Origin of the sequence: Synechococcus sp. BS55D (assembly GCF_004332415.1) — a bacterium.
GTDB lineage: Bacteria > Cyanobacteriota > Cyanobacteriia > PCC-6307 > Cyanobiaceae > Synechococcus_C.
On the sequence record NZ_PHQT01000001.1, the window covers coordinates 618065 to 672955 of the forward strand.

The window sequence follows — 54891 nt, forward strand, 5'->3', positions numbered from 1 at the left end:
GCGCCGCACCGTCACCCAGACCGAGGTGGGGAACACCGCCGCCTTCCTGCTCAGCGAACTCTCCAGTGGGATTTCCGGTCAGACCATCTATGTGGACGCCGGCTACTGCATCAATGGCATGTGAGTCCGGCATGATCGGATTGTTCTGACTGAGTCAGCGCTTCGGGCGCCAGCAAGCCATGCGCACAGGTGAAGTGCATCGCGTCACCGGTGAAACCGATGTGCGGGTGAAGCTCGGGCTCGATGGTGGCGGCAGCTGCCAGGTGGAGACGGGCGTGCCGTTCCTTGATCACATGCTCCATCAGATCAGCAGTCACGGCTTGATCGACCTGGAGGTGGCCGCTCGGGGAGATACCCACATCGATGATCACCACACCAATGAGGATGTGGGCATTGCCGTCGGTCAGGCCCTCTCCCAGGCGCTAGGGGATCGCCGGGGCATTCATCGCTTCGGCCATTTCGTGGCGCCCCTGGATGAGGCTCTGGTGCAGGTGGCGTTGGATTGTTCCGGACGGCCCCATCTGAGTTTCGGTCTGCAGATTCCTGCCCAGAAGATCGGCAGCTACGACACTGAGTTGGTGAAGGAGTTCTTTGTGGCCGTAGTCAACAACTCCGGTCTCACCCTCCACATCCGTCAACTCGATGGGGTGAACTCTCACCACATCGTGGAGGCCTGCTTTAAGGCGTTTGCTCGTGCCCTGCGCATGGCCACCGAGATCGACCCCCGCCGGGCTGGATCGGTGCCCAGCAGTAAAGGCGTGCTGGAGCAGGCCGGCGGCAGCTGACAGGAACCGAGCGGGGTGTAATCCGCGCTTCACACTCCGTTACGAGAGGATGGAGCCGCTGCTGCGCTTTCCGCTGTGACCGTTGCTCCTGCCGTTGACCGTTTCAACCGCGCGGACTGGGCCAGCGCCTTTCGCAACGTGGAGCAGGAACTGACTGAGGTGGCGCTGACTCCCGTGCGCGGCAGCGTGCCCTCCGCATTGCGCGGCACCCTGTACCGCAACGGCCCAGGCCGTCTCGAGCGTGGTGGCCAGAGGGTGCATCACCCCTTCGATGGGGACGGGATGATCACGGCCTTGCGCTTCAGCGGCGACGGCGTGAAGCTCAGCAACCGATTCGTGCGCACCGCCGGCTGGCTGGCGGAGGAGGCAGCCGGGAAGGTGCTGTATCGCGGGGTGTTCGGCAGTCAGAAGCCTGGAGGGGTTGCCGCCAATGCCTTGGATCTGCGTCTCAAGAACATTGCCAATACCGGTGTGGTGCAACTGGGCGACGACTTGCTCGCTCTCTGGGAAGCGGCGGAGCCCCATGCCCTCGATCCCGTCACCTTGGAGACCCGCGGCATCAGCTTGTTGGGAGGGGTGCTCAAGAAAGCCGAGGCCTTCAGTGCCCATCCCCGCTTCGACCCTGGCCATCACGACCGGCCGCGCATGGTCAATTTCGGAGTGAAAACCGGACCTCGCAGCACGATCCGGCTGATGGAGTTCGCGACGGAATCGGACGCCTCTGCTGGCATCAAGGCTGGGGATCTGCTCAGCGAACGCCGCGACAGCTTCAACGGTTTCGCTTTCCTGCATGACTTCGCGATCACACCCAACTGGGCGGTGTTCCTGCAGAACGCTGTGGAGTTCAACCCCCTGCCCTTCGTGCTTGGCAAGAGAGGTGCGGCCCAGTGTCTGCAATCCAAGCCAGACGGTCAGGCGAAGTTCTGGCTAATTCCCCGTGATTGCGGTGCCTTTGCAGGCGAGAAGCCCCGGATCATCGATGCCCCAGACGGCTTTGTCTTCCACCACCTCAACGCCTGGGAGCAGGACGGGGATGTGGTGGTGGAGAGCATCTACTACGCCGACTTCCCCTCGATCGGTCCCGATGTGGACTTCACGGCCGTTGATTTCGATCTGATTCCTGAAGGGTTGCTGGAGCAGTGCCGCATCAATCTCAAGACCGGTCGGGTGGAGACCCGTCGGCTCAGTGAGCGTTGCTGCGAATTCGCGATGGTGAACCCCAACAAGGAGGGTCTCCCCTGCCGTTTCGCTTGGATGGCGGCGGCAGCTCGCGAGCAGGGCAACGACCCGCTTCAAGTGATCAAGAAGCTCGACCTCCACACGGGGGACCGTTTGATTTGGAGTGCTGCACCCCATGGGTTTGTCAGTGAGCCCTTGATGGTGCCTCGTCCCGGTGCGGAGTCAGAGGACGACGGCTGGGTGCTTGAGCTGCTCTGGAACGGTGCCCGCAAAGCCTCTGATCTGGTGATCCTGGATGCTTCAGATCTCAGCGAGCTGGCGGTCTTGGAGCTTCCCTTGGCGATTCCCCATGGCCTGCATGGCAGCTGGGTCACCGCAGACTGATCGCACGCTTCTGATCGCAACGGTTCTGATCGCAACGGTTCTGTGCATGGTTGCCCGAACGCTCAGATGGATCTGGTGATGATTCGCGCTCTTGTGGTCATGCATCCGTCACAACTCCTGCGCCGGAACGACTTAGACAACGGTGGCCATCGTTGTCTCCCTCTCGAGTGTTTGTGAAACCGTCCAGACCGCATCGCGCGGCAGCCTTGTTGAATCGTTCGGGCCTGGCTCTGTTGACGGCTTTGGTGTCGCTACCGACTGCGTTCCTGCCGCCTGCAGCGTCAGCTGCGGCAGCGAATCCGCCGGTTTGCAATGGCACCGTGCTGGAGCTGAGTGTTTCCGAACAGGGGCAGACCCGTAGCGATCGTTTCCGGTTCAGCCTGATGATTCAGGCGGAGGGTGCCACGGCCGCTGCGGCGATGGATCAGCTCAATCAGCGGCTCGAGCAGACGCGGATGACCCTGGATTCGCTGATCAGTGGGCGGCTGACGGTCCCCGCCCCTCGCACCTATGCCATCGGGGGGGGCAGCCAGGGTCCGCGTCGGCAGCAGGCGAGTACAACCATCAGCGGCGAGGTGGGTCGAGGGCGCTACGACGCGCTGATTCAGGCAGCCGGGCGCTTGGCTGGGGTCAGCCTCCAGGGGATGACGTCCTTGGCATCCGATCAGGACGGTGCTGCCCTTGCCGATCAGCTGCTCCAAAAGGCCTTGCGCGATGGTCGTCAGCAGGCTGAGCGCACGGCCTCCATCCTCGGGCTCCGAACGGTGACGCTGCTTCGGATTGACCAGCGTCGTGGTGGTTCGATCCGCCCGCTGCCCTATGCCCTCAATACGGCGCGCCAGTTCCGTCCAGATGAGGCACCCAGGCCGGGGCAATCGCTTTCGCTGGACCTGGATTATTGCCTCTCCTGAACGGCGCCGATCAGGTGTTTGTGCCCTGCTGCCTTGCCTCCTTCCAGGCGAGTCTTGGGGCGCTCCACAGTGTGGTGAGCACCAGCGGGGTCACGGGGACCGCTGTGATCACGATGAAGGCCTGCAGGGCGTCGATCGAGGTGCTGTCCCCCACGCCTGAGCCAATTCGGAGCAGCACCAGGGTGAGGCTGCCGATCATCAGAGCCCAGAACAGACGCAGCAGCGGTGCAGGTTCGCTCTTGCCACTTACCACCATGGCCGCGGCGTAGCTCATGGAGTCGGCGCTGGTGGCCATAAACAGCACCACCAGCAGCAAGCCCACCGGAATCAGCAGCCAGGCCATGGGTAGTTGGCCCAGGATCGCCAGCAGGGCTGCCGCGGCTCCGTTGTCCCCAAGGGGACCGCTGATGCTTCCTGCCGTCGCCAGTTCCAGCGCCATACCCGTGCCTCCGAGCAGGGTGAACCACAGATTGGTCACCAAAGGGCAGAGAATCGCCACGGCCAGCACCAAGTCGCGAATGCTGCGGCCGCGGCTGACCCCTGCTGTGAACAGGCCCATCAAGGGGGCATAGCCAAGGAACCAACCCCAGTAGAAGACGGTCCAGCCGTTCAGCCAGCTTCCTTGAGCTCCTTCATTGGAAGCCAGAGCCATCTGGGGCAGGTTGAGGAGATACGTGCCAAAGGCGGTGAAGAAATGGCGGGTCAGCCAGAGCCCAGGTCCGAGGAGAAGCAGGCCTGCGGCCATGATCAACGTCAGCCACACGTTCAATTCGGAGAGCCATTTGATCCCTCGCTGGATTCCGCTCACCGTTGAAGTGGCGAACACTGCTGTCAGGAGGACCACCACCAGTGACTGCAGTCCGGCGCTGTCACTGAGTCCCGGTAGTTGGCCGGCGGCATTGCTGAGTTGCAGTGAAAGAAAGCCCAGGGGACCGACGGTTCCGGCAATGGCTGCCACCACTGAGAGGCCATCGGCCAGGTCTCCGATGGGGCCATCCACCATGGAGCGAGGCACCAGCCCAACCAGCAGTGTGCGCGGGCGCAATGGTTCCCCACGGCGCTCGCGGATCGAGAGCGTGATCGTGACCGTGGTCGCCACAAGAGCCCAGGCCAGAAAGCCCCAGTGGAGAAAGCTCACGGCCAAGGCCGGGTCGACGGCTGCTGCGGTCGAACCCTCCACACCTTTGAAGTACGGGGCCGGCGTCTGGAAATGAAACAGGGGTTCGGCGGCGGACCAGAACACGCCACCTCCTGCCAGCAGGGTGCAGATCAGCACGGCGCACCAGTCGAAGAATTTCAGACTTGGCTTCGCCTCGGCGCCGCCAAGGCGCAGCCTGCCGATCGGGCTCACCGCCAGCGCGATGGCGATCACGAACAGCGCCACCACCATCCACTGCCAGAGCCCACCCAGGAGGTTGCTGGCCAGCAGCTTGCCTTCGTTGGTGAATTGTTTGGCGACTGCCAGATCAGCGGCAGCCAACAGCAGGAAAAGCAGCAATGGACCTGCGCCGATCCAGAGGGGTGGGTGGCGCCACCAGCCCTTAGGGGCCTCGATGGGCAGGGGGGACGATCGTTGGTCAGCCAAGGCTTCAGGCGCGAACGGCATCCCGCTGGTGGTTCCAGCAGGTGAGATCGACGGCGGGTTGTTCACCACTGGCGAGACGAGCCAGGGAATCGCCGATCAGGGGGGCAAATTTGAAGGCCTGGCCGGAGCCGCCGGCAAACAGGCTCAGTTTTGGGGTCAGGCGATCGAGCACGAAATTCACATCGCTGGCCATCGAATAGGGGCTGATCACGGTTTCAACGCGCTCCTGCACCCCCTCCAGTTCGTTGAACAGGAAGCCATCGAGGAGTTCCACCAGCCGAGCCGGAGGCTCGGTGACCATCGCATTGGGTTCGGCCACCCGTAGCTCTTTCGGGCTCCAGTCGATGCCGCACTTGATGCGGGGGCGGCCGTCGGCGGTGGTGCTCAACACCGGGAAGCCGTAGTACAACCCGCCGTCATCGCCCCGTTCCCGCTGGAAGCAGAACCACTGCGGATAGCGGTCGGCCAGGGCCGGATCCACGGTGTAATGCGCCCAGAGCATCGGCCACACCTCAAGCTTCGGGGCGAGGCCGAGGGGAGCGAGCAGCAACTGGCTCCAGATTCCGCAGGCCACCACCACCTGATCGGCGCTGATGTGATCCCCGGAGCTGAGGGTGACGCCTCCGCCATCGGCATCCAGCTGGCTCACGGGGCAGTGCTCCAGCAGTTGATGGCCAGCCTTGCGGGCTGTGCGAATCCAATGGGCCACGACCTTGTCGCTGCGCACCGCGCCAGCGGTGGGCTCGAAGAGCCCAGTGAAGTCGGGTTTGGGCTTCAGGGGAAAACGCGCAGCGATTGCGCTGGCACTTAAGGCTTCATAGGGAATGCCCTGGTCATCCATCACCCGGCGGGCACCGGGAATTGAGCCTTCAATCGTTTCTTCATCCCAGCTCTCGCCGTAGAAGAGCAGCCCGTGGGTGTCGCGGAGCTGTTCCCCGGCGTGGGTTTCTTCCTCCCGCCAGAGATGGTTGGCTTCCTGGGCCAGCCGGCAGAGCACGGGATCGGAGTACATCTCCCGGAACATGCGGGTTTCCCCAAAGCTGCTTGCTTTCGCATGGGCCAGGGTTTCGGCCTCGAGCAGCACCACATCGGACACACCGCGGCGGGCGAGGGCTGCGGCGCAGCTGAGGCCGGCCATGCCACCGCCGACGATCACCACAGACGCCCTCTGGGGTAGGGCGTTGGCCTGTATGGGTGCCGTCACAGTCCCACTCCCGTGGGCTCTCCGAAGCTGAGGCCGATCGGCTCGGTCCTGGATTCCGCGGTCACCTCGGTGAGGGCGTCGCGCACGCTCAGTCCTTGATCACGCTGGCTCAGATAGTCACTGGCCCGCTGGCGCACCTCCTCGCGAACGAAGCCGTAAACGTCCTCGGCGCTGGCCGATTCCCAGGCATCGGGAGCGAAGCGTTCGATCGAGTCGGCGATGACCGCCCCGGCATTGACGAGCGGATCAGGCAGCACCCGGATCCCTCGGCGTCGCAGATCATCAGCGAGCTGGGGGACTTGAAAGGGGGCATTGGCGGCCGGCACAACAGCGCCGGTGCGCAGGGCGCTGGCCATTTCCGTGTTGATCAGACCCGACACAGAGCAGGGCAGCAGCAGATCGAGTTTCAGTTCCCACCAGGGACAACGTTCCGGTAGCGGCGTGGCGCCCGGAAAGCCAGATCGACCACGGTCGAGATCCACGGTGAACACGGTCCAGCCATGCTCCACCAGCTGTCGAGCCACCGTGCCCCCCACAGCTCCGCAGCCATGGACTAAGGCGCGTCCGGGAGTGGCGTCGACCAGCTCGGCTTCCAGCACCGCTTCCACAGCGCCGAGGGTTCCGTGGGCCGTGGCGGCGCTGGCATCCACGGGGCTGCCCACAGCGGCCAGCACATGGGGAGTGAGCGCACTGAGACGCTCCATGTCCTCCAGGCTGGTGTTGAGATCGCAGCCCGTGATCATCGAACCGTCGAGCGATTCCAGCAAGGCAGCGGTGACGCTGATCAGCTCCTCCTTGACGGCCTCTGGTTCTGTGGCCCGGGCCACGATCTTGCCGCCGGCAAACCCGGTGCCGTACAGGTCGTGTTTGTGGGTCATCAGGCCTGCCAGTCGCTCGCCGTCGGCGATGCAGGCCTCGTCACTGGGGTAATTGAGCAGGCGCAGTCCACCGTTTGCAGGGCGACTGGCATCGGTGTCTTCGCCGACCACGAAGACCGACAGGTGGTCGGAGACGTGTTCCGCCAGCACCGACACCGCGGGAGCGGTCGGTGGAGTGAGATTCGGGTCAGTCATCAGGCCACTCGCTCCATCATCTGGTGATGCTCCACGTAATCCAGGCTCCATTCGCTCGGGGCGTCGGCGATGCGCTGCTCCAGGCGTTGGAAGACCGCATCGGCGGCTGCATCTCCGGCGCTGCTGGCGAAGCTGTGACGGCTCCAGCTGCGGATCGTGGCCATGAGGCCGGCGGCGAAGGCTGCGGTGTTGCCGTCGTCGTTCCAGCGTTTTCTGTAAGGGCAGCTCACGTGGACCGTGCGTTCATCGACAAGACGCAGGCCATTGCGATACGGCGCTGAGGTTGCATCCTTCAGCGGCGCCATGAACTCCTCGGGCGATTTGTAGAAATTGAGAACGGTGCCGTTGCGGTACTGCTCCTCACTGATCGCTCCCTCATCGGCCAGTTCCCGCCAGATCTGATGCAGCTGGTCGTGAACGTTGCGGGTCTTGCCGCCGTTATGGCCCAGGTAGCGGCCCTCCTCATCACGGGAGAGATTCACCGTGAGCAGGCGACCGCCCACCTGCAATTCGCGGCTGCGCAGCTCGAGGATCGCCGTCCAGTCCTGCATGGCCTGGGCGGTGAAGCGCTCCAACGCCTCTGCATCGCAGGATGCCAGCACATGGGTATGGCGCGGGAGTGGTCCCGGAGACTGGCTCAGCCAGTGCATAGCGGTGGCGGAGAAGCCGAAGCTCACCGTGCCGGGTGCCGTGGTCGGCTCATAGAAGCTGCGGGCGCTCACGAGCACCGTCGGCTTCGGTGGCCGGGGGATCTGCAGGGCCAAGTTGGCGGCGAGTGCCACGTTGTCGTTGCTGGGCAGATCGTTCCCGATCAGGGTCAGATGGGCTCCGGGTTGTTGGGCATGGAGGTGATCAAGCACCCGGTTCCAGTGCCCCACGGCCGTGCCCCCATCGGCGGCGCCGTAATCAACCAGAACGTGATGGTTCTGATCGTTCAGTTGTTCAACACAAGTCAAGGCCCAGTCCGAGGCGGCATCGATGCAGAGACGTGCGCCTTCGGTCTGCGCGCTGTAACCCGTGGTCATGGCGATGGCCATGGACCTCGTCAGCGGCAGCTTTCACCGTACAGGGTGCATCTGTCAGCACTTCGTGACAGGGAACACGCTGCGCTGATCCCTGCGGGCCTCAACCAGGCTGGAGAAGTTGCTGTAGCTGGGGCTCCAAGAGGGCGAAGGCTCGGCCGCGGTGCCCGTGATGTTTCTTCTCTTCCAGGCTCATCTCGGCAAAGGTCAGCCCTGTGTTGGCGACTTCAAAGATCGGGTCGTAGCCGAAGCCCTGATCGCCTCTGGGGGCAGTCGTGATCAGACCGTGGCACTGCCCTTCCACCTCCGCCAGCACGCTCCCATCGGGGGCGGCAATGCAGAGGGCCGCGCTGAAATGGGCGTCACGGTTTGCGTTGTCTCCCAGTTCCTGCAGCAATCGAGCAATTCGCTCTGGATCCGTGGCTGCATAACGGGCGGAGAACACGCCCGGCGCTCCCTGCAGCGCGTCCACGCTGAGCCCGGAATCATCCGCCAGCGCCCATGCGCCTGTGGCTGCCGCCACCGCACAGGCCTTGAGGCGGGCATTCGCGGCAAAGGTGGAGCCGCTTTCCTCCACCTCGAGGCCCTCAGGTTGGGGCTGCACCTCCAGCGGTAGTGCACTGAGTAGGCGGGCGAATTCGCGGATCTTGCCGGCATTGCCGCTAGCGATCACCAGGGTGCGTTGTCTCATGGTTTTCTCATCAAACAGCCGTGGCGAAATCGCGGGCCCAGGCCAGCACTGCTGCGACCCGCTCCTCGTCGGGGCCTTCGCAGTAAAGCCGGAGCAATGGTTCGGTTCCCGAGAAGCGCAGCATCAGCCAGTGGCTTGGTCCGAGCCGAAGCTTCACGCCATCGGTGCGCACCACCTCCTGCACGGCAACACCGGCGACCTCCTGGGGCGGTTGATCGGCCAGCAGAGTCTCCAGGCGCCGGCGCGATTCCATGTCGGCCAGCCTCAGGTCGAGACGGTCGTAATGGCTGGCTCCACCACAGCGGCTCTGCAAGCTGCGGATCCGTTCGCCCAGGGGCTGGCCACCTTCGACCAGGGCCTCGAGCACCAGCAGGGCTGCGAACAGTGCATCCCGTTCCGGCAGATGCATCCCAAAGCCAACCCCACCGGATTCCTCGCCACCGATCAGGACCTCGCCAGCCAGCATCTCGGCAGCGATGTATTTGAAACCCACCGGCAGCTCCAGCACCGTTCGACCAAGGTCTTCAGCGACCAGGCGCATCAGATCCGAACCACTCACCGTTTTCACCACGGAGCCCGGTAGCTGTCTGGCCCTGGCGAGATGATCGATCAGGAGGGGCATCAGCTGTTGGGTGCTGCAGAAGCGGCCCTGTTCATCCACCGCTGCAATCCGATCGCCATCGCCATCGAACACCAGCCCAACGGCTGGCTTTCCGGCTGCTGTGGCTGCTTTCACCGCAACGATCAGCTCCCCCAAATAGGGGGCGAGGGGTTCGGGGGGGGCTCCCCCGAACAGGGGATCGCGCTGGCTGCGAATTTCGCGGACAAGGCTGTTGTCGCCAAGCAGTTCCCCCACACAGCCTGCCGCCGAGCCGTGCATCGGATCCACAATCACCTGAAGACCCATCGCCTCCAGGCCGCGGCGCAGGGAGGAGAGATCAAGCTTGCGGCGAAGGCCTTCGAGGTGTTCACCACGGCCGTCAAAGCGTGCGGTGACCCCCTGCACCGGTGGCGTGATGCCACCAGCCGCCAGGCGCTGCTCCACGGCGGCAGTGAAGTCTCCCTCCACTGATCCTCCGAAGGGGCCCTTGATCTTGAGCCCCAGCCATTCCGGTGGGTTGTGGCTGGCGGTGATCACCAGGGCGCCGAGGGCGCGGCGCTCCACCACCGCCCAGCTACAGGCGGGCGTTGGTACTGCTGAGTCCGTGAGCAGGGGCTCCAGATCGCAACCGCGTACGGCGGCGGCAATCGCCTCCGCCAGCTCAGGGGCAAGAAAACGGCGGTCGTAGCCGATCACAACCGTGCGGGAGTTCAGGCCGGTTGGAGCGCGGTGGGCCAGTTCCTGGGCGGCAGCCGCCGCCACGGGGAGGAGCCGCTCCACGGTGATGTCCACCCCGAGAATCCCTCGCCAGCCATCGGTCCCGAACTTGATCGGCGCTGCAGCCAGGGGCAGGGGGGCAGAGGCCATGGGTGCAGATGGAGGAACGCACTGAAACAGGATTTAGCAGCCGGCCGCCGTAACGTCGTTGGATGGGTGACACCCCTGCTGCTGACAAGGCTGTCCCGTCCGGACAGGTGCTGACAGATCGCCTGTTGCGGAGCTGGTTGCGCTGTCGCCGTCGGGCCTGGCTGGATCGCCATGGGGATCCGAGCACCCGTTTGTATTCAGCCCATCGCACCCTTCAGCTGGATGATCAGCAGCGCAGTTTCGTGGCCTTGCTGCCTGAGAAACCCGCTCGGGGACTCGCTGCCTTGGAGCAGGGGGCGGCGGCGGCCGTGGGGGTGCGTCTCAGGGGGCCCGGCCCGGCCGGGTGGTGGCTTGAGGCCCATCCACCCCTCCTGCAGCGGGTGTCAGGCCAGAGCCGCTGGGGCTCCTTCGCCTATTGGCCAGTGCTCGCCCGTCAGGGGCGTCGGTTGACCCGAGAACATCGCCTGCCGCTGGCCCTGGCCGGCCGGCTGCTGGAGCCGCTGCAAGGGGCGGCAGTGCCCGAGGCGCTGGCGGTGGCCGGTGCCGGACGCCGATTGGAGAAGGAACGTCTGCCTCTCAACAGCAGCCTGCAGCGCCAGCTGGATGAAGCCCTGCGCAAGCTGGCTCAGGATTTGCTTCGGCCCAATCCACCGGCCCTTGCGGCGGATCGTCGCAAGTGCACGCTGTGTAGCTGGCGCGGGGTCTGTAATGCCGAGGCGGCTGCGGAGGGGCACCTCAGCGAAGTGAGTGGCATTGGTGCCAAGAGGCGAGAGATGCTGCAAGAGCTTGGATTTGCCCGATTGGCCGATCTGGCGGCTGCCGACCCGCAGCAGTTGGCCCTGCAGCTGGAACGCTTCGGTGAGCAGCATGGTGCCATCGCGGCTCCGCTCGTGGCTCAGGCCAGGGCCCAGCGCGATGGCAGGGTCGAACACCTGGGGTCAGGCCCGGCTTTGCCGGAGCTGGGTTCTGCTCCTGGGGTTTTGCTCTACGACATTGAGTCGGATCCCGATGCCCGCGACGACTTCCTGCATGGGTTTGTGCGTCTGCCGCGCTCTGATACCGGTGGGTGGGATCTGGCTGCAGCCACCTACCACCCAGTGCTGGTGCTCCAGGAGCACGGGGAAACGCGCTGTTGGGAGCGTTTGCAGGCTTTTCTGAGTTGCTATTCCGACTGGCCGCTTCTGCATTACGGCGAAACGGAATCCCTGGCCCTCGTGCGGATGGCCCAGCGGCAAGGGCGCGCAGAGGGGGAGCTGGCGACCCTTCGCGCGCGAATGGTCGATGTGCATGACCGTCTTCGCCGGCACTGGCGCCTGCCACTCAACAGTTATGGACTCAAAACCGTGGCCGCCTGGCGCGGCTTCCGCTGGAGGCAGCAGGGTGTCGATGGAGCTCGTGCCCTGCTCTGGTGGCGGCAGTGGCGTGGTTCCGGCCGGCACGATCGCGGCCATGTGCAGGCCTTGCGCTGGATCTTTACCTACAACCACGACGACAGCCTGGCCACCTGGACCGTGGCGCAATGGTTGCTCTGTCAGGACAGGCTGTTAGATCAGAACAGCCTGTTAGATCAGGACAGCTTGCTGGATCAAGACAGCTCAGGATCCCGGAAGCCAGCGGGCATCTCCAGCTGAATCTCGACGGGATGCTCCGTGGCGAGACCTGCCAGTTGAAGATGGCTGGCCTCCAGTGCGGCTCGGCGCACCAGGGCCAGACCCTGATAACGGCCTTCACTGGCCAGCACTGACGTGATCACCCCGGCTCGTTCATCGCCCTGCAGCAGTTGTTGGCCGGCGGCAATCGTCAGGGGTTCAGCCGTGGTGGTGGCTTCGGCGGGCAGCTGCCAGCAGCGCAACTGCTGTTTGACCCCCTGACGGCCGGCCACTTTGGCGATGGTTTCCTGACCCAGGTAGCAGCCTTTGCTGAGGCTCAGCCACTCCCCCAGGCCGAGTTCAAGGGGATTGGTCTCTCCGTTGAGTTCTCCGGTGCCGAGGGGCAGTCCCAGCCCAAGGCGCCAGCGTTCGAGTTCTTCAGTACTCGCAGTCGTTAGGGCGGAGGCAGCAGCGATGGCGGTCGATTGGCTTGATGCGGTCTCAGACCTTGAGGCGTCGCCCGACCACTGCACGTCCTCGTGCCAGCTGGTGTCGCTCAGCTCGGAGCGCAGGCGCTGTTGTCGATGCTGTTGTTTGATCGGCAGCAGGCGTACCCGGTCGGCGGGGAAGATCACCCGATCGAAGCCCGAGGCCAGGGCCTCGGCATCACCGGCCAGCACAAGAACGTCAGCGCCGCCGCTATCCAGTCGGATCTCGAGCAGGGCCTGCAGGCGGCCGGTGGCACTGAGCCAGCAGCTGCGGATCAGTTGGCTCTCGTTGGCCCCGTTCACGTCCGCACTGGTCTGGCCGTGAAGGAAGGCCCGGGTGCCGCTGCCCTCGAGCCGCAGCAGCGGAAACCAGGCCTCCCAGAGCTTGTCGGATCCTGTGCCGTTCATGCCGCCAGCTCCTTCGCCCTGGAAGCCACCTGTTCGAGACGGAACAGGCTCATCAGCTCCAGATCGGCAGCGGCCATCGCTGCCGCACCCCCCTCCTCGCGGTCGACGATCGTCACGACCCGATTCACCACAAAGCCGGCATCACGCAGCTGGTTCACGGCTTTGATCGAGGAGCCGCCCGTGGTGACCACGTCCTCGAGCACGGTCACGCGGCTGCCAGCCGGTGGGAGCGGTCCTTCCAGCCAGGCACCGGTGCCGTGGCCCTTGGCCTCCTTGCGCACGATCAAGGCATCCAGCGGTCTGCCGCTCTGGGCAGCGGCCATCGCGACGGCACTCACCAGTGGATCGGCGCCGAGGGTGAGGCCTCCCACCGCCAGCGCATCCGCCTCCACCAGCTGAAGCATGGCCGGCCCAAGCATGGCCAGTCCGCTGCCGCTGAGCGCCACCGGTTTGCAGTTCACGTAGTGATCACTGCTGCGTCCGGAGGCCAGGGTGAAGCGGCCATGGCGGTAGGCCTCTCGGGCCAGACGGGTGAGCAGTGGATCGCGCCCCTCGTTCTGGGCGGGGGATGGAGTGCTCATCAGGGCTGGTGCATCGCGAATCCTGTGTCTAGTTTGCGCTCAACCCTGGAAACCTCTGTGGCAAGGCTTCCCCTCTCTCTGGTCTTGCTCGCCCTCGGCGGTTTGGCAGCACCGACGGCTTGGGCCAATCCGGTGGTTTGTACCACCAGCCTCGAGGCACCGGCGCCATTGGGCCCTTCCACGGACACTGCTCCTGCACCGGTGGAGGTCACCCACTGCGGAGCGGTGGAGCGCACGGATCAGCTGGTGGTGAACCGCTTCTACACCTGGACAGCGCCCTACGCCCGGGGGGTTGACCTGCTCCATCAGGTCACCGATCTGCTGGGCATCGCCGTGGCCGGCCCGGAGGGCAACAGGGTGATGGGGCTTGGTTTCCCCGATCAGACCATCGTCTGGGACGGATCGGCGCTCCAGAACACCTACCAGGTGCTCCTGGAGGAGCAGAGCTCGCCAATCCCTTGGCGGACGGTGGATCTGAGCAGCGGTTTCAGCGGCAGCCTCGCTGGCGATCAGTCGGTGCAGAGGCTCGCTCCTGAGCCATCGTCGGTTCCGCCGGTTCGCGGCCTGTGGTAACACTTTGCAGGCACTGTTTTGTCGGCACTGTTTTGCAGCAGTGTTCGTCAGGCCGGTGAGGGGGTCTAGCAATCTGGTGAATGCAGCGAACTCATAATTCGCCTAAGGCGAGTTCGATCCTCGCGACCCCCATTTCATCCATCCAATGCGACTGCTGCTGCTGATTGTTCTGCTGCTGTTGCCAGCTTTCTTTGCAGCGGTTGAGGTCTCCCTGCTGCGGCTTCGCCCCAGTCGTGTGCAGGTGCTCACCGAAGAGGGTGTCCCTGGTGCACAGGCGGTCCAGCGTTTGCAGCGGCGTTTGCGGCGGGCCCTGCTGATGTCGCAGCTGGGCGTGACTCTTTCCCTGGTGGCCCTGGGCTGGGTGGCGCGTGGCCTTGGCCATCAGTGGTGGCCCCACGACGCCCAGGCTGGTCGCTGGTGGGACCTGCTCTGGTTTGTGCTCCTGGTGGCCCTCGCCACCCTGTTGGCCGGTCTGCTGCCCCGTGCTTGGGTGCTGAATCGTCCGGAGCGGGCAGCGCTGCGTCTGGCGCCCTTGCTGGAGGTGGTGATGCGGGTGCTGAGACCCCTGCTCACGCTGCTCGAGGGGTGCGGCACGGTGTTGCTCCGGCTCGTGGGCCTGACCCCCCGCTGGGATGCTCTCGTGCCTGGCCTCACGGCCGGTGAGCTGGAGACCCTGATTGAGACCGGTGGGGTGACAGGCCTGCGGCCCGATGAGCGCAACATTCTTGAGGGCGTGTTCGCTCTGCGCGACACCCAGGTGCGTGAGGTGATGGTGCCCCGCTCCGGCATGGTCACTCTGCCGGTGGAGGTCCGTTTTGCCGAACTGATGGAGGCCGTGCATCGCACCCGCCACGCCCGCTTTCCCGTGATCGGCCAGTCGCTCGATGATGTGCGCGGTGTGCTCGACCTGCGGCGTCTCGCCGAGCCGATCGCCCGCGGGGCTCTTCAGGAGAACTCTCCGTTGGAGCCTTATCTGCTGCCAGCCCAGCGGGTGCTTGAGACCAGCACCCTGGCGGAACTGTTGGCCCTGATCCGCAGCGGTCACCCCCTCCTGCTGGTGGTGGATGAGCACGGGGGGACGGAGGGACTCGTGACCGCAGCTGACCTCACCGGTGAGATCGTCGGTGAGGAAGTGGAGCCGGAACCGGCCGTTCCCGACCTGCTGTCCATCCCCGATCAGCCTGGCGTCTGGTTGGTGGCCGGTGATCTGGAGATCTTCGAGCTGAACCGGCAACTTGGCCTTGAGCTGCCGGAAGCCACGGATCACCACACCCTGGCGGGGTTTCTGTTGGAGCGTCTTCAGCACATCCCGGCCCCAGGGGAAGCTTTGCGACATCAGGGCTTGCACTTCGAGATCTTCGAGATGGAAGGGCCGCGGATCGTGCGAGTGCGCCTGCTCATTCCTGACGATCGAGGTGCGTCAGTAGCGGATCAGGAGCAGGATCACCGATAATCTGCCCCGATCCCGCGCCTCTGCCGATGACCGACCCCATGGTTCCGGTGAAGGTCGGCGTGATCGGCATCGGCAACATGGGCTGGCATCACGCCCGCGTGCTCAGCCTGCTCAAGGATGCCGAGCTGGTGGGCGTCGCAGATCCCGATGCTGAGCGCGGTCATCTCGCCACCGAGCAGTTCGGATGCCGCTGGTTTGCCAGTTACGAGGCCATGCTCAGCGAGGTGGAGGCGGTTTGCATTGCCGTGCCCACGCTGCTGCATCATGCGGTTGGTCTGGCCTGTCTGGAGGCTGGTCTGCATGTGCTGATCGAGAAGCCGATCGCCGCCAGCCAGGAAGAGGCGGCGGCCCTGATCGCCGCCTCCAGCCGCAACGGTCGCCTGCTGCAGGTCGGTCACATTGAGCGTTTCAACCCTGCCTTCCGTGAGCTGACCAAGGTGGTGGCCAGTGAGGAGGTGGTGGTGCTGGAAGCGCGCCGTCACAGCCCCCATGCCGACCGAGCCAATGATGTGTCCGTGGTCTTGGATTTGATGATCCACGACCTCGATCTGGTGCTGGAGCTGGCCCAGGCACCGGTGGTGCGCCTTGCCGCTGCCGGAGGCCGCAGTGCCGAAGGCCCGATCGATTACGTCAATGCCACGCTTGGGTTTGCTAACGGCGTGGTGGCCAGCCTGACGGCCAGCAAGATGAGCCACCGCAAGATCCGCAGCCTCAGCGCCCATTGTCGGGCGAGCCTGGTCGAGACCGATTTCCTCAATCACACCCTGCATATTCACCGCCGTGCCCACGAGTGGTACTCGGCCGATCACGGTGAATTGCTCTACCGCAATGATGGATTCATTGAGGAGGTCAGCACCACCTCGATTGAACCGCTTTACGCCGAGCTGGAGCACTTTCTCCAGTGCGTCCGCGGTCGTGAAACCCCGGCAGTGGATGGTCTTCAGGCCTCCCGGGCCCTCCGCCTGGCCGATCTGATCGAGCAGGCGGTGGAGCACCCCGGCATGGGAGTGCCCCTCAGCGATCCGATCTGATCAGCTCCCGCAGAGCGGCGATCTGCCAGCGACGGCAGTCGGCGGGCGAGGACCGGTAGAACTGATCCCAGGCGTCAGCCTTATGCACTCCGTAGCTGGAAGCCTCCAGCTCAGGGTGGGTCATGAGCCAGCCCACCCGCACGGCGTGACCGATGACCACGTCAAGGGCCACATCGTCATCGATGTGCACCGTTGGGTTGGTGGTCACAAAGGCCATCAGTGACAGCAGGCACTCCGTACAGAGCTGTCGGTATTCCGGTGCCGGGATGCGGCTGAGCAGATGCTCCACGAGGGTGGCGAAATTTTTCTCGCCCGGGGTCTTCTCCAGCAGCAGAGCACTGGTGAGACGGTTGCGTCGTTCGAGCTTGTCGCCGATCACGAGGCCGCGGCAATGCTGCAGCAGTGACCAGATCCCAGCATGGAAATCCTTCGGGACCCGTTGCAGAGAGCCCAGCCGGATCCGTTGCTGCAGCCAGTCGTCACCGCTGGGCGACTCCTCCAGGGGGGAGGGAACGGCCCACTGCACCGGACCGCTGAGGTGCAGGGCTTCATTGCGCTGCAAGGAGGCGTGGGCATGTTCAAGGTCGGCGAGCACCGCCCGTAGTCGGCGACCGATCGTATGGGGGGGGTCAGAGCAGAGGGCCTCAAAGGCTTGGTCCTGACTGAGTCTTGATTCCGCCGCTAGTTCGGCGGTGAGCATCAGCATCAGCTGCCCCAGTTGCAAGGTGAGCGTGCCCTTGAGCATCTGGGGTTCGCGGCGAGCGATCCCGTCGAGCGCGAGGAGCAGCTCCTGCTGCAGGGCCTGCTCACGGGAGTCAGTCCCGCAGGTGCGTCGGATTCTTGTGGCGATCGCCCCATTGGCCAGGGGGGTGGCCAGGAGGGAGTCGCTGCTGTAGCTGCGCCCGACCACCACAGTTTTCTGACGGGCCAGCAGGTCGATCAGCGCATCCTCCAGCTGGGGATGCACCAGGCCGAGCACTCCGGCGCAGCGGCGCACCACATTCCAGTCTTGTTGATGCAAGCCTCGGTGATAGATCTCCTCCAGCAGGCTGCGCAGCTCCACCGGCGATCCACTCGGACCGGTGAGAATCGCTTCGTCACCGAGATGGCGCTGGAGCAGTTCCAGCACCTCGGCTTGCTCCCGGAGGGAGGAGCTTCTCCATAGACGAGCCCGCAATTCCGGCAGGGAGATCTCATCGAGCTCCTGTTCCTGAGCGGCGGTCAGATCCTCCAGGTCAGTGGAATCCTGCAGCAGTTCGGATGCCGCTGCAGGGGGCTGGAGTGACCGAACCCTTCCGGGATCGAGGCCGGCTGGCAGGTCCAGCCACTGCCCCTGGCTTGCCAGTTGCTCCAAGGGGGCGAGCTGCACAGCAATGCCTTCCAGTTCACCGCTTGCCAGTCGGCTTGCCAGCTCCTGCACGGTCTCGAGATCCCGCTGAACAAGCACGTCTGGCAGGGGGATCAGCAGAAGCGGGGCGCCTGCGCCCCGCCAGTGACGTTGCAGCAGATGCAGTTCGTTCACCACGGTGTCCAGCAGCTGCTTTGGGTCATCCGCGAGGTAGAAGGTGTCCTCCTCAAGCACCGCAGGCAAAAAGGCCATCCGGGCTTCGCCCTGGCGGTAGAAGCGTGCAGTCGTGGCTGTTTCAGCCCGCAGGGGTGGATGGCCGCCGAGCCCCAGGGCTGGGTTCGCCCCCAGTTGCTGAAGTCGTTCACCCAGGGCATCGGAGGGCAGCACCTGGATGCTGCACCGGTCGGGATCGGTGACTGGGATCCCGCGGCTCTGCAGGCTGGCGCTCAGGGTGGAACTGGCTGGAACCAGGGCAACCAGTACCTGATCGGCACCGAGCTGCTGGGGCAGCCTGCGGCCACAGGGGTCCAGGTCTTCCGGCAGGAGCAGTCCGCTCAGCAGCATCTCTCCCAGCCAGGTCAGGCTCTGGGTCCAGAGCAGGGGCACGTTGTCGTTGGCCAACCGCTTCTGGCTGCCGGGGCTGCGTCGCTCCAGCTCCACTACCGAATCCGGCACCAGATACAGCTCAGGGAAGAGCCGTTGTCCGTTGTGCTCGACCGCTAGCGGCTGCAGCCGCTCCCGCCAGTGACGGGCGTCCTCCCAGCGCTCTTCGCAGCAAGCGGTAACCAGTTCATAGGCAAGGAATAGGGGCCATTCCGATTCGATGCCCTCAAACGTGGCGAGCTCGTCCCGTTCGTAATGAAGGCGGCTGATGTCCTCCACCACGGTCTGGTGACCATCACGTCGGAAGCGCTTGTAGCCATAGGCCCCCCCAAGATCGCGGCGGATCCGCTCGCAGGTGCGTTGCACAAGTTGGGGGTCTTCCACGGCCCAGGCTGGATAGCCCACCACGGAGAGGCAGGCGCTGTCTGCTTCCTTGCTGGCCGATTCCCGTGGCAGCAGACCCTGCAGGGCCCGTCGCAGGCGCACAACGGCGCCATGGGGAATCAGCGCCTGCAGGGAGCCGTCACCGTGGACCCCGAACAGGTCGAGGCCGTCGAGGGCCTCGAGGGCAGCCTTGGCCATGCCGATCGAACTGGCGTTTCGTTCGGGCAGGCCATGGTTTCCCTTGTCACCCCGCTCCCAGATCCCGTAGTCAGGCACGCGATAGGCCCGGGCCACGTAATAGATCAGGTTTTGGACGAAGTCGGCCTCGTGGCGACTCCGCAACACGGTCAGACCGCTGCGGGTCAGCTGGGCGAGCTGCAGCAGAAACAGCGAAGTGGCGTCGATTTGCAGATGCCCCCAGCCGTCGTCAGGCACCACGGTGTCGCCACTGGCGGTGTCGTATTTGGCGTGGAGTGCATCGAGGGGATCAAGGCTCTGCTTGAACCGCTCCACCTTGGTGGCCTGGCGCATCATGGCGTTCAGCAGGCCGCGCATCAGGGCGAGCACGCGTTGTTCCAACTCCCAGGAGCGTGCTGTGGCGCCGCCGTTCAGTCGACGATGGGCGAGGGCCAGGCCCCAGACGCACTGGATCGAGTACACACAGTCCCGTACCCAGGCGTCGCCGTAGTTGCCATGCACGGTGTGGGCGGTGCTGGCGGGCAGCAAGCCGCTGATCGGATGCTGTCGCTGCAGCACCACCTGATCAATGGCTGCATCAAGACTTGCGAGCAGGCTCCAGCGCGCCTCCTCGGAGCTGCTGTTTGGGTTGACGAGGGAGGGGTGCGACAGGGAGGGGTGCGACAGAACCATGACCTCCAGGCCGACCGGTTCTAAATTCTCTCCTGTAGCAGGACCGCGGATGGACGCCGTCAGTACCGATCCGTGTGATCAGCACCGTTGTCAGGTGCTTGGTGTTGGAGTGGATGCCTGTCGGGATGTTCACGCCGCTGCCATCGGTTTGCATGCACGAGGCGGTGGTCAGATCGTCACCCTGAATGCGGAAATGACGATGGCGGCCAGGGCCGATGCGCAGCTCGGCGCAGCGATTGCCGCCGCCGAGCTGGTGATCCCTGACGGTGCTGGGGTGGTCTGGGCCTTGGCTCGCCAGGGCGTGCGGGTGCGCCGCAGTCCTGGCATTGAGTTGGCGCGTGCTCTTTTGGCCTATGCCGAAGCCCATGGCTGGACAGTGGCTTTGATCGGCGCGGCGCCGGAGGTCATGGATCGCTTGCGCCAGCGTCTGGCGGCAGAGTTGCCGGCCCTGCGACTCGTGATGGCCGAACATGGCTATCAATCAGCCGAGAGCTGGCCACTGCTTGAGCGGCGCCTGCAGGTGCTGAAACCAGACCTCGTCCTCGTCGCCCTCGGCGTTCCCCGTCAGGAGACCTGGACCCAGCGGCTGCATGCCGATCAACCCGGACTCTGGATGGGTGTTGGCGGCAGTTTTGACGTCTGGGCCGGAGTCAAGCAGCGTGCACCGCAATGGATGGGCCGACTGCAAGTGGAGTGGCTGTATCGATTGGTGCAGGAGCCGAGTCGTTGGCGGCGGATGCTGTCGTTGCCTGCCTTCGCCTGGGAGGTGATTCGCAGGGGTGAAGGCAGAGCCAAACGACGCTGAGCTCGGCTTCAGGATTCAGCGGAAGCCGACGGAGGCCTGCCAAACGAAGGCAAGCAGCAGGAAGAACAGGGGAATGATCGGCAGGATGTCGACCAGCGGTCCGAAGGCCTGATAGGCCTCGGGCAGTTGGGCCAGCAGATCGAGTGTGGTGGCGGCCATCCCGGCGATGTCATGGGCGATGAGCGGACGCTACCACGTGTGATGGGCGGGAGACTCTGGGAGCCAGGGAGCGAAATCCTCTGCAAAACAACCGTCCCGGATCGCTTGCCCCATTGCGGTCGTGAAGCGGATCAGGTGGGTCAGGTTGTGGAGGCTGAGCAGGGTCAGTCCGAGCAGTTCATCGCTGCGGATCAGGTGATGGAGGTAGGCGCGGCTGTGGCGTGTGCAGGCGGTGCAGGGGCAGCTGGCATCCAGCGGGCTGTGGTCGTGGCGGAAGCGGGCATTGCGCAGATTCCAGCGCTCGCCATCGACCAGGGCGGTGCCATGGCGTCCGAGCCGGGTCGGGAGCACACAGTCGAAGAGGTCGATGCCATTGGCCACGGCCACCGCCATCTCCCGGAGGGTGCCGATGCCCATCAGATACCGAGGACGGTCATCGGGAAGTAAGGGTGTGACCTCTCTGACGATCCGGTGCATCTCCTCCACCGGTTCGCCCACACTCACGCCACCGATGGCGATACCGGGCAGGTCGAAGCCAGCGACTGTGCGGGCACTCTGCTCGCGAAGATGGGGGAAGCAGCCCCCCTGCACAATGCCGAAGAGGGCCTGGTCAGGCCGATTGTGGGCTGAGGCACAGCGCTCGAGCCAGGCGTGGGTGCGGCGGCAGGCTTCCTCCACGTCGCTTTCGCTGGCCGGATAGGGCGGGCATTGATCGAAGGCCATCGCCACATCAGCCCCGAGAGCCATCTGGATCTCCATCGACCGTTCCGGGGTCAGGAGAATCTTGCTGCCATCACGGGGGTTACGGAAATCAACGCCGTGATCGTCGATGCGGTTCAGCTCACCCAGGCTGAACACCTGGAAACCACCGGAATCGGTCAGCATCGGGCCGTCCCAGCCCATGAAACGGTGGAGGCCGCCGGCCTCCGCCACGATCCCTTCGCCGGGCTGCAGATGCAGGTGATAGGTGTTGGAGAGCACCATCTGAGCGCCTGTGTCCGCGAGCTGGGTGGTGCTCACCCCTTTCACGGTGCCAAGGGTGCCCACGGGCATGAATCGTGGGGTGTTCACCGGGCCGTGGGGGGTTTGGAAGCAGCCGCAGCGTGCACGCGTGTGGGTGCAGTGGGCTTCGATCTGAAAGCTGAACACAGGCCCCTCTGGCGCCATCCCTGACCTTACGGTGAACCCCTGCCCCCGCCCCTCATCTCTCCTCTGGCTGCCATGGCTCCGCTCTGGATCCGCGACTTCGCTGGCGCCTGGGTCTTCTACACCGTGTTGCCGGGTTGGCCCCGCCTTCAGCCCCGCTTTGAACGGATCGCTCGCTTCGCTCCCTGGATCGGCTTGGTGATCGGCAGCTTGCAGGCCCTGCTTTGGCTGCTGTTGGAGGCATTGGGCTGGTCGCCACTACCGCTGGTGTTGGCGGTGATCAGTTTCGGTGCCTGGTTGACCGGAGGTCTCCATCTCGATGGTGTGATGGACACCGGGGATGGCCTGGCGGCCGGTCGAGACCGATGCCTGGAGGCGATGGATGACAGCCGCGTCGGGGCCAGCGGCGTGCTGGCGTTGTTGCTGGTGCTCGCACTGCTGGTGGCAGCGCTGGTGACGCTGGCCCAGCATCAACCGTCCCTTGTGCCGCTGCTGCTCCCCGTCGTTGCGTTCTGGGGGCGCTGTTCTCCGCTCTGGGCGATGTTGGGCTTCCCTTATCTGCGCGAGGAGGGAACGGCGTCCTTTCACCGATCCCATGCCCGATCAGGCCAAGAGCTGATTCCCGCCGCAGCGGTTGTTGGGCTTGGGCTCGTGCTGTTGCTGCCGTGGCCGCAGTGGCGAGGGCTGCTGATCAGTGTTCCCTGCGGACTCCTGGCGGCCTGGGGAGTGGCCACTTGGCTGGGGTGCCGTCTGGGGGGGCACACCGGAGATACCTACGGTGCCTCCGTGGTCTGGACTGAAACACTCACGCTGGTGTTGCTGGCGCTTCTGCTGGGAGGGTGAGCAGGAAGGCATTGCCTTCCACCGGTAGCTCCGGGCTCAGTGTCTGTGGGTTGCAGAGCAGGCGCAGCTCTCCGCCTCGGTCTTCGGCTAGCTGCCGGGCGAGGGCCAGTCCTAGCCCGCTTCCGGATCGCTCGCGGCTGCGTTCGCCGCGGACGCCTTGCTCGAAGATCTGCTCTCGCTCTGAGGGATGGATGGCTGGTCCTCCGTCCCAAATACAGATGCCGCGTTGGTCGCCCTGATTGCTCAGATGCAGGCCTAGGGGCGCACCGGAGGGGCTGTAGCGGAACGCGTTTTCCAGCAGGTTGGCGATGATCTCGGCGACCACGCCGTCTTCTCCTGGACGCTCCACATCGCTCCAGTCAGGCCAGGGTTGCGGACTCGACCAGGAGCGTCCCTGGAGTGTCGCCGTCGCTGCGGCGCGATCCGCTAACGGTGCCAGCAGGGAGCGCAGGCTCTGCTTTTGGCGGCTGGGGAGCATCGGTGGCAGCAGCAGGGCGCTGGATCCCTGGGCTTCCAGCAAGCGGCTCTCCCGGCCGATCCCGTCGATGGCAGTGATGTAACGGTCCAGTCGTCCTTGCTCATCGAGCAGGTTCTCCACGAGGGGGCGGTGCTGGCTCTCGGGCTCAAGTCGGCGCAGGAGCAGTTGGGCATAGGTCCGTAGGGCGGCCAGAGGATTGCGGAGCTGATGCACGACGAGATCAAGCTGCTCTCGCTGCAGCTGAAGTTGGTGGCTCAAGCGGCTGCGTTCCAGGTCGAGGCTGAGGTTGTAGGCGAGGGCGCCCGCACAGGCCTCCAGGCGGCGATCGAGCCCGCGGGTCCAGGTTGCGGCACTGCTGCATTCAGCCCGCAGAGCCCCGAGCAGCAGGTTGCCTTCACGGAGGGGGTACCAGCGGCGTTCGGCGGCCGGTGCCCGCAGGGCAGGATCCGTTTCGACGGGCGGAAGCGGTGTGGCGCTGTCCGGCCATTGATGCACCATCTCAAGGCCTGGCTCCGTCCCGTCCTGGCCACGGGCGACATACAGCACGAGCCTGGCGATACCCTCCTCTCCCTCAAAGCAATCAAGCTGTTGCTGGGCAAGGGCAAGAAAGCGTTCGCTGAGGAGCATGGAACCCAGATGTGCCGTCGAACACAGACGGATGGTGATTACCCCGTCTCGGGGGTTGTCAATCAGGGAAAAAGTCTTAAGATCTGATGATCGACCGATAGCACGCCCCCTCCGAGAGGCGAAGCTTCGGCGTCAACTCCGCTGCGGTTGCGCTTTAGTCGCTACCAAGGCTACAGCAGAGGTTGATGCGTCCCCTGTTGTGCATCGGTTTCGGCCGGTGATGTTGATGCCGTGAGCCGGCGTCAGTGTGGCTCGCCACAGCTGGCGCACCTTTCGGATTGCTGACGTCTCGACGCTTTGCGTCTGTTTTTGCGCTGGTGTTCGTCCGCTCTGACGGGCTGCTCCGACGCTTTCCACCTTCATGCTCCCCAGTGGGAGTCTCTCGCCATGTCCAAAAAGCGCAAGCGGATCAGTCGCCGCCGTCTCGCCGGTCAGCGTGTTCTCGCCCACGTGCCGACCTACAACCTCGAAACCGGTGAGCACAAGCCCGTCACCGCCGGTCGTCGCTTCATTGCCGAAAACGGCATTACACCTCCTGCACTGCTGAAGGTTCGCCGCAACGAACACACCACGGATCATTTCTTCTGGGGAGAAAAGGGTCTGTTCAGCGCTCAGTACGCCGAAGAGAACCACTTCCTTTTCCCTTCTCTGCGCTCCATCGTCGACAACATTGGCGAGGACACCCTGTTTGAAGGCCTCGAGCTCGTGGCTGATGACTGGGAAGAGATGGAGGAGTACGAATACGCCTTCGTCTGAAGCCGTCCCCAGGCCTCAAACCACCACCATGGCGAGCAAGCCCTCAGAGTCTGGTCATGACCACCAGGCCCTGAGGGCTTTTGCGATGGCTGGCAGAGCTGCGGAGTCGATGGTGTGTCCGGATTCGCTGGCGACGAGGTCGGCTTTCGCTGCGTTGGTGTTCGCGTTGAGAAGGCTCTGGAGTTGAAGGCTGGCCTCAAACGGCACGATCTCATCATTTTTTCCATGGAGCAGCAGCACCGACGGTCGATTCGCCGGCGCTTCCCAGCCTGGATGGGGGTAACCGCTGCAGGAAATCACCCCGGCCAGGGGCAGATCACAGCCACTGAGCACGGCCATGGCCGCACCTTGGGAGAAGCCGAGTAACACGGTTTGCGCCAGCGGAATCCCTCCGCTCTCCAGCTCCTTCAGCCTGTGGCAGAGCGCTGCCTGGGCGGAGGGAACGGCTTGCCAGTCGGAGGGGAAGAGTCCATACCACTGGCGGCCCGATCCCTGGGGATGGGGCTCCGGCGCGCGCAGGGCGATCAGTTCCACCGGCTGGGGGAGATCCGCTGTCAACGCCTGGCCGAGAGGCAACAGGTCATCGGCATCCGCACCCCATCCATGCAGCAGCACCAGCCGCCGCTGCGCCCCTGGGGGGTTGAGCAGAAGTCGGTCGCTGGGGTTCGCTGCGGGCATGAACAGAGGCGGAGTCGCTGCTGCGTAGGTTGGCCCATGGAATCCTTCTGCTGCCATGGCTCCCACAGCCCTGCTGAGCGTGTCCGACAAGCGGGGGCTGGTGCCCTTGGCGGAGGCCTTGCACCGTCGCCATGGCTTCCAGCTTCTCTCGAGTGGCGGCACGGCTACGGCGCTCGAGCAAGCGGGCTTGCCCGTGACCCGCGTCGCTGATCACACAGGCGCTCCGGAAATTCTCGGTGGTCGGGTCAAGACCCTGCATCCCCGGATCCATGGGGGGATCCTGGCCCGTCGTGGGGATCCCGCCCATGAGGCCGATCTCGCGGCGCAGCAGATTGCACCGATCGATGTGGTCGTGGTCAATCTCTATCCCTTCAGGGAAACGGTGGCTGATCCTGCTGTCAGCTGGGACACCGCCATCGAGAACATCGACATCGGCGGACCCACCATGGTGCGCTCGGCAGCCAAGAACCATGCGCATGTGGCTGTGCTCACCAGCCCCGAGCAGTACGACCGGGTGGTCGTTGCTCTCGATCGCCCCGGTGGGATTGATGCTGGCCTGCGCCGTCGTCTTGCTCTTGAGGCGTTTGCGCATACAGCCGCTTACGACACCGCCATAAGCAATTGGATGAAGGGCCGGATGAACCCGGCCGACAGCGATGCAGGGCAACAGGACAGCGAGGAGGGCGGAGCAGCGCTGCCGTGGCTCGAAGCAGTGCCCTTGCGTCAGACCTTGCGTTATGGCGAGAACCCCCATCAGCAGGCGGCCTGGTACAGCGCACCCCGCCGTGGCTGGGGAGGAGCGCTGCAACTGCAGGGCAAGGAGCTCAGTACCAACAATTTGCTCGACCTGGAGGCGGCCCTTGCCACGGTGCGCGAATTCGGATATGGCACAGAGGGGTCCCACCCTGCGGAGCAGCCGGCGGCCGTCGTGGTCAAGCACACCAACCCCTGCGGCGTGGCCGTTGCCGACGGGGTGGCCGGGGCGCTCACCCGTGCGCTTGATGCTGACCGTGTCAGCGCCTTCGGGGGGATCGTGGCCTTGAACGGTTCCGTGGATGCAGCGGCGGCCCGTGAACTGACCAGCCTGTTTCTGGAGTGTGTGGTGGCACCGGGATTCAGCCCTGAGGCGCGGGAAATCCTTGCCGGCAAAGGGAACCTCCGTCTGCTTGAGCTTGCCCCTGCGGCGATCGATGCGGCCGGCCGCGATCACGTGCGCAGCATCCTCGGCGGTGTCCTGGTGCAGGATCTGGATGATCAACCGATCGATCCAGCCGGATGGACCGTCGCGACGCAGCGTCCGCCGACAGCCCAGGAACAGGTGGATCTGCGTTTCGTATGGCAGTTGGTGCGCCATGTGCGTTCGAACGCGATTGTTGTCGCCAGGGACGGACAGAGCCTGGGGGTTGGCGCCGGACAGATGAACCGCGTCGGTTCCGCTCGCTTGGCGCTCGAAGCTGCCGGAGAGCAGGCCCGGGGGGCTGTGCTTGCCAGTGACGGCTTCTTCCCTTTCGACGACACGGTGCGTCTTGCGGCCAGCCATGGCATCACCGCAGTGATTCATCCCGGCGGCAGCCTTCGCGACGCTGAGTCCATCAAGGCCTGCGATGAACTGGGCCTGGCGATGCTGCTCACCGGGCGGCGCCACTTCCTGCATTGAGGCCCTGAACCCCTAGCCTCGCCCCACGCTCCCTTCCCTCTTCAGCGCGATGACCCTCGCAGCCCTTCCTTTTGCCCTCAACTTTCTGCATCCGCTGATGATGTGGGTGTTATTGGCCGCCGGTGCTTATGCACTGTTCCTGGGCATCAAGGCCAAAAAAGTGCGCACTGGCACCCCGGAAGAGCGCAAAGCCCTGATCCCCGGCAAGTTCGCTCAGCGTCACTACCTCTGGGGAAGCCTGCTGCTGGTGGTGATGGTGTTCGGCACCCTTGGAGGCATGGCAGTGACCTATCTGAACAACGGCAAGCTCTTCGTCAGCCCACACCTGATCGTCGGTTTGGCCATGACCGGGATGATCGCAGCCGCTGCGGCGCTTTCACCGCTGATGCAGCAGGGGAATCTCTTGGCCCGTAAAGCCCATGTGGGCCTGAATATGGGCATGCTCACTCTGTTCCTCTGGCAGGCCGTGAGCGGCATGGAGATCGTCAACAAAATCTGGACCAACCGCTGAGCCGGATCAGGCGGCTGGAGGAAGGCCGTCCAGGGATTCAGAACGCTGCCCGCTTTCTCGGTGGGCAGACAAGCCCATGGCTGGCATGGAAATCTTCCTGCACTTTCCAGGTCAGCTTGCGTGAGATCTGGCGCACGATCTGCCGCAGCAGGTGATCGCCACTCGAGTGCACCAGTCCCTCAGGCAGCACCGTAATCACCTTGGGCAGCCGGATCCAAACGGAGAGATCCAGTGACCAGCTGACGCTGGTGGCTTCGTTGCTGCCGTTTTCGCTGGTCTGCGGTTCCAGGTTGAGGGTCGCCTGGAAGTCAACGTCGTAGAGCTCCTGAAGTGCTGGATCCGCATCGGCCAGGGGCACGGTGACGATCGCGTAGGTGCCCTCCTGCTGCGGCAGCAACCTCAGGCCGATGGTCGGTTCCACCTCAAAGCCGAAATTGCCGAAACGACCGAGGCGCAGGGCGTAGGCCTGGCTGTCGATCGCCGCGACCTCCATTGGGGCGGCACAACGTCGGAACCAGCCTTCATGCCGGTCGAAGTAGACCGCCACCGGGTCGCGTGGCGCCAACATCTCCATGCAATCGGAAAACGTGCTCCGATAGCAGCGGACCTGGCGATCGTCGCTGTGGCGCAGGGTTTCGGCTGGAGGTCTCGCCAAGAGCAGCACGGATGAATGTCCCTCGCCGGGGACGGTCCCCGTTAGATCAACCAATGTAAAGGGGCCGGGCCTCAGCTTTCGCTCAGAGCGATCAGACGCTGAATCACATGCTCCACGACGCGATCAGGGGTCGAGGCGCCGGAGGTGATTCCCACCTTCACGGGGCCGTCCGGCAGAAAGTTCTGTTCGCGCACCAAGTCCTGGCCCAGGGGTTTGTGCTCGATGCTGTTGTCGGCATCGATTCGCTCGGGCGTATCGATATGGAACGAGCGAATCCCGCGGCTGATGGCGATCTCCTGAAGGTGGGTGGTGTTGGAGGAGTTGTAGCCCCCGATCACCACCATCAGATCAAGGGGTTCATCCACCAGGGAGAACATGGCGTCCTGCCGCTCCTGGGTGGCATCACAAATGGTGTTGAAGGCGAGAAAGTGCTCGTTGAGGTGGGCCGGTCCGTATTTGCTGAGCATCGTGCGTTCGAAGAGCCGACCGATCTCCTCGGTTTCGCTCTTGAGCATCGTGGTTTGGTTGGCGACCCCTAGGCGCTCCAGGTCTCGATCGGGGTCAAAGCCTGGTGAACAGGCCTTGGCGAAGCGAGCCATAAAGGCGTCCCGATCGCCCTGACCGAGGATGTAATCGGCCACCATGCGAGCTTCCTCGAGATCGAGGACCACCAGATAGGTGCCGGCGAAGGAGCTGGTGGCGAGGGTTTCCTCGTGCTTCACCTTGCCGTGAATGATGGACGTGAAGGCCTGTTTCTTGTGCTTCTCCACGGTCGTCCACACCTTGGAGACCCACGGACAGGTGGTGTCCACGATGTGGCAGCCCCGTTCATTGAGCAGCTGCATCTCCTGCACCGTCGCACCGAAAGCCGGCAGGATCACCACGTCTCCTGAGGCCACTTCGGAAAAGTCCTTCACCCCTTCATCCACCGGGATGAACTGCACATTCATGTCGCGCAGGTGGTCATTGACCGAGGGGTTGTGAATGATCTCGTTCGTGATCCACAGCCGTTCACTTGGATAGTGCCGACGGGTTTCGTAGGCCATGGCCACCGCCCGCTCTACGCCCCAACAGAATCCGAAGGCTTCGGCTAGTCGCACCGTCAGTCGGCCGTGGTTGAGGCGGTAATCGTTGTCGCGGATCGAGCCGATTAGGCCACTTTGGTAAGCCTGCTCCAGGCTGCCGGCCACCTCCTCGGCGCGACCGAAGCCCCGACGGTTGTAGCGATCGGAGTGATGCAGAGAGCGCTTGAAGGCGTGGGTATCCATGGCGCGACGTCGGCGGTGGGATGACTCTATGGGTCCAAAACAAAACCCGACCCCCTGAGGGGTCGGGTCGGAACGCTCAGGAGGCTGAGCCAAGCGGTCTTAGTTGCCGGCTGAAGCGAAATCTGGATAGGCCTCCATCCCGTGCTCACCGATGTCGAGACCTTCGATCTCTTCCTTTTCAGTGACGCGGATGCCACCAAAGAGACCGCCGATCACAGACCAAGCGATCCAGCAGGTGACCAGGGTCCAGATGGCGTAGGCAGCACAGCCCAGGGCCTGAATACCCAGCTGGGAGATGCCACCGCCGTTAAGGAGACCGATGCCGGCAGCACCGGGATCCATGCCATCCACGCCCCAGAGGCCGATCACCAGGGTGCCCCAGACGCCGCACACACCGTGCACAGAGAAGGCACCCACGGGGTCATCGATTCCGGCGGCATCAATGGCAGCCACAGCGAACACCACGATCACACCACCCACGGCACCGGCCACCCAGGAGCCCACCAGGGTCATGTTTCCACAGCCAGCGGTGATGCTCACCAGGCCGGCGAGGATGCCGTTGATGATCATCGTCAGATCCGGCTTGCCGGAGGTCAGGGTGGAGACGATGGTGGCAGCGATGGCGCCACCGGCAGCGGCCAGGGTGGTGGTGACAGCCACGTAGGGGACGTACTGGTCCATGGCCAACTCGGAGCCAGGGTTGAAGCCGTACCAGCCGATCCAGAGCACCAGAGCGCCCAGGGTGGCGATGGCCATGTTGTGACCAGGAATGGCCTGGGGCTTGCCGTCGATGAATTTGCCGATGCGGGGTCCGAGCAGCATGGCGCCGACAAGGCCTGCCCAGGCGCCCACGGAGTGGACGATCGAGGAACCAGCGAAATCGATGAAGCCAAGCTCGCTCAACCAACCGCCGTTCCACTGCCAAGAACCGGAGATCGGGTAGATCACAGCGGTCAGGATCAGGGAGAACACCACGAACTCACCAAACTTCACGCGTTCGGCCACAAGACCAGACACGATCGTGGCGGCGGTACCGGCGAAGGCAGCCTGGAAGAGGAAATCAACCGAAGGGACCAGACCGCCTTCTGCGATCAGCTCAGGGGTGACCGTGGGGTCAAAGAAGAGGCCGCTGAAGTACAGCCAGCCCGCGGCGACGGGGTCGCCGTACATCAGTGAGTAACCAATGAACCAGTAGGCGGTCACCGCAAGAGCGAACACAAACAGGTTCTTGGCGAGGATGTTGACCGCATTCTTTTGACGGCACATCCCGGCTTCGACCATGGCGAAGCCGGCGTTCATGAAGATCACCAGGATGGTGGCCACCAGCAACCAGAGGTTGTTGGCCAGGAAGGCGGCATTCAGCTCGGGCATCTCAGCGGCGTGGGCCGAGAGATTGAAGAGACCGAGGCCGAACAGCGCGACCGGCACACAGGCCAGCCACATCAGAGAGCGGTTCGACTTAAAGCCGCGGATGCTGCGCAGGAGGAGCATGGGGCCTTCCAAGAGACTGGCGTCTTGGAGGCGTGTCTTGCCCCGCCTTGCAGGCGAGTGCAGAGCAGTTGTCATGAAAGGAGAGCAGGGCTGCAGAAAGGGCTGGACGCTGGGTCCGGCTTCCAGGCCCCAAAGTGCTCGCTTATGAACCTTTCCCTGGTGACGATTGCTACGGAATTGCCGATTGGTGGCTTTGAACCGGCCTGAGGCCATCCCAGAAGACCCCGTTCCGTTCGAACTGAAACGCGCAGGGAAAGACCTCCACGCCAGCACTCAGGGCCTCTCGGAAGAGCTCGCCGTAGCGGGGATCTGCACTGTCTCCCGGCGCGAACGCCGTGACATCCGGTCGGCTCAGGCAGGGCACCAGCACGGCCCGTGCCTCCGGCGGTAGGGCGCTCAGCTCCTTCAGGTGTTTCTGCCCTCGCTCCGTCACCGTGTCGGGAAAGAGAGCTAGAGACCCCTCGCTCCAGGTGGTGTTCTTGACTTCGAGATAAATGGGGCGCTGATCCTTGGCTGTCTCGTCAGGTTGAAGCAGCAGATCAATGCGACTGCGTTTGTTGGCTCCGTAGGCGACTTCTGGTCGAATCGAGCCGATGGCCCCGAGTTGGGTGTCCAGGTGTCCCGCTTCAATCGCCGCCCGGATCAGACGATTGGGTAGGGCCGTGTTGATGCCCACCCAGCAGGGGCTGCCATCAGCCCCTGCTACTTCCGCCTGCTCCCAGGTCCAGGCGAGTTTGCGGGTCGGTGAGGGGGCGTAGCGCAGCCGCACGCGTCCGCCGGGATGCAGCACTCCTGTCATCGGTCCGGTGTTGGCGCAGTGGGCGGTCACCTCGCTGCCGTCATCAAGACGCACGTCAGCCAGAAAACGCTTGTAGCGCTTCAGCAGCACGCCCTCCTGCAGGGGCTCGAATTCAAGAAGCGGTTGGCCGGGCATAGCTGCGCAGCACCAGGGACGGAGATGGTGGCCATGGTGGCCCCTGGAGTGGGCCTGACAGCGCCGTGGGGTCGAGAATGCCGCGCAGTTCAGACGTGCCGGCCGGGCTGTTGATGGCGAGATCCCTGAAGCGCATCGCCCTGGTGGTGACCTACGGCACCTTGCTCAGCAAGTTGGGGGGGCTGGTGCGGCAGTTGGTGATTGCCGCTGCCTTCGGGGTGGGGGCTGCCTACGACGCCTATAACTACGCCTATGTGCTCCCGGGCTTTCTGCTGATTCTTCTGGGTGGCATCAATGGCCCCTTTCACAGCGCCATGGTGAGCGTGCTCAGCCGTCGGCCGCGGCAGGAGGGGGCTCAGATCCTCGCCACCCTCAACACGATGGTGAGCGCCGTGCTGTTCGCGGTCACCATCGTGCTGGTGTTGGCCGCCGATCCCTTGATCACCCTTGTGGGACCTGGCCTGAGTCCCGAGCTGCACCAGAACGCCGTGCTTCAGCTTCAGGTGATGGCGCCGATGGCGCTGCTTGCTGGTTTGATCGGCCTGGGGTTCGGCTCACTGAATGCCGCCGATGAGTTTTGGATCCCGGCCATTTCGCCGTTGATGTCTTCCCTGGCCCTCATCCTTGGCGTTGGGCTGTTGTGGGGGCAGCTCGGTGCCTCGATCGCCAGCCCCGCCTTCGCGATCCGCGGGGGGGTGGTGCTGGCCTTTGCCACTCTGGTGGGTGCCTTGTTGCAGTGGCTTCTGCAGTTGCCGGCCCTGGCCCGCCAGGGATTGGCTCGGATGCGTTTGGTCTGGGACTGGCGGCATCCCGGGGTGCGTGAGGTGTGGCAGGTGATGGGGCCGGCCACCCTCTCCTCGGGCATGCTCCAGATCAATGTCTTCACCGATCTGTTCTTTGCCTCCGGCATCCTCGGAGCGGCGGCTGGTCTCGGCTACGCCAACCTGCTGGTGCAGACACCCCTGGGCCTGATTTCCAATGCCCTGCTGGTGCCGCTGCTGCCTACCTTCTCGCGCCTGACCGCTCCGGAGGATCGCGAGGTCCTGGTGGCGAGGATCCGGCAGGGTCTGATGCTTTCCACCGCTTCGATGCTGCCGTTGGGCGCTTTGTTCGTGGCCCTCGGACAGCCGATCGTCGCTCTGGTGTACGCCCGTGGTGCTTTTGACCAGCAGGCCGTCCTTTTGGTCACAGGACTTTTGATGGCCTACGGGGTGGGGATGCCCGCCTATCTAGGACGAGACGTGCTGGTGCGGGTCTTCTATGCCCTTGGTGACGGCACGACACCCTTCCGCCTCTCCCTGGCGGGCATTGGCCTGAATGTGGTGTTCGACTGGTCGCTCGTTGGCGGCCCGACCCCCTGGGGGCCTCAGCTGCCTTTCAATTTCGGGGCGCCGGGCCTGGTCTTAGCCACAGTGGCGATCAACCTGATCACCTGCGCCGCTCTGGTTCTGGCCCTTCAGCAGCGTCTCGGCGGCCTGCCGTTGGACGCCTGGGGTCGGGATGGACTGCGGCTGCTGCTGGCGGCGGTGTTGGCCGGTTTGTCTGCTTGGGCGCTGAGTTCAGGCCTCGACTGGGCTCCTGATGGCATTGGTCGAATCCTGCAGGTGGCCCTATCCGCTGCGACTGGATTGGTGGTGTACGCCCTGATCGGTCAGGCCAGTGGTGTCCCGGAAGTGCGTGAGATCACGCATGGACTGATGCGTCGGTTCAATCGTCGCTGAGCCGAACCTCCCGCTCCTCCCGCACCTGGATCGGAAGCTCCAGTTGCTGACGGCCCACCACCTGCGGTCCCTGGACGGAGAGGATTCTTGCTTCGATCCCGAATTCGCGGAACGCGGTATCCAGTTCTTGGATCAACGCTTTCTCCACCTGGGCCTCAGCATCCACCACTTTGCCGATCAGCCGCTCGCCCAGCCGGCCAATCCGTTGGCGCACCACTTCACGTGCGTTGGTGACCTCAATGATCAGCACGGGACCTCCCGGGATGGCAGCAACCTTATCGGCAGTACTCCTCAAGGATCTCCTCGAGATCGCGGAGTTGTGCGGCTGGCATCAGCCTGGCGAGGGGGAGCCTGGTGCTGCCGCCGCCTATGGGCACCTGCACGGCTTCAAGGGCCTGACGGGCCGCTACAGCAGCGCCTTGGTCCATGCGAGCGCTGCATTCGATGGCCAGGGCCTCGGCGAGTCCGGCATCGCCGAGATACAGATGCCAGTTGGCGATCTGCAAATAGAGACGGTCGCTCAGGCTGTTACTGAGATCCCGCAGGGATGCGGCGTCAAGGCTCATGGTCCTGGAGGGGCAGAGGGCTGGTCTTCAGAGGCTGGTCGCATCTTGATCAGCACACCGAGTTGCACCACCAGGATCGCCAGCCAGAGCTCGCTGAACAGGTTGAGGTGCTCCCAGGGGTGGCGCATCTGCTGAACGAACCAAAGGCCGCTGTTGACGGCCGCGAAAACCATGGCGTGCAGGCACAGGTTCACAATCCGATTGAAATGCCTGTAGGTCGGGTCCGTGGGATCAGCAGGGCCGTACCAGCGGATAGGCATGGAGCTTCCCGTGACGATGGGTTGATTCTGGCGCCCGGGCTGTTGCTCCCAGTCGATGTGCTCCCAGTCGATGTGCCCCAGTTGACGAAGGGTGCCTCGATAGGGTCAGATGGTTGGGCGCAAGCGCTTGTAGCTCAGCGGATTAGAGCATCTGACTACGGATCAGAGGGTCGGGAGTTCGAATCTCTCCAGGCGCGCTTCTCCAACTGCCTTCGGGCAGTTTTTTTTTGGCTGCTCGCAGGGGTTCTATTTCCTACGATTCGACAACAGCCGGATTGTGCCGATGTCTGAACGCGCCCCTTCCAAGATCAACGTCGCTCTAGGGGAGACCGATCCCTCTATCGCAGCACTGATCGCACGGGAGCAGGACCGTCAGGAGACACACCTCGAGCTGATCGCTTCCGAGAACTTCGCCTCCCGGGCCGTGATGGAGGCTCAGGGGTCGGTGCTCACCAACAAGTACGCCGAAGGCCTGCCGCACAAGCGCTACTACGGCGGCTGTGAGCATGTGGATGCGATCGAGGAGCTGGCGATCGAGCGGGCGAAGCAGCTCTTTGGTGCTGCCTGGGCGAATGTGCAGCCCCACAGCGGCGCTCAGGCCAATTTCGCCGTGTTCCTGGCCCTGCTCCAGCCCGGCGACACGATCATGGGCATGGACCTCAGCCATGGCGGCCATCTCACCCATGGTTCACCGGTGAATGTCAGTGGCAAGTGGTTCAAGGTCGTTCAGTACGGCGTTGACCGGGAGACTCAGCGTCTCGACATGGAGGCGATCCGGAAGCTTGCGCTCGAGCATCGGCCCAAGTTGATCGTTTGCGGTTACTCCGCTTATCCCCGCACGATTGATTTCCCTGCTTTCCGGGCGATCGCCGATGAAGTGGGGGCCTTCCTGCTTGCCGATATGGCTCACATTGCCGGCCTCGTGGCAGCAGGTGTGCACCCCAGTCCTGTTCCCCATTGCGATGTGGTCACCACGACCACCCACAAGACCCTTCGCGGTCCCCGTGGAGGTCTGATCCTCTGCCGTGATGCCGAGTTCGCCCGTCAGTTCGATAAGGCGGTCTTCCCCGGCACCCAGGGTGGCCCGCTCGAGCATGTGATCGCCGCTAAGGCCGTGGCCTTCGGGGAAGCGCTTCAGCCCGCTTTCAAGGCCTATAGCCAGCAGGTGGTTGCCAATGCACAAGCCCTCGCTGCCCGGATTCAGGAGAGGGGAATTGATGTGGTGAGCGGTGGCACTGACAATCACGTGGTGCTGCTCGACCTTCGCAGCATCGGCATGACCGGCAAGGTGGCCGACCTGCTGGTGAGCGATGTGCACATCACCGCGAACAAGAACACCGTGCCCTTTGATCCCGAGTCCCCCTTCGTGACCAGTGGTCTACGCCTGGGCACTGCCGCTCTCACCACCAGGGGCTTTGATGCTGAGGCCTTCCGAGAGGTGGCTGATGTGATCGCTGATCGTCTGCTTAATCCCGAGGACGACGCCATTCAGGCCCGGTGTTTGGAGCGGGTCCGTGACCTCTGCTTGCGTTTCCCGCTCTATGGCGGAGTCGCTGTTGCACCGGCGCTTGCCTGACTGTCCCAAATGTTCTTGGAGCCTGGGCATGGACCTGCCTAGGATTTTCCCATTCGATCCCTTTTCAGGGTGATTCCCTCCGCGGAGCTTCCTGTGACCCTCGCGAGCAGCCCCCTCGCAGTCGCCGTGGTGAGTTTCGCAATGGCTGCGGGGATCACCACGATCATCGTTCCTCGGGTGCGGGCTCTCGGACTGCATTTCGGCCTCACCGATCAGCCCGATCCGCGCAAGCAGCACTCCACGCCGATGGTTCGTCTCGGTGGGGTGGCCATGGTGATCGGTTTCGCCCTCGCTCTCGCGGTGACCTGGGGGCTGGGGGGCTTTGGCCTGCTCGCTCCGGACCGAGATCAACTGATCTGGACCACCCTGGCGGGTTCCCTTTGTTTTTTTGTGATCGGCCTGGCCGATGACCTCTTTGCTCTTTCCCCCTGGCCCAGGCTCGCGGGGCAGGTGGCTGTCGCCGTCGTCGTCTGGTCCCAGGGGGTGAGGATCGGTGCCATCGATTTCCCCTGGCTGATCGATGGCGGCACGCCTCTTGTACTGCCCGATCTGCTCAGCCTCGCGGCCACGGTGATCTGGCTTGTGGGCATCACCAACGCGATCAATTGGCTTGATGGCCTCGACGGCCTGGCCGCTGGGGTGGCGGGTATTGCCGCCGTTGGCCTGGTGTCCGTCAGCTTCTCACTCCATCAGGTGGCCGCTGGTTTCTTGGCGGCTGCTCTGGCTGGCTCCTGCCTCGGCTTTCTTCGCCACAACTTCAATCCCGCCCGCATTTTTATGGGGGATGGAGGGTCTTATTTCCTCGGCTTCACCCTTGCGGCGATCAGCATTGTGGGGCCGGCCAAAGGCATCACGACCGTCAGCTTGCTGCTTCCCCTGCTCATCCTGTCCCTACCTCTGGCCGACATGAGCGCCGTGATTATGGGGCGTCTCCGGGAGGGCCGCTCGCCTTTCTACCCCGATCGACGCCACCTTCATCACCGCTTACTCAGGGCCGGTTTCAGCCATCGGCGGACGGTTCTGTTGATCTATGTGTTCACCCAATGGCTTGCTGCCTTGGCCATGGTGGTTGCCAATGTGGAGCTGCGTTTCCTCTGGCTGGGCTTGGCCACAGCCATTTTGGTGGGAACCGTTGTAGTGCTGCGTCGTCGCCAGCAAGAAGAGCGAGCCGAGCTGCGCCGCTCCTCAGGTTGTGGACCCGACGACGGTGAGCGTCAGACCTGTGTGTCACCGAACTGTTCACATGGGAACACCCCTGCGCAGCGTGGCTGAACGGGACGACGAACTGGAAGGTGGCGTTGAGCTTCTTTGTGTTGGCACGGAGTTGCTGCTCGGCAACATCCTCAATGGCAATGCCCGCTGGCTGGGCGAACAGCTGGCGGCACTCGGTTTGCCTCACTACAGGCAGTCGGTGCTTGGAGACAATCGCTCCCGTTTGATCCGCTTTGCTCAAGAGGCTGCAGAGCGCTCCAGGGTGTTGATCACCACGGGCGGCCTTGGCCCTACGCCGGATGACCTCACGACCGAGGCATTGGCCACAGCTTTCGAGACTCCCCTGGAGGAGCGGCCCGAGGTCTGGGCCGACATCGCTGCGAAGTGCCGCAGTCGCGGCCGCGAGCCTGGCCCGAGCCTGCGTCGTCAGGCACAACTGCCTCGAGGGGCCCAGGTGCTTCCCAATGCCACCGGTACGGCGCCAGGGATGATCTGGTCACCCCAGGAAGGATTCACGATCCTCACCTTTCCTGGTGTCCCGAGCGAGATGCGGGCGATGTGGAGCGCGACGGCAGCCCCGTGGCTGCGTGATTCCGATCTGGCCCAGGGGGTGATTGCGAGTCGCCAGTTGCATTTCTGGGGCATCGGCGAATCCAGCCTTGCCGAGCAGATCGAGGACTTGCTGGCTGGTCGCAATCCCACCGTGGCCCCCTATGCCGGTGGCGGTGAGGTGATGCTGCGTCTCACCGCAAGGGCCCAGACCGAAGACGAGGCGTTTCGCTTGTTGGACCCCGTGGAGCAGGAGTTGTGTCGTCGCACTGGGCGACTCTGCTTTGGAGCCGATGACGACACCCTGGCCTCTGTTGTGATTGCGTCGCTTCGGGAGCGTGGGCAGACCCTCGCGGTTGCGGAATCCTGTACCGGGGGCGGCCTTGGCGCTTCCCTGACGTCTGTTCCGGGCGCATCGGAGGTGTTGCTTGGAGGCGTGATTGCCTACGCCAATCCCGTCAAGCGAGACCTGCTCTCGGTTCCTCAAGAGCTGCTCGACCGCCATGGGGCCGTCAGTGATCCAGTGGCGATTGCGATGGCGGAAGGGGTCCGTCGCTGCACCGGTGCCGACTGGGGAGTGGCGATTACTGGGATCGCCGGTCCAGGTGGCGGTAGCGAGACCAAGCCGGTGGGCCTGGTGCATTTGGCCGTGGTCGGTCCTGATGGTGCCGAAAGTAGCGGCGAGCGTTTTGGTTCCAGCCAAGGTCGTGACTGGATCAGGCGGCTCAGTGTGGGGGAGGCCCTGAACCGCCTTCGCCTTCGCCTTCTCGAGAGTGCTGCTGTTGCTGACGCTTAGGCTGATGCGCTGATCATTTGGCGGGCATGAGCAGCGGCACGCTTTACGACAAGGTCTGGGAGTTGCACCGGGTGGCGGAGCTCCCCGGTGGATCCACTCAGCTCTTCATCGGTCTGCATTTGATCCATGAAGTCACCAGCCCGCAGGCTTTTGCGGCGTTGGACGATAAGGGCCTCGCCGTGCGCTGTCCTGAGCGCACGGTTGCCACGGTGGATCACATCGTGCCAACCACAAGCCAGGCGCGTCCGTTCGCCGATCCCCTGGCTGAAGAGATGCTCAGCACGCTTGAGCGCAACTGCGCGCGGCATGGCATCACCCTGCATGGCCTCGGCAGCGGCCGTCAGGGCATCGTGCATGTGATCGCTCCTGAGTTGGGTTTGACCCAACCCGGCATGACCGTGGCTTGCGGCGATTCCCACACCTCCACCCATGGCGCCTTCGGTGCGATCGCTTTCGGGATCGGCACCAGTCAGGTCCGCGATGTGCTCGCCAGTCAGAGCTTGGCGATGAACAAGCTGAAGGTGCGACGCATCTGGGTCGACAATCAGCTCAGTCCAGGCGTGTTTGCCAAGGATCTGATCCTGCATGTGATCCGCACGTTGGGTGTGAAGGCCGGTGTGGGCCATGCCTATGAGTTCGCTGGTCCAGCAATCGATGCGCTCTCCATGGAAGAGCGCATGACGCTCTGCAATATGGCGATCGAGGGTGGTGCCCGCTGTGGCTACGTGAATCCCGATCAGGTGACATTCGATTACCTCGCCGGTCGGCCAGCGGCACCCAGCGGTGATGCCTGGGAGCGTGCTGTTACCTGGTGGCGCTCACTCGCTTCCGATCAAGACGCCAGCTTTGATGATGAGGTGCGCTTCGACGCGGCTGCGATTGCGCCCACGGTGACTTGGGGGATCACACCTGGCCAGGGCATCGGTGTGGATGAAGCGGTGCCGACCCCTGATGAGCTTCAGCCATCGGACCGACCGATTGCGGAGGAGGCCTACCGCTACATGGATCTGGCTCCAGGTCAGGCGATTGCCGGAGTGCCGATTGATGTCTGCTTCATCGGCAGCTGCACCAATGGTCGTCTCAGCGATCTGAAGGCTGCGGCTGCTGTGGCCCGTGGACGCCATGTGGCTGAAGGCATCAAGGCGTTTGTGGTGCCTGGATCAGAGCAGGTGGCTCGGGCTGCGGAGGCGGAGGGGCTTGATGAGGTCTTCCGTGCAGCTGGTTTTGAATGGAGAGAGCCCGGCTGCTCCATGTGTCTGGCCATGAATCCTGACCGCCTGGAGGGGCGGCAGATCAGTGCAAGCTCCAGCAACCGCAACTTCAAAGGGCGCCAGGGTTCTGCCAGTGGGCGCACTCTGCTGATGAGCCCGGCGATGGTGGCCGCGGCTGCGGTGACCGGCACCGTCACGGATGTCCGCAGCCTGGTGGCAACGGACGCCGTCTCCGGCTGAGTCAAGTCTCATTTCGTTTCTTCCCCGAGTTCTCCACCCGACGCTGTCCATGACCCAGTCAGGCGCCTTCCCCCAGGGCATGATCACCCAAGTGCATGGGCGTGCCTTCACCCTGCGGGGCGATGACATTGATACCGACCGAATCATTCCTGCTCGCTATCTCAAATGTGTGAGCTTCGAAGCGCTTGGCGATCAGGTGTTCGCAGACGATCGTCAGGAACTCGCTGGTGCTCACCCCTTTGATCAGCCCGAGCATGTCGGAGCAAGGATCCTTGTGGTCAACGGCAATTTTGGTTGTGGCTCTAGCCGAGAACATGCGCCTCAGGCACTGATGCGTTGGGGGATTCGTGCTGTGATCGGTGTCAGTTTTGCTGAGATTTTTCACGGCAATTGCCTCGCTTTGGGCATTCCCTGTGCAACAGCATCAGCTGATGAGGTGGTGCGCTTGCAGGCAGCGGTTGAGGCTGACCCGACGCTCGAATGGTCCCTTGATCTGGAGCACGACCGTTGTCAGAACGAGCGGGCGGGCGACTGGGAGGTGCGCCTGGATCCAGGAGCGCGGGAGATGCTGCTGAGCGGTCGTTGGGATGCCACGTCCCAGCTTGTGGCTAGGGAGGCGGAGCTGAACGCAACGCTGCAACGGTTGCCGTATCTCAACGGTTTTCATCCCTTCTGAGCACGCAGGGATGAGCCTGGGGCTGCGGACACTTGCCTGAGTGTCTATGACGGAAGCAGAGGAGTCTTCCGTCCATGGCCTCCATTTCAGCCTCAGCGTCTGTCTTGGCGGGGGTCTTCACCCTGGGCCTGACCGCTGTTGCCCCCTTGCGCAGCGAGAGCGTGGTGCCTCTCCAGGTGCAGCCGTTCATGGCGCCTATCGAGCAGTTACTCACCGTTGGTGCTTGCCGAGCCTGTGATCTGCGTGGTGCTGATCTGCGCGGAGCTCATCTGATCGGTGTTGATCTCCGTGATGCCGATCTGCGCGCTGCCCAGCTCGCGGATGCCAACCTCGAGGGAGCTGATCTCAGTGGTGCGCGCCTCGACGGGGCTGATCTGCGTGGGGCGATGCTGACCAATGCCGAGCTCTCCGGCACGGATCTTCGCCATGCCGATCTGCGCAACGCGGTTGTGATCAATGCCTATGCACCGGGTGTGCGAACGACGGGCATGCAATTTGCCGGCTCCGATCTCACTGGTAGCCATCTGATTTATGGAGGTGGGCCCGACTGATGCTCAGAAGGGTCTGGCTTCCAACGTGTTCGGCAGGTTGCGCGGGGTGTAAGGGATGAAGGGCACACCGGTGCCGGTGAAATTGAAGTCATTGAGACGGAAGCGGAAGCCACCGATTCCTTCGTAGGGGTTGTAGTAGAAGCCGAAGTCATAGCTGCGCCGCTGCCAGCGCAACTCGATGTTGGAGTTGATCACGTCGCCGTAAAACTCTGAGGCTGGATCCACGTTGAGAGCCACGCCCATGTTCAGGAGCAGTGGTCCTGCGATCTGCTGGGTGATGCCAATCCCAAGAGTGCCCAGATCGATGGCCTGGTCAAAGCTGAAGGGGCTGCTTCCCTGCTTGAGCGTGCCGCCGCCGCTGACCGACAGCTGGGTGTAGTCGAGGAAGGGTTTGCTGAAGGTGCCCAGGGTGAGGGTCGGGCCGCCCGACAGACTGATCGTGTTTTGCGATGTGCCGTTTCCGTAAGCCGCCAGCAGGGTGTTGACGTTGGTATTGAAGGTGAGGCCAGGCACAATCGCTACTGGTGAATAGCGATAGGCCCCTTCAGGAGTAAGGGGAGCTGTTTTGCCGCGCCAGAGCGGATAGCTGCTGTTGAAGGAGCCGTAGAAATTTGCCCTCCAGAGTTCGCTCAGGTTGGTGCTTTCGAAGTCTTCGGCCTGGTAATTGCCCAGCCCGATTCGCCACAGATAGGAATTGCTGAGTTTGCCCCAGTTCACGTTGCCCTTCTGTTCGGCGAAGCCACCGAACGCCGAGTACACATCGGTTTCGCCTAAGGAACCGTTCCAGGTCCGGTAGCGATAGGCGCCGAAGAAGCGGGTGGTGAATTCCCCGATCCAAGGAAGCGTGAAGTTGTTTTTGATGCTTCCCCAATAGCGACTTCCATTGGCGATGTTCTGAGGGCTGAAGGTGCTGATGTCGGCGTTGACCGTGGTGTCCCAACCCCAGAGCTGGCCATTCAGTTCGGCTTCCAGTCCAAACAAATCGCCGATGGTGGTGGGCTGAGTCACATCGCCGCTGTCGACGGAGGAGCCCGGTGCCACGTAGCTGTTGGTCTGGCCATCAATGGCCCGCTGCACGAGAAACTGTGGTTGCAGGCTCAGGGTGTAGTCACTGCTGAGTTCGATTGGCTTGAGGTTTCTGCCGATGAAGAATCCATCACGGTCTTCATTGTCGATGCCGAACACCCAGCGATTCTCAATTTCCTCCTCCTTCTGAATGCGTTGCGTGCGGCTCACTGGAATCGGGAGCCGTTCCTCGACGATCAAGCGGTTGCGATCGCTTTGGATCACGATGTCGCCATTGGGCTGTTCCCTGGCAATGACGTTGTCGGCGTCGATGCGGGTCTGGGCTGGTGTGAACGGGTCATTACTGAAACCCATGCGATCGGCTTGCCAGCCTTCAGGGGTCACGCGGACCCGTGCCGCCTGAATGCGCCAACGACTGATCTCGCCGGTGACCAGCTGGGTACGACCCATCTGATTGAGCTGGCTAGCGCGCACGCCGCCGTAGTTGTTGGATTCCTCTACAGCGCTGTTTTGCATAGTGCCGGGCACCCCGAGGCGACGTTCGACCGTGAGTGCTTGTTGGAACTGGATGCTGCTGATGCGCTGGTCGATGGCTGCGATCGCTCTGGCCCTCTCGGCTTCTTGTTCTGAAAGGGACAGCTTCGAGGTCTCGCTCTGAGCCAGACGGGTGACAGGTGGCTGGGCATCGGCTGGGGTTGGGTTGCCCAAGGTGATGTCATCCAGCAGCTCGTTCAGGCTCTGCGGTGGCACGCGACTGGCGCGGTCAGGGTCGGGACAGCCCAGGGGTGGCGGTACCACCGCCTGCTCCGGCGCTGCAGGATCCTGGCCCCAGCGGTAGCGCACCCCGACCAGATACGCGTTGCTGCCCTCCCTGACACCGCTGTAGGTGCCGAAGGCGCCGGAACGGTGGTGGATCCTGCCCACCACGGAGAGCTCGGGAGAGACGGCGGCCTCGAGTTCAAAGGCCAGGTAATTGAGCAGCTGCGCGTAGTTCTCCCGGTAGGTGCGCTCGTAGTTGCTGACGGAGGTGTTGTAGCTGATGCCCTCGACAAATCCGAAGCTCAGCCAGGGTTGCAGCCAGAGCCGCGCCCCTAGGCCGAGGATCCCTTCAGCAAAGGTCTGATCAGGCGTGTCGGCATAGGGCACGGATTGGTTGTAAGCGCCGCCTTTCTGGCTGTAGGCGTGGTGGCCAAACAGGTCGGCCTCCAGTTCCAGCGATAGGGGGCCTGCCCGCCAGATGCGCTTCTGAAGACTCAGGCCGAGCAGGTATTCCGGTCGCATCCTTCCGTTGAAGAGGAAGGTATCGCCGAAGTTGGAATCGATCATCTGCCCACCCCAGGCCGTCACAGCCCAGGGATGGGGATGCCAGGGGGGGACCGGGGGCAGCACTGGCGGGCAGGCCATCCCTGCATCGGCGGGCTTGTTGTTGGGTTGTGCCGCATCGGGCACCTGCCATTCCGGTACCGGCGGGAGTTCCACGTCCCAAAAGCCGCTGCCGTCACCCTGGGGGCTGATTCGCTCGGGGGTGCTGGCCTCCAATTCGATGCCGAGGGCTGTGGGGAACCCCAGACCGCTGCTTTCAATGACCGGCAGGAGGCGCGACGTGCCGGTGGATGGATCAGTGGTCTTCTCCGCAGGCTTGGGGTTGGCTCCACCTCCGTAGGGGTTGAGATCGATGGCGGCGCTGTCGAGATCCAGTACGCCGTACACGTCTTCAAGCTCGCCCTCACCCTGGATCAGGCTGAAGCGAAGCGTGCTGGCCTGGAAATACTGCGCACCCTTGCGATAACGAACGCTGCCACGGGCGAACAGGGTGTTGAAGTTGCTGTCGAACTCGATGCGGTCAGCCTGCAGGACTCCGCCGTTGAGGACGGCCCGTACGTTGCCCTCGGCGATGAACAGGTTTCTGCGCGAGTCGTAGCTCTGTTGATCAGCCTTGAGCTTGATCTCCAGCGGTGGACGGGGAGGTTGCGTCGAGTCTTTTGTGTTGCCGGCGGATTTGCTTTCAGCGGGCGCAGGCGTCTGTGCCGCCGCTGGCGAGATCGGGCTGATCAGGGAGCTCAGGAGCACAAGCGTGTAAAGGCGCCTGGCCAGCGGGCCCGAATGACCGGATGTGACGTTGCGAGCCGGCAAGCGCTGCTGCTGCTGTGGCCGCTGATCTTGCCACGCGCAGCACGCTGAACTCTGCAGATGTTGTCCAGTGTCAGGCGTGACTCAACGCGCGGTCAGCCGACCCTGGATTCAGTCTTCGAGGTCCTTGCGGCTGGGGGTGCGGCTGGGATCGCTCGCCAGGAAGCCGAACACGAAGATCCCGAGGAAGAAGAAGACGACCGAGTAAACGGAGATCTTGAGGGCAAGCATGGAGACCGACCGGCGTCTGGGACAGCGCCATCATCCTATGGGGCAATGTTTGGTGATCACGATGCAAACCCAGCTCCAGGCCCGGCGATTGGGGTGGATTGAAACGTTTCGAAGCCGCTCGCGTCTGGATCTGATCGGTCACTGGCTGCGCAGCGACGCGCCAGAACGGGGGCCTGCTCTGGAGGATCCATGGGGGCGAGAGCACCGTCCCGACTGGGTGCAGCGGGGGTTGCTCGTCTGGCCGAGAGGTGGAGTTTGGAGGCGACTGCGGCAGGAGATCCGCTGCCCGCCTGCCTGGCGGAATGGCACGGGAGCCCAGGCGCGTCTGGTCTTGAGCTGGTGGGCTGATGCCGTGCGCATCTGGGTGGACGGTCAGCTCGTCCATGAGGGCGACCTCTTCGATACCCGCTGTCGCTGGTTGATGCCCTCGGCCTGGTTGAGCGGCAGGCCGATCGTTCTGGAGCTGGAACTGCGCAGCCCTCTCCACGACGACGGTGCCCTGATCAGCAGTGCCATCGTTCTGGAGCCAGAGACGCCGTCGGCAGCCGATGGGGCGGAACGGCTGTTGCTGCCTCAGGCCCTGGATTTAGCGCTCGCGGCCTATCCGGCAGGGCCTGAGGAAGAGGCCGAGACAGGGTTGCCTGAGATCGGGCTGCACGAGTCATGTTTGGATCTGGATCCCCTGCAAGACGCCGCGGCTGAGGCGGTGGCGGATGCGTTGAGGCGGCTCGCTCCTGCGGCCGGCGAGGTGCATTGGTTTGGTCACGCCCATCTCGATCTCGCCTGGCTCTGGCCGGTGGCTGACACCTGGGAGGCCGCAGAGCGCACCTTCCGCTCTGCTCTTGCCTTGATGGAGCGATTCCCTGATCTGCATTTCGCCCACTCCACCCCTGCCCTCTATGCATGGCTTGAGCGCTTCCGTCCGGCTTTATTCGCCAGGATCCAGGCCGCCAGTTCGGCTGGCCGCTGGGAACCGATCAATGGCCCCTGGGTCGAGACCGACTGCGTGCTGATTGGCACGGCGTCGCTGCGGCGCCAATTCGCATTGGGCCAGGCCTACAGCCATCGAGCGTTCCCCGACTGGCGCCATGAGCTGGCCTGGCTTCCCGACAGTTTCGGCTTTGCTGCCGGCCTGCCGGCGATTGCGGCCATGGAGGGGGTGCGGTGGTTCTGTACGCACAAACTGGCCTGGAATGCCTCTAACCCCTTCCCCCATCGCCTGTTTCGCTGGCGAAGCAGGGGTGCGGCTGAGGTGCTGGCGTTGATGCTGCCGCCGATCGGCACCGATGGGGACCCTGGGGCCATTCAGGCGGAGCAGCGTGCCTTCGAAGCGGCCACAGCGTTGGACCAGGCCCTCTGGATTCCAGGGGTGGGTGACCACGGTGGCGGTCCCACCGCTGAAATGCTCGAGCAGTTGCAGCTTTGGGAGGGGCATCCCCAGGTTTCGGCCCGGCGGCCAGGCAGTCTTCGTGACTACCTGCAGAGGTTGGAGGCTCACATCGAGAGCCTGCCGGTCTGGCGGGATGAGTTGTATCTGGAACTTCACCGGGGCTGCCCCACCAGCCGTCCGGATCAGAAGCGCCACAACCGCAGCCTGGAGCGGCTGCTCAGAGAGGCGGATCTGGTGGCTGCATTGCTGAGCGCAGGGTTCAATGCTCGAGCTGGTGCCGGCGCCCCCGCTGCTACTGACTGGCGACCGCTTCTGTTTCAGCAATTTCACGACATCCTTCCTGGTACGTCGATTCCGGAGGTGTTTGAGCAGGCTGAACCCGTCTGGCGGGCTTCGCGGCGGCAGGCCCTGCGCCAGCGCAATCAGGGATTACGCGACCTGCTCGGGCTTGCTTCGGGAGAGAACCGCTGGTGCTGGGTTGGTTTGCAGCCGCTGGCGCGCTGGTCACCCCTGCTGCGCCTGCCCCGGGGGCACTGGACCCATGCCGGTCAGGCGTTGGCTGTTCAGGATGCGTCCACCGGTGGCAGCTGGGTGCAGCTGCCCTGCCAGGAGGGGGTCGCGGCGGTTGCGCTCGAGCACGTGCCGCTCCAACAGGCTGCTTTGCCCCAACAGGCTGCTGTCTTGAAACAACCGCCAGTGCGGGGCGCTGTGCAAGTGACCCCCCTCCCGGGGGGTGGTTGGCTTATCAGCAACGGCTTGGTCTCCGCCGAGATCGATGCCTCTGGACTCCGCCAGCTCAGGGATGCGGCTGGTGCTCCGCAACTGTCCGCCCCGCTGGTGTTTCGCCGTTTTGGTGATCACGGCGAGTTTTGGGATGCCTGGGATCTGGCGGCTGACTACCGGGAGCACCCCCTGCCTCTCGAGGGGCCGCTTGATGCGCCTGAACTCGTCGAATCGGGGCCGCTGCTGGCCCGTTGCCTGTGGCGCTGTAACGCCGGTGCGAGTCAGATCCGAGTGGATCTGCAGCTCCGTGCCGATCACCCTTGGATTGAGATCACCTGCAGCATCCACTGGTGTCAGACCCATGAGCTGCTGCGTCTGGAGCTTCCCCTGGCCAGCGAAGCCGTGCGCTGGGCTGCGGACACCAGCGGCGGGGTCCTTGAGCGGCCGGCTTTGGCTCAGACCTCCAGGGAGCAGGCCCGTTGGGAGGTGCCGGTGATCTCCTGGCTGGCGAGCCAGGCGGCAGCTCCAGCCGGGGGGCTCGCGGTGTTGCTGGATGGTCCGCAGGGGGTGGACCTGGTGCCGGATCGGCTTGGCGTTTCCCTGCTGCGCGGCCCTACCTGGCCGGATCCCTCGGCGGATCGGGGCTGGCATCGCCAACGGCTTGCGCTCATGCCGGTTCCGGAGGGCTGGGAGCGAGGCGCCGTTCCCCAGGCGGCCCTCGCCTTTCGTGAAACCGGTTGGTGGGGCAGAGCGACTACAGCAGAAGACCAGCGTCTGTTGCCGGGCCTTCCGCCGGGGTTGGTGCCGATTGCCCTCACCAGCGAAGCCCCAGCGGGGTCTGTGCGTCTTCAGGTCCACAACCCCGGTGGTCGCCGCCAGCAGTGGAAGCTGCCGCAAGACGCCGGCTGGAGTGTTCGACCCTGTGGTGCTCGCGATGGAGATGGCGAATGGGGGGAAGCCATCTCAGTCAGGCCGGGAGCGCTGGTGGATCTTGAGCTCCGCCGTTCCGACCCCTGAGCGGGCTTCAGTCGTCGTGATCGTCGAAGGGATCGTCCAGCTGCTTGGAGGGAGGTCCAAAGGCTGTGTAGACGCCGAACCCGGTCAGCCCGAGCAGCACGGCCAGCACGGCGATCGCCACGGAAAGGGCCGGGGAGGAGGTTTCCATCACATCTCTCGACAGGTTCGGCCCGATCAGGACCGTGGCCCCTACAGTATCGAGACTGAACCTCACCCGAGACCAAGCCCGCCATGGCTCAACGCACTCGTCTGGGAGATCTCCTCCGTCCCCTCAACTCTGAGTACGGCAAGGTGGTGCCCGGCTGGGGAACCACTCCTGTGATGGGCGTGTTCATGGCCCTGTTCCTGGTCTTCCTTCTGGTGATCCTGCAGCTGTACAACAAGTCCCTGATCCTTGAGGGCATCAACGTCAACTGGAACGGTCTCGGCTGAGGAAAGCCCATGAATGTCTTCGGCATCGGCCTTCCTGAGATGGCCGTCATTGGTGCTGTGGCCCTGCTTGTGTTTGGGCCCAAGCGCCTGCCGGAGCTGGGGCGGACCCTTGGCAAAACCCTCAAGGGTTTTCAGTCTGCTTCCAAGGAATTCGAGCGAGAGATCAACAAGGCGATGGCTGAGCCAGAGCTGCCTGAAGCTGGCCTGTCCGAAGCTGGCGAACTGAACGATGTGAAGGCGATCTCTAGCACCGCCTCATTGGATAGCGCCTCTGCCGACACCGCCTCTCCTGACATCAAGGCCTCCAATCCTGAGCTCTGATGGATCGGGGCCAATTGCGCCTCGTCGTCGGTCTCGGTAACCCCGGAGATCGTTACGCGGGCACGCGTCACAACGTTGGCTTCATGGCCCTCGAGGCCATGGCTCGCCGCGAGGGCACTCGCTTCCGTTCCATGCCCAAGCTGCATGGGGAGCTGGCTGAGCTTGGCCTTGGGGCTGAGCGTCTGCGCCTGCTGATGCCGCAGACCTTCATGAACGACAGCGGTCGGGCAATCCGTGCCGCCCTCGATTGGTTCGATCTAGACGTGAACCAGTTGCTGGTGGTCGTCGACGACATGGATCTGCCTTTGGGAAGACTGCGGCTGCGGGCCAAGGGCAGTGCTGGTGGTCATAACGGGCTGCGCAGCACGATTCAGCATCTGGGCACCCAGGACTTCGCCCGCTTGAAGATCGGCATCGGTGCCCCTGGTCGCACCCCCGAGGAGCGGCGCGCCCGCACGGTGTCGCATGTGTTGGGCAGCTTCAGCAAAGAGGAACAGCCGCTCCTGGAGACCGTTCTTGAAGCGGTGCTCAAGGGGCTCGATTTGATTCAGCGTCAGGGTCTGGAGAGGGCTGGCAATCAGCTCAATGGTCTCCAGCTCGCGGAGACGGACGCATGAGTCCGCTTCCTGTGACAACGGCCCATCTCAGGGTGTTGCGTCAGAGCTTTCAGGAGCAATGTCTGGAGGGGGAGGTGCAGGCTGGCGGATTTGCTTGGCAGTTCTGCTGGGCCTTTGATCGCGGCGAGCTGACGGTGGAGCCATCCCTCGGCAGGGCCTTGATCCAGGACGCCCTCCAGCGATTTCTGGTCAAGGCTGACTATCACCTCGAGCCTGGCGGCGATTACACCTTCACCGTTCGGGCGCGATTTTGAATCGGTGGAGGGCAGGCCCATTCCAGGGGCCGGCCGAGGTGGTCTTCGAGCATCACCAGAGCCGCAATGGCATCCAGCTCCACAGGGGGCAGGTCGAGCCCGCGAGGCAGCAAGCGTCTCCAGCCTTGCGGTGGCCATAGCTGCCAGTAACGCTCTCTCGCTCGCAGGGTGGTGCCCCGCTCGTCCATGAGCTCAGGTTCCAGCTGCAGTTGCTCCTGCAGACGTTCACGCCAGAGGCTGCTGCCGGTGCCATTGCCAAGAAGGATCTGATCGATCGGACTGCTGCTGCTCCAGTGCCGGATCTGACCGAGCACTGTCTCGACTGGATACACGCCTGATGCAATCACCTGGTGGCGTTCCCTGTCGCAGAGCACCAGGCCACATTTGCTGCGGCCAGGGTCGATGGCCAGGAGCCGTGCCATTTAGGTGGGGCCGGGGACCTGGCTTGGGCGCACCCCATTGACGGGGCGCAGCTCCACGACGATCGGATCTGCTGTGTCGCTGCTGCGCAGGGCCACGACCTCAAGCTCCACGCGGGATGGTGCTCGGCTCAGGAGCTGTTGGCCCAGGCTATTCAGGGCTGTCGCGTCAAACTGAAGTCCCTGACTGAGGGATCCCCGGCGCTGGACCTCCGCCAGGGCGGAGGCGAGCAGGAGGTTGAGCCGATTGCGTACGGCTTGTCCTTCAGTTTCCCGGCGTTCGAGGGAGGTGCGGGCCAGCACGTCGCCGGTTTTCACGATGCGGGTGTTTGGACGCGCTTCAGGGAAGGCATACACCACCTTTTCGCCCAGCAGAACATTCGCTGCCGAGCGCACATTCACCACCCAGGTGCCCGGTTGGCGAATGGTTTTTTCAAGTCGTTCGATGTCACTGCGCGGCACCAGCAGGATCTGTCGATCGGGTTTTACCCCAGGGAGGACCTGCTGGTAGGCCTGCAGGTTCGCTTCCCGCAGCAGCTGATCAATCACCTGTTTCGCCTGTCTGGGGTTGTCGAGTCGCATGGTGGCGGTGGCCAGGGGCTGGCCGCTGCTCAGCACCACGTTGCCCTGCCGCAGTGCGAGCACGTTTTTCTCGAGTTGGCGCAGCTCCGCCTCGCCGTTGCTGATGCGCTGCCGCACGCTGGCCAGCTCCGCTTCGGTGCGTCGGATTTCCGCATCCCGAGCCTGCACGTCGCGACTGAGGCGAGCCCGTTCTGCTTCCAGGCGTTCCCGCTGCTGGTTGAGGGGAACCAAGACTTGGCGCAAGGTCTCTGCCTTTGCTTTCGCTTCCGCAAGATCCCGTCGGGTGCGTTCCCGTTGCTCCTGAGCCTGCGCCAGTTCTCGGGTGGCTTCCTTCTGGGCTCTGCGGCTGCTCTTCAGGGCCGTGCGGCTGTCATTCAGCCGCTTCTGCAAGGCATCCAGTTCAAAGAGGCCCACGCGCAGCTGGCGGCTCACCAGCAGCATCAGCCCAAGGGACAGCGCTGAGATCAGGCTCCCTGTGAGCACCGTGATCAGCACGGCGGTGCGGCGGGGGCGCATGCCCAGCAGGCTGAGACGGGCCTTCCCGACCCTGGAGCCGAGTCGATCCCCCAGGGTGGCGAGCACGCCACCGAGCACAAGCAGGGAGAGGATCAGCAGCCAGCCGGTCACGAATTCAAGGGCGAGGGAAGGCGAGCTGAGGCCGTCCGGGCTCCATCTTCTCCCGTGACCCGCTCAGCTGAAGCGTTTCGCCAGGGCGATTGGATCGAGCACCGTGATTTTCTTGCGGTCGATCTCCACCAGACCAGAGTTGCGCAGATCCCCGAGCAGGCGCGTAATCGTGACCCGGGTGGAGCCGATGGCCTCGGCGATCGACTGGTGCGAGAGGCGCAGGTCAATGGTGATTCCCTTATCGCCAGGCACTCCGAAGTCACGGCAGAGCACCAACAGAAAACTCACTAGGCGGGACGACATGTCCCGATGGGTGAGGGTTTCGATCATGGTCTCGGTTTGCAGTATCCGGCTCGAGAGACCCTGCAGCAGGAGCAGGCCAACACCGGTATCGGCTTCAATCGCCTGGCGCACCGAGGCAGCTGGTGCCGTGACCATCTCCACGCGAGTGAATGCTACGGAGTGATAGAAGCGATCGGAGCGGTGGCCGGTCAGCAGGGACAGCACGCCGAACAAGCTGTTTTCCCTCAGCAAAGCCACGGTGATTTCCTCCCCGGACTCGTAGACCCTGGAGAGGCGAACCGCCCCGCGCCTGATCAGATAAACCCGTTCAGCGGGATCGCCGGGGAAGAAAATCGTCTTGCCGCGTTCCACCAGCTCCGTGCTCGCGCCTTCGAGATCACGGATCACTTCCAGCAGCGTGCGTGCGTTGGCTGCCGGAGCGTTCGCCAGGGTGACTCCTGCTCCGGCACTGGCCGTCACGGAGGCGGTCTGCGGTGAATATCGGCTGAAGCCGCGTGTGGCTCCGACCATGGCGGCTTTGCAGTTGGCAGGACGCTACGGATGGTCCTGGCTCCACCTTGTAGCAACCCACACGAAATTCAGCGTTGATTCAGGGCGCTGCGTTGGTGCTTCATTAACTCCGTCAGGCCTGGTTCGGCGAGGTCCAGGAGGCCGTTGAGGGCGCTGCGACTGAACGGAGCTCCCTCCGCTGTGCCCTGCAGCTCCAGCAGACGCCCTTCGCCGTCCATCACCACATTCAGGTCCACGTCGGCCCGGCTGTCCTCGCTGTAGTCCAAGTCGAGCAGGGGGGTTCCCTGCACTAAACCCACGGAGACGGCCGCCACCTGCTGGCGGACCGGTTGACGCGTGATGACCCCGTTCGTCAGGAGTTGGTTGCAGGCGTGCTGAAGCGCTATCCAGGCGCCGGTGATCGAGGCCGTGCGCGTGCCTGCATCGGCCTGGATCACATCGCAATCGATCAGCAACGTGTTTTCACCCAGAGCTTCCATGTCGAGGCAGGCCCTGAGGCTGCGGCCGATCAGGCGCTGGATCTCCTGGGTGCGACCCGAAAGTTTGAGCAGCTCCCGGTTTTGGCGTTCGGGAGTGGAACCAGGAAGCAGCCTGTATTCAGCACTAAGCCAGCCCTTGCCTTCCCCCTGACGCCAGCGCGGGACACCTTGTTCATGGCTGACACTGCAGAGCACGGCGGTGCGGCCCGTGCGCACGATCAGGGAGCTGATGGCAAAGCCCATTGGATCCCACTCGATCGCGAAGGGGCGCAGCGCGGCGGCATGGCGACCGTCGTGACGGAGTGGGGACTGGTGGCTGCTCATCAACCGCAGAAGCGCTGCCATTGAGCCTGACAGGGCGGCTGTCACCAGCGGGCGGGTCGCTCAAACACCATCAGTGGTGTGTCAGGGGCTTGTGAGCTGCGTCTCCGGCGCTAGATTTTGGTTCTGCCGGCATGCCGGCCGTGTGAGGAATCAATGACCGCCAGCCTGAGCTCCAGCCATCGCCCTACCGAGCCGCGCACTGCGGATCACCGGGCACTGGAGCGAGCGGGTCTACGGCCCTTGCCCCCTGTGCCGCCCCGGGCACCCCTCCATCTGGTGGCAGCCGAGGGTCAGCTGCAGGTGCATACCGCCCCCTACCGCGGCAGTTTTTCCAATGTGCTCAGTCAAGCGTTGCGTGCTGCCGGTCTGGGCAGTCGTGTGCTGGTGGTGCAGTTCCTGAAGGGAGGGGTCGACCAAGGTCCGGAGCGGCGTCTGACGCTCTGCGGTCGGCTCGGCTGGTTACGGCCTGCTGTCTCCACTTGCCTCGATGGGCCTGCCGCTGACCAGGGTCAGGCTGTGCAGGAGGCGGTGGAGGAGGTCTGGCAGGTCTGCCGACGTGAGCTGCTGGCTGGCAAGCTCGATCAGCTGGTGCTTGATGAGCTGGGGCTGGCCATTGCCTTGGGCTACCTCAGCGAAGAGGAGGTGCGTGCGACTCTGGAGCGCCGCCCCGGCTCGGTGGACGTGATTGTCACCGGACCCTCCATCCCCGAGTTCTTGATGGGGCTTGCCGATCAGGTCACTGAACTGCGCCGAGGCTTCTGATGCTCAAGAACGATCGCTGGATTACTGAACAAGCTCAGGCCGGCATGCTTGAGCCCTTCCAGGCGGGGCTGGTCCGTCACCTAGAGCCGGATCAAAAGCAGCGCCCGGTGCTCAGTTTCGGATGTTCCTCCTATGGCTACGACCTGCGCCTGTCACCTCAGGAATTCCTGATCTTCAAGCACGTGCCGGGCACGGTGATGAATCCCAAGCGGTTCAATCCGGCCAATCTGGAGCCCACAGAGCTTCATCATGATGAGGATGGTGATTACTTCATCCTCCCGGCCCATTCCTACGGGCTTGGTGTGGCCCTCGAAAAGATGAAGGTGCCCGCGAATATCACGGTGATTTGCCTTGGCAAGAGCACCTATGCGCGCCTAGGAATCATCGTGAACACCACCCCGGCGGAGGCGAGCTGGGAGGGACATCTCACTCTGGAATTCAGCAATAGTTCCGGTGCTGATTGCCGCATCTATGCCAATGAGGGCATCTGTCAGCTTCTCTTCTTTGAGGGTGATCCCTGCGACACCACCTACAGCGACCGCCAAGGCAAATACCAGCATCAACCGGAGCGAGTGACGCTGGCGAAGGTGTGATCAGGGATCAACCTGATCAGGGCGCCAGCCTGGCTTTATGGAGGCGACTCTTTTCGTACCAGGCTGCGAATTCAGGGGCCCATTGCTGCAGGTGCGGCCACATCAGGTCGCACAGTTCGCGGATTTCCTGTTGGGCATCGAGCTTGGCGCGCAGATCCATGAAGTGCAGGAAGGCCCGCAGCGAAAAGCTCACCACAAAATGCTGGCGGTAGTCGAAGGGGAGGATGCCGCGGGCGTGCTCCTCGGCGAAGCCGGCGGCGAGCAGGTCGCGATAGCGCTCCGCCGCCGCGCGGCAGAGGGCGAGATCCTTGCTGCGCTCTTCGGCGGTGTAGGCATACTTCTTGCCCTGGCGATCGCTGTAATCCCCCACCGGCCGGAGGTAAAACACCTCTTCAAGTGCTAGCTCACCGTTGGCGGCTTTACAGATGCGATCGCCGGTGTAGCGCATCGACTGCACATCGAAGCTCACACCCACCCGGTGGGTGCGGGCCTGTTGCATCACCGAGTGGGGGAACCAGCCCACGTTGAGCACGATCTGGGCATGTTCGAGCGGTCCGTAATGGCCTCGCTCGCCGGCTAGGAGTCTTTTCACGCAGATTTCTCCGGCCCGCGTTTCATCGGGCCATTGCTCCCGATCAGCGGCCACGAACCCCTCGCTGTAGTCCTGGTGCATGCCGGCATACACACACTGCTGAGGGTTGGGTGTCGCGGCAATCAGGTCGACCCGGAAGCGGGGATCCATGGCGGGCGTCAGGTCGGAGTGAACGGTTGTGGGCTGATCATGGCCGGTTCGCGCCTGGATGGCCGCCCTTCATGAAGGCTCAGCCCTCAGGAGTGGCTGCGCGGACCGGGGCTGCTGACCAGGGAGCTGGCTGTCGCTTCGCTGGCGGAGATTGCCGAGAGGCTGCCGATGCCGGCCAGCTGTGGGAGCTTCGTGTTGTCGATCAGAGCGTTGCTGATGGCCTCTAACTGGGCAGCGCTACGCACCCCGAGGGAGCGGCCCCGCAGGCTCCCGTCTGCGGCGAACAGATTCAGTTGAGGGATGCCATTGACCTCGTAGCGATCGATGAGGTCTTGCCAGCGAGGGTTCTCGATGTTCACCAGTACCACGTTCATGCGGCCATTGGTGCGGCGTTCGGTCTCCAGCATCGCTGG

56 protein-coding genes and 2 tRNA genes (2 of these 58 only partly in view) are annotated in these 54891 nt (G+C 63.8%); 29 read left to right on the plus strand and 29 right to left on the minus strand.

The features are described from left to right. The 4 genes from fabI to CWE16_RS02990 form a co-directional block, all read left to right on the plus strand. Positions 1 to 124, plus strand: the 3' end of a protein-coding gene (fabI, locus tag CWE16_RS02975) for an enoyl-ACP reductase FabI (RefSeq protein WP_131456001.1). Its footprint begins 659 nt before the window's first position; the window shows 124 of its 783 coding nt (coding positions 660-783); the start codon falls outside the window, past its left edge; its stop codon occupies positions 122 to 124. A 55-nt stretch (positions 125 to 179) separates the two neighbouring features. Continuing rightward, positions 180 to 785: an imidazoleglycerol-phosphate dehydratase HisB gene (gene hisB / locus CWE16_RS02980; RefSeq protein WP_131455795.1), complete on the plus strand. Its 606-nt coding sequence runs from the start codon at positions 180 to 182 to the stop codon at positions 783 to 785. Positions 786 to 860: 75 nt separating this feature from the next. Next, entirely contained in the window at positions 861 to 2348 is a 1488-nt protein-coding gene (locus tag CWE16_RS02985; protein ID WP_131592782.1) for a carotenoid oxygenase family protein, read from the plus strand. A gap of 209 nt (positions 2349 to 2557) precedes the next feature. Further along, positions 2558 to 3259, plus strand: coding sequence for an SIMPL domain-containing protein (locus CWE16_RS02990; RefSeq protein ID WP_236629529.1), 702 nt, complete (start codon positions 2558 to 2560; stop codon positions 3257 to 3259). Between the two features lie 10 nt (positions 3260 to 3269). Here the strand turns inward: CWE16_RS02990 and CWE16_RS02995 are convergent, their stop codons facing one another. The 6 genes from CWE16_RS02995 to CWE16_RS03020 all read right to left on the minus strand — a co-directional run bounded on the left by CWE16_RS02995 (position 3270) and on the right by CWE16_RS03020 (position 10302). Next, on the minus strand, positions 3270 to 4865 hold the full coding sequence (locus tag CWE16_RS02995; RefSeq protein WP_131592786.1) for a BCCT family transporter: 1596 nt from the start codon (positions 4863 to 4865) through the stop codon (positions 3270 to 3272). Then, positions 4849 to 6048, minus strand: a complete 1200-nt coding sequence (locus CWE16_RS03000; RefSeq protein ID WP_443081597.1) for an FAD-dependent oxidoreductase — start codon at positions 6046 to 6048, stop codon at positions 4849 to 4851. The genes CWE16_RS02995 and CWE16_RS03000 overlap by 17 nt, the downstream gene beginning before the upstream one ends. After that, positions 6045 to 7121: a Glu/Leu/Phe/Val dehydrogenase dimerization domain-containing protein gene (locus CWE16_RS03005; RefSeq protein WP_131592788.1), complete on the minus strand. Its 1077-nt coding sequence runs from the start codon at positions 7119 to 7121 to the stop codon at positions 6045 to 6047. The genes CWE16_RS03000 and CWE16_RS03005 overlap by 4 nt, the downstream gene beginning before the upstream one ends. Continuing rightward, positions 7121 to 8158 (minus strand): SAM-dependent methyltransferase, encoded by a 1038-nt coding sequence (locus tag CWE16_RS03010; protein WP_131592790.1) that lies wholly within the window; start codon positions 8156 to 8158, stop codon positions 7121 to 7123. Before CWE16_RS03010 ends, CWE16_RS03005 begins: the two co-directional genes overlap by 1 nt. Positions 8159 to 8246: 88 nt before the next feature. Then, on the minus strand, positions 8247 to 8834 hold the full coding sequence (gene rdgB / locus CWE16_RS03015; protein WP_131592792.1) for an RdgB/HAM1 family non-canonical purine NTP pyrophosphatase: 588 nt from the start codon (positions 8832 to 8834) through the stop codon (positions 8247 to 8249). Positions 8835 to 8844: 10 nt separating this feature from the next. Beyond that, complete coding sequence (locus CWE16_RS03020; protein WP_131592794.1) at positions 8845 to 10302, minus strand: phosphoglucomutase/phosphomannomutase family protein; 1458 nt, start codon at positions 10300 to 10302, stop codon at positions 8845 to 8847. 62 nt (positions 10303 to 10364) lie between these two features. Here CWE16_RS03020 and CWE16_RS03025 point away from each other — a divergent pair, with 62 nt between their 5' ends. Beyond that, the gene (locus tag CWE16_RS03025; RefSeq protein ID WP_131592796.1) at positions 10365 to 11933 is read left to right on the plus strand and encodes a TM0106 family RecB-like putative nuclease; all 1569 of its coding nucleotides are present in this window, start codon (positions 10365 to 10367) and stop codon (positions 11931 to 11933) included. On the opposite strand, the gene ygfZ is transcribed toward CWE16_RS03025, so the two are convergent. Continuing rightward, a complete protein-coding gene (gene ygfZ / locus CWE16_RS03030; protein WP_131592798.1) occupies positions 11888 to 12787 on the minus strand; it encodes a CAF17-like 4Fe-4S cluster assembly/insertion protein YgfZ in 900 nt (299 codons plus the stop codon). The genes CWE16_RS03025 and ygfZ overlap by 46 nt on opposite strands. Continuing rightward, the gene (gene pyrE / locus CWE16_RS03035) at positions 12784 to 13368 is read right to left on the minus strand and encodes an orotate phosphoribosyltransferase (protein ID WP_131592800.1); all 585 of its coding nucleotides are present in this window, start codon (positions 13366 to 13368) and stop codon (positions 12784 to 12786) included. The genes ygfZ and pyrE overlap by 4 nt, the downstream gene beginning before the upstream one ends. 57 nt (positions 13369 to 13425) lie before the next feature. Here pyrE and CWE16_RS03040 point away from each other — a divergent pair, with 57 nt between their 5' ends. The 4 genes from CWE16_RS03040 (at position 13426) to CWE16_RS03050 (ending at position 16425) form a co-directional block, all read left to right on the plus strand. After that, complete coding sequence (locus CWE16_RS03040) at positions 13426 to 13941, plus strand: occludin/ELL family protein (RefSeq protein ID WP_236629530.1); 516 nt, start codon at positions 13426 to 13428, stop codon at positions 13939 to 13941. Between the two features lie 59 nt (positions 13942 to 14000). Next, positions 14001 to 14073 (plus strand) — tRNA-Ile (locus CWE16_RS11965). Between the two features lie 13 nt (positions 14074 to 14086). Next, positions 14087 to 15394 carry a hemolysin family protein gene (locus tag CWE16_RS03045; protein WP_131592802.1) on the plus strand — a complete coding sequence of 436 codons (1308 nt, stop codon included), beginning with the start codon at positions 14087 to 14089 and terminating at the stop codon, positions 15392 to 15394. Positions 15395 to 15420: 26 nt separating this feature from the next. Continuing rightward, on the plus strand, positions 15421 to 16425 hold the full coding sequence (locus tag CWE16_RS03050) for a Gfo/Idh/MocA family protein (protein WP_131592804.1): 1005 nt from the start codon (positions 15421 to 15423) through the stop codon (positions 16423 to 16425). Here the strand turns inward: CWE16_RS03050 and CWE16_RS03055 are convergent. Beyond that, entirely contained in the window at positions 16409 to 19630 is a 3222-nt protein-coding gene (locus CWE16_RS03055; protein ID WP_131592806.1) for a glycoside hydrolase family 15 protein, read from the minus strand. The genes CWE16_RS03050 and CWE16_RS03055 overlap by 17 nt on opposite strands. Positions 19631 to 19679: 49 nt before the next feature. Between CWE16_RS03055 and CWE16_RS03060 the strand changes: the two genes are divergently transcribed. After that, positions 19680 to 20435: a WecB/TagA/CpsF family glycosyltransferase gene (locus CWE16_RS03060; protein ID WP_131592808.1), complete on the plus strand. Its 756-nt coding sequence runs from the start codon at positions 19680 to 19682 to the stop codon at positions 20433 to 20435. A 15-nt stretch (positions 20436 to 20450) separates the two neighbouring features. On the opposite strand, the gene CWE16_RS03065 is transcribed toward CWE16_RS03060, so the two are convergent. After that, positions 20451 to 20594 carry a photosystem II reaction center protein K gene (locus CWE16_RS03065; protein ID WP_007100770.1) on the minus strand — a complete coding sequence of 48 codons (144 nt, stop codon included), beginning with the start codon at positions 20592 to 20594 and terminating at the stop codon, positions 20451 to 20453. 30 nt (positions 20595 to 20624) lie between these two features. Further along, a complete protein-coding gene (tgt, locus tag CWE16_RS03070; protein WP_131592810.1) occupies positions 20625 to 21743 on the minus strand; it encodes a tRNA guanosine(34) transglycosylase Tgt in 1119 nt (372 codons plus the stop codon). A 72-nt stretch (positions 21744 to 21815) separates the two neighbouring features. Between tgt and cobS the strand changes: the two genes are divergently transcribed. Further along, on the plus strand, positions 21816 to 22583 hold the full coding sequence (cobS, locus tag CWE16_RS03075; RefSeq protein ID WP_131592812.1) for an adenosylcobinamide-GDP ribazoletransferase: 768 nt from the start codon (positions 21816 to 21818) through the stop codon (positions 22581 to 22583). Here cobS and CWE16_RS03080 read toward each other — a convergent pair. After that, complete coding sequence (locus CWE16_RS03080) at positions 22546 to 23688, minus strand: sensor histidine kinase (protein WP_131592814.1); 1143 nt, start codon at positions 23686 to 23688, stop codon at positions 22546 to 22548. The two genes, cobS and CWE16_RS03080, sit on opposite strands and share 38 nt — an antisense overlap. A 387-nt stretch (positions 23689 to 24075) precedes the next feature. Here CWE16_RS03080 and CWE16_RS03085 point away from each other — a divergent pair, with 387 nt between their 5' ends. Beyond that, on the plus strand, positions 24076 to 24444 hold the full coding sequence (locus tag CWE16_RS03085; protein ID WP_131455830.1) for a DUF3155 domain-containing protein: 369 nt from the start codon (positions 24076 to 24078) through the stop codon (positions 24442 to 24444). A gap of 54 nt (positions 24445 to 24498) precedes the next feature. Here CWE16_RS03085 and CWE16_RS03090 read toward each other — a convergent pair whose 3' ends face one another. After that, positions 24499 to 25122: an alpha/beta hydrolase gene (locus tag CWE16_RS03090; RefSeq protein ID WP_131592816.1), complete on the minus strand. Its 624-nt coding sequence runs from the start codon at positions 25120 to 25122 to the stop codon at positions 24499 to 24501. Positions 25123 to 25177: 55 nt separating this feature from the next. Here CWE16_RS03090 and purH point away from each other — a divergent pair, with 55 nt between their 5' ends. Beyond that, positions 25178 to 26779 (plus strand): bifunctional phosphoribosylaminoimidazolecarboxamide formyltransferase/IMP cyclohydrolase, encoded by a 1602-nt coding sequence (gene purH / locus CWE16_RS03095; RefSeq protein ID WP_131592818.1) that lies wholly within the window; start codon positions 25178 to 25180, stop codon positions 26777 to 26779. A 49-nt stretch (positions 26780 to 26828) separates the two neighbouring features. Beyond that, entirely contained in the window at positions 26829 to 27290 is a 462-nt protein-coding gene (locus CWE16_RS03100; protein ID WP_131455836.1) for a DUF4079 domain-containing protein, read from the plus strand. Between the two features lie 37 nt (positions 27291 to 27327). On the opposite strand, the gene CWE16_RS03105 is transcribed toward CWE16_RS03100, so the two are convergent. From CWE16_RS03105 to sfsA, 4 genes are all read right to left on the minus strand, one after another. Then, a complete protein-coding gene (locus CWE16_RS03105; RefSeq protein WP_131592820.1) occupies positions 27328 to 27954 on the minus strand; it encodes a DUF1997 domain-containing protein in 627 nt (208 codons plus the stop codon). A gap of 62 nt (positions 27955 to 28016) precedes the next feature. Beyond that, on the minus strand, positions 28017 to 29213 hold the full coding sequence (locus CWE16_RS03110; RefSeq protein WP_131592822.1) for a 4-hydroxy-3-methylbut-2-enyl diphosphate reductase: 1197 nt from the start codon (positions 29211 to 29213) through the stop codon (positions 28017 to 28019). Between the two features lie 99 nt (positions 29214 to 29312). Continuing rightward, on the minus strand, positions 29313 to 30779 hold the full coding sequence (locus CWE16_RS03115) for an ammonium transporter (RefSeq protein ID WP_131592823.1): 1467 nt from the start codon (positions 30777 to 30779) through the stop codon (positions 29313 to 29315). A gap of 94 nt (positions 30780 to 30873) precedes the next feature. Then, positions 30874 to 31638, minus strand: a complete 765-nt coding sequence (sfsA, locus tag CWE16_RS03120) for a DNA/RNA nuclease SfsA (RefSeq protein ID WP_131592825.1) — start codon at positions 31636 to 31638, stop codon at positions 30874 to 30876. Between the two features lie 113 nt (positions 31639 to 31751). Between sfsA and murJ the strand changes: the two genes are divergently transcribed. After that, on the plus strand, positions 31752 to 33359 hold the full coding sequence (murJ, locus tag CWE16_RS03125) for a murein biosynthesis integral membrane protein MurJ (protein WP_131592827.1): 1608 nt from the start codon (positions 31752 to 31754) through the stop codon (positions 33357 to 33359). Here murJ and CWE16_RS03130 read toward each other — a convergent pair. Genes CWE16_RS03130 through CWE16_RS03140 form a run of 3 tightly spaced genes read right to left on the minus strand, consistent with a single transcriptional unit; the run spans position 33346 to position 34185 of the window. Beyond that, positions 33346 to 33609, minus strand: a complete 264-nt coding sequence (locus tag CWE16_RS03130) for a cytochrome-c oxidase (RefSeq protein WP_131455848.1) — start codon at positions 33607 to 33609, stop codon at positions 33346 to 33348. The genes murJ and CWE16_RS03130 overlap by 14 nt on opposite strands. 25 nt (positions 33610 to 33634) lie before the next feature. Further along, positions 33635 to 33925: a DUF3181 family protein gene (locus CWE16_RS03135; protein WP_131592829.1), complete on the minus strand. Its 291-nt coding sequence runs from the start codon at positions 33923 to 33925 to the stop codon at positions 33635 to 33637. After that, a complete protein-coding gene (locus CWE16_RS03140) occupies positions 33922 to 34185 on the minus strand; it encodes a hypothetical protein (RefSeq protein WP_131592831.1) in 264 nt (87 codons plus the stop codon). The genes CWE16_RS03135 and CWE16_RS03140 overlap by 4 nt, the downstream gene beginning before the upstream one ends. Positions 34186 to 34308: 123 nt before the next feature. On the opposite strand from CWE16_RS03140, the gene CWE16_RS03145 reads away from it, so the two are divergent. The 7 genes from CWE16_RS03145 to CWE16_RS03175 all read left to right on the plus strand — a co-directional run bounded on the left by CWE16_RS03145 (position 34309) and on the right by CWE16_RS03175 (position 40996). Beyond that, positions 34309 to 34382 (plus strand) — tRNA-Arg (locus CWE16_RS03145). Positions 34383 to 34468: 86 nt separating this feature from the next. Next, on the plus strand, positions 34469 to 35761 hold the full coding sequence (gene glyA / locus CWE16_RS03150; RefSeq protein ID WP_131592833.1) for a serine hydroxymethyltransferase: 1293 nt from the start codon (positions 34469 to 34471) through the stop codon (positions 35759 to 35761). Between the two features lie 93 nt (positions 35762 to 35854). Continuing rightward, complete coding sequence (locus CWE16_RS03155) at positions 35855 to 37033, plus strand: MraY family glycosyltransferase (RefSeq protein ID WP_236629545.1); 1179 nt, start codon at positions 35855 to 35857, stop codon at positions 37031 to 37033. Then, positions 37005 to 38318 (plus strand): competence/damage-inducible protein A, encoded by a 1314-nt coding sequence (locus CWE16_RS03160; protein WP_131592835.1) that lies wholly within the window; start codon positions 37005 to 37007, stop codon positions 38316 to 38318. The genes CWE16_RS03155 and CWE16_RS03160 overlap by 29 nt, the downstream gene beginning before the upstream one ends. A 26-nt stretch (positions 38319 to 38344) precedes the next feature. Beyond that, positions 38345 to 39769, plus strand: coding sequence for a 3-isopropylmalate dehydratase large subunit (gene leuC / locus CWE16_RS03165; RefSeq protein ID WP_131592837.1), 1425 nt, complete (start codon positions 38345 to 38347; stop codon positions 39767 to 39769). Between the two features lie 49 nt (positions 39770 to 39818). Next, on the plus strand, positions 39819 to 40445 hold the full coding sequence (locus CWE16_RS03170) for a 3-isopropylmalate dehydratase small subunit (protein ID WP_131592839.1): 627 nt from the start codon (positions 39819 to 39821) through the stop codon (positions 40443 to 40445). 74 nt (positions 40446 to 40519) lie between these two features. Next, positions 40520 to 40996 carry a pentapeptide repeat-containing protein gene (locus CWE16_RS03175; RefSeq protein WP_131592841.1) on the plus strand — a complete coding sequence of 159 codons (477 nt, stop codon included), beginning with the start codon at positions 40520 to 40522 and terminating at the stop codon, positions 40994 to 40996. 3 nt (positions 40997 to 40999) lie between these two features. Here CWE16_RS03175 and CWE16_RS03180 read toward each other — a convergent pair whose 3' ends face one another. Further along, positions 41000 to 44086, minus strand: coding sequence for a DUF3769 domain-containing protein (locus tag CWE16_RS03180; protein ID WP_131593045.1), 3087 nt, complete (start codon positions 44084 to 44086; stop codon positions 41000 to 41002). Between the two features lie 177 nt (positions 44087 to 44263). Beyond that, entirely contained in the window at positions 44264 to 44383 is a 120-nt protein-coding gene (locus CWE16_RS03185) for a photosystem II reaction center protein I (RefSeq protein WP_006042333.1), read from the minus strand. Between CWE16_RS03185 and CWE16_RS03190 the strand changes: the two genes are divergently transcribed. Next, positions 44382 to 47513: an alpha-mannosidase gene (locus CWE16_RS03190; RefSeq protein ID WP_236629531.1), complete on the plus strand. Its 3132-nt coding sequence runs from the start codon at positions 44382 to 44384 to the stop codon at positions 47511 to 47513. The two genes, CWE16_RS03185 and CWE16_RS03190, sit on opposite strands and share 2 nt — an antisense overlap. 7 nt (positions 47514 to 47520) lie before the next feature. Here the strand turns inward: CWE16_RS03190 and psbN are convergent, their stop codons facing one another. Then, positions 47521 to 47661 carry a photosystem II reaction center protein PsbN gene (gene psbN, locus CWE16_RS03195; RefSeq protein ID WP_131455869.1) on the minus strand — a complete coding sequence of 47 codons (141 nt, stop codon included), beginning with the start codon at positions 47659 to 47661 and terminating at the stop codon, positions 47521 to 47523. Between the two features lie 83 nt (positions 47662 to 47744). Here psbN and psbH point away from each other — a divergent pair, with 83 nt between their 5' ends. From psbH to CWE16_RS03215, 4 genes are read left to right on the plus strand one after another with little or no spacing between them, the layout of a single operon-like run. Beyond that, positions 47745 to 47945, plus strand: coding sequence for a photosystem II reaction center phosphoprotein PsbH (psbH, locus tag CWE16_RS03200; protein WP_131455871.1), 201 nt, complete (start codon positions 47745 to 47747; stop codon positions 47943 to 47945). Positions 47946 to 47954: 9 nt separating this feature from the next. Next, positions 47955 to 48266, plus strand: coding sequence for a TatA/E family twin arginine-targeting protein translocase (locus tag CWE16_RS03205; RefSeq protein ID WP_131592844.1), 312 nt, complete (start codon positions 47955 to 47957; stop codon positions 48264 to 48266). Continuing rightward, positions 48266 to 48883 carry an aminoacyl-tRNA hydrolase gene (pth, locus tag CWE16_RS03210; protein ID WP_131592846.1) on the plus strand — a complete coding sequence of 206 codons (618 nt, stop codon included), beginning with the start codon at positions 48266 to 48268 and terminating at the stop codon, positions 48881 to 48883. The genes CWE16_RS03205 and pth overlap by 1 nt, the downstream gene beginning before the upstream one ends. Next, a complete protein-coding gene (locus tag CWE16_RS03215; protein ID WP_131592848.1) occupies positions 48880 to 49137 on the plus strand; it encodes a DUF3146 family protein in 258 nt (85 codons plus the stop codon). Before pth ends, CWE16_RS03215 begins: the two co-directional genes overlap by 4 nt. On the opposite strand, the gene CWE16_RS03220 is transcribed toward CWE16_RS03215, so the two are convergent. The 4 genes from CWE16_RS03220 to rph form a co-directional block, all read right to left on the minus strand. Further along, on the minus strand, positions 49107 to 49559 hold the full coding sequence (locus CWE16_RS03220) for a pre-16S rRNA-processing nuclease YqgF (RefSeq protein ID WP_131592850.1): 453 nt from the start codon (positions 49557 to 49559) through the stop codon (positions 49107 to 49109). The genes CWE16_RS03215 and CWE16_RS03220 overlap by 31 nt on opposite strands. Beyond that, on the minus strand, positions 49560 to 50765 hold the full coding sequence (locus CWE16_RS03225) for a DUF3084 domain-containing protein (protein WP_131592851.1): 1206 nt from the start codon (positions 50763 to 50765) through the stop codon (positions 49560 to 49562). 63 nt (positions 50766 to 50828) lie between these two features. Beyond that, positions 50829 to 51578: a global nitrogen regulator NtcA gene (ntcA, locus tag CWE16_RS03230; protein WP_131455882.1), complete on the minus strand. Its 750-nt coding sequence runs from the start codon at positions 51576 to 51578 to the stop codon at positions 50829 to 50831. A 68-nt stretch (positions 51579 to 51646) separates the two neighbouring features. Beyond that, positions 51647 to 52381, minus strand: a complete 735-nt coding sequence (rph, locus tag CWE16_RS03235) for a ribonuclease PH (protein WP_131592853.1) — start codon at positions 52379 to 52381, stop codon at positions 51647 to 51649. A gap of 153 nt (positions 52382 to 52534) precedes the next feature. Between rph and CWE16_RS03240 the strand changes: the two genes are divergently transcribed. Both CWE16_RS03240 and dcd read left to right on the plus strand, forming a co-directional pair. Then, positions 52535 to 53143, plus strand: coding sequence for a cob(I)yrinic acid a,c-diamide adenosyltransferase (locus CWE16_RS03240; RefSeq protein WP_131592855.1), 609 nt, complete (start codon positions 52535 to 52537; stop codon positions 53141 to 53143). Next, complete coding sequence (gene dcd / locus CWE16_RS03245) at positions 53143 to 53736, plus strand: dCTP deaminase (RefSeq protein ID WP_130128322.1); 594 nt, start codon at positions 53143 to 53145, stop codon at positions 53734 to 53736. The genes CWE16_RS03240 and dcd overlap by 1 nt, the downstream gene beginning before the upstream one ends. 16 nt (positions 53737 to 53752) lie before the next feature. Here dcd and thyX read toward each other — a convergent pair whose 3' ends face one another. Both thyX and CWE16_RS03255 read right to left on the minus strand, forming a co-directional pair. After that, positions 53753 to 54478 carry an FAD-dependent thymidylate synthase gene (thyX, locus tag CWE16_RS03250; protein WP_131592857.1) on the minus strand — a complete coding sequence of 242 codons (726 nt, stop codon included), beginning with the start codon at positions 54476 to 54478 and terminating at the stop codon, positions 53753 to 53755. 86 nt (positions 54479 to 54564) lie between these two features. Beyond that, a protein-coding gene (locus CWE16_RS03255; RefSeq protein ID WP_131592859.1) for a thioredoxin domain-containing protein crosses the window boundary here: on the minus strand, positions 54565 to 54891 show its 3' portion. It continues 234 nt past the right edge of the window; the window shows 327 of its 561 coding nt (coding positions 235-561); the start codon falls outside the window, past its right edge; the stop codon is at positions 54565 to 54567.

Coding starts and splice junctions, on each gene's coding strand:
- ntcA (WP_131455882.1), bottom strand. CDS start 51,578: ATGGTCGGAGCCACACGCGGCTTCAGCCGATATTCACCGCAGACCGCC.
- CWE16_RS03080 (WP_131592814.1), bottom strand. CDS start 23,688: ATGCTCCTCAGCGAACGCTTTCTTGCCCTTGCCCAGCAACAGCTTGAT.
- rdgB (WP_131592792.1), bottom strand. CDS start 8,834: ATGAGACAACGCACCCTGGTGATCGCTAGCGGCAATGCCGGCAAGATC.
- CWE16_RS03090 (WP_131592816.1), bottom strand. CDS start 25,122: ATGCCCGCAGCGAACCCCAGCGACCGACTTCTGCTCAACCCCCCAGGG.
- CWE16_RS03050 (WP_131592804.1), top strand. CDS start 15,421: ATGACCGACCCCATGGTTCCGGTGAAGGTCGGCGTGATCGGCATCGGC.
- sfsA (WP_131592825.1), bottom strand. CDS start 31,638: ATGCCCGGCCAACCGCTTCTTGAATTCGAGCCCCTGCAGGAGGGCGTG.
- CWE16_RS03020 (WP_131592794.1), bottom strand. CDS start 10,302: ATGGCCTCTGCCCCCCTGCCCCTGGCTGCAGCGCCGATCAAGTTCGGG.
- CWE16_RS03100 (WP_131455836.1), top strand. CDS start 26,829: ATGACCCTCGCAGCCCTTCCTTTTGCCCTCAACTTTCTGCATCCGCTG.
- CWE16_RS03215 (WP_131592848.1), top strand. CDS start 48,880: ATGAGTCCGCTTCCTGTGACAACGGCCCATCTCAGGGTGTTGCGTCAG.
- rph (WP_131592853.1), bottom strand. CDS start 52,381: ATGAGCAGCCACCAGTCCCCACTCCGTCACGACGGTCGCCATGCCGCC.
- thyX (WP_131592857.1), bottom strand. CDS start 54,478: ATGGATCCCCGCTTCCGGGTCGACCTGATTGCCGCGACACCCAACCCT.
- glyA (WP_131592833.1), top strand. CDS start 34,469: ATGTCTGAACGCGCCCCTTCCAAGATCAACGTCGCTCTAGGGGAGACC.
- CWE16_RS03185 (WP_006042333.1), bottom strand. CDS start 44,383: ATGCTTGCCCTCAAGATCTCCGTTTACTCGGTCGTCTTCTTCTTCCTC.
- CWE16_RS03060 (WP_131592808.1), top strand. CDS start 19,680: ATGGACGCCGTCAGTACCGATCCGTGTGATCAGCACCGTTGTCAGGTG.
- CWE16_RS03160 (WP_131592835.1), top strand. CDS start 37,005: ATGGGAACACCCCTGCGCAGCGTGGCTGAACGGGACGACGAACTGGAA.
- CWE16_RS03205 (WP_131592844.1), top strand. CDS start 47,955: ATGAATGTCTTCGGCATCGGCCTTCCTGAGATGGCCGTCATTGGTGCT.
- CWE16_RS03025 (WP_131592796.1), top strand. CDS start 10,365: ATGGGTGACACCCCTGCTGCTGACAAGGCTGTCCCGTCCGGACAGGTG.
- CWE16_RS03115 (WP_131592823.1), bottom strand. CDS start 30,779: ATGACAACTGCTCTGCACTCGCCTGCAAGGCGGGGCAAGACACGCCTC.
- CWE16_RS03055 (WP_131592806.1), bottom strand. CDS start 19,630: ATGGTTCTGTCGCACCCCTCCCTGTCGCACCCCTCCCTCGTCAACCCA.
- ygfZ (WP_131592798.1), bottom strand. CDS start 12,787: ATGAACGGCACAGGATCCGACAAGCTCTGGGAGGCCTGGTTTCCGCTG.
- CWE16_RS02995 (WP_131592786.1), bottom strand. CDS start 4,865: ATGCCGTTCGCGCCTGAAGCCTTGGCTGACCAACGATCGTCCCCCCTG.
- CWE16_RS03190 (WP_236629531.1), top strand. CDS start 44,382: ATGGAGACCGACCGGCGTCTGGGACAGCGCCATCATCCTATGGGGCAA.
- murJ (WP_131592827.1), top strand. CDS start 31,752: ATGGCGAGATCCCTGAAGCGCATCGCCCTGGTGGTGACCTACGGCACC.
- pyrE (WP_131592800.1), bottom strand. CDS start 13,368: ATGAGCACTCCATCCCCCGCCCAGAACGAGGGGCGCGATCCACTGCTC.
- CWE16_RS03140 (WP_131592831.1), bottom strand. CDS start 34,185: ATGCCTATCCGCTGGTACGGCCCTGCTGATCCCACGGACCCGACCTAC.
- CWE16_RS03065 (WP_007100770.1), bottom strand. CDS start 20,594: ATGGCCGCCACCACACTCGATCTGCTGGCCCAACTGCCCGAGGCCTAT.
- purH (WP_131592818.1), top strand. CDS start 25,178: ATGGCTCCCACAGCCCTGCTGAGCGTGTCCGACAAGCGGGGGCTGGTG.
- cobS (WP_131592812.1), top strand. CDS start 21,816: ATGGCTCCGCTCTGGATCCGCGACTTCGCTGGCGCCTGGGTCTTCTAC.
- CWE16_RS03085 (WP_131455830.1), top strand. CDS start 24,076: ATGTCCAAAAAGCGCAAGCGGATCAGTCGCCGCCGTCTCGCCGGTCAG.
- pth (WP_131592846.1), top strand. CDS start 48,266: ATGGATCGGGGCCAATTGCGCCTCGTCGTCGGTCTCGGTAACCCCGGA.
- CWE16_RS03045 (WP_131592802.1), top strand. CDS start 14,087: ATGCGACTGCTGCTGCTGATTGTTCTGCTGCTGTTGCCAGCTTTCTTT.
- CWE16_RS03175 (WP_131592841.1), top strand. CDS start 40,520: ATGGCCTCCATTTCAGCCTCAGCGTCTGTCTTGGCGGGGGTCTTCACC.
- CWE16_RS03010 (WP_131592790.1), bottom strand. CDS start 8,158: ATGGCCATCGCCATGACCACGGGTTACAGCGCGCAGACCGAAGGCGCA.
- psbN (WP_131455869.1), bottom strand. CDS start 47,661: ATGGAAACCTCCTCCCCGGCCCTTTCCGTGGCGATCGCCGTGCTGGCC.
- dcd (WP_130128322.1), top strand. CDS start 53,143: ATGCTCAAGAACGATCGCTGGATTACTGAACAAGCTCAGGCCGGCATG.
- CWE16_RS03170 (WP_131592839.1), top strand. CDS start 39,819: ATGACCCAGTCAGGCGCCTTCCCCCAGGGCATGATCACCCAAGTGCAT.
- CWE16_RS03005 (WP_131592788.1), bottom strand. CDS start 7,121: ATGACTGACCCGAATCTCACTCCACCGACCGCTCCCGCGGTGTCGGTG.
- CWE16_RS03110 (WP_131592822.1), bottom strand. CDS start 29,213: ATGGATACCCACGCCTTCAAGCGCTCTCTGCATCACTCCGATCGCTAC.
- CWE16_RS03135 (WP_131592829.1), bottom strand. CDS start 33,925: ATGAGCCTTGACGCCGCATCCCTGCGGGATCTCAGTAACAGCCTGAGC.
- psbH (WP_131455871.1), top strand. CDS start 47,745: ATGGCTCAACGCACTCGTCTGGGAGATCTCCTCCGTCCCCTCAACTCT.
- hisB (WP_131455795.1), top strand. CDS start 180: ATGCGCACAGGTGAAGTGCATCGCGTCACCGGTGAAACCGATGTGCGG.
- leuC (WP_131592837.1), top strand. CDS start 38,345: ATGAGCAGCGGCACGCTTTACGACAAGGTCTGGGAGTTGCACCGGGTG.
- CWE16_RS03220 (WP_131592850.1), bottom strand. CDS start 49,559: ATGGCACGGCTCCTGGCCATCGACCCTGGCCGCAGCAAATGTGGCCTG.
- CWE16_RS03240 (WP_131592855.1), top strand. CDS start 52,535: ATGACCGCCAGCCTGAGCTCCAGCCATCGCCCTACCGAGCCGCGCACT.